This is a genomic window from Mycolicibacterium doricum, from assembly GCF_010728155.1.
Lineage (GTDB): Bacteria > Actinomycetota > Actinomycetes > Mycobacteriales > Mycobacteriaceae > Mycobacterium > Mycobacterium doricum.
The window spans coordinates 909,390-967,060 of the sequence record NZ_AP022605.1 but is presented as its reverse complement, the minus strand read 5'-3'; the positions used below and the strand labels follow the sequence as shown (position 1 = coordinate 967,060).

Annotated in this window: 52 protein-coding genes; 21 read left to right on the top strand and 31 right to left on the bottom strand. The window is 68.2% G+C overall.

Annotation, left to right across the window (positions count from 1 at the left end; genetic code table 11):
• Positions 1 to 25: 25 nt before the first annotated feature.
• The 3 genes from G6N07_RS04830 to G6N07_RS04820 form a co-directional block, all read right to left on the bottom strand.
• A complete protein-coding gene (locus tag G6N07_RS04830; protein WP_085190047.1) occupies positions 26 to 2,491 on the bottom strand; it encodes a phosphoketolase family protein in 2,466 nt (821 codons plus the stop codon).
• A gap of 438 nt (positions 2,492 to 2,929) precedes the next feature.
• A complete protein-coding gene (gene nudC, locus G6N07_RS04825) occupies positions 2,930 to 3,865 on the bottom strand; it encodes an NAD(+) diphosphatase (RefSeq protein ID WP_085190049.1) in 936 nt (311 codons plus the stop codon).
• On the bottom strand, positions 3,862 to 4,941 hold the full coding sequence (locus G6N07_RS04820; RefSeq protein ID WP_085190051.1) for a potassium channel family protein: 1,080 nt from the start codon (positions 4,939 to 4,941) through the stop codon (positions 3,862 to 3,864). Before G6N07_RS04820 ends, nudC begins: the two co-directional genes overlap by 4 nt.
• A 46-nt stretch (positions 4,942 to 4,987) precedes the next feature.
• Here G6N07_RS04820 and G6N07_RS04815 point away from each other — a divergent pair, with 46 nt between their 5' ends.
• The gene (locus tag G6N07_RS04815) at positions 4,988 to 5,383 is read left to right on the top strand and encodes a DoxX family protein (protein WP_165756758.1); all 396 of its coding nucleotides are present in this window, start codon (positions 4,988 to 4,990) and stop codon (positions 5,381 to 5,383) included.
• On the opposite strand, the gene G6N07_RS04810 is transcribed toward G6N07_RS04815, so the two are convergent.
• Both G6N07_RS04810 and G6N07_RS04805 read right to left on the bottom strand, forming a co-directional pair.
• Positions 5,368 to 8,643: an ATP-dependent helicase gene (locus G6N07_RS04810; protein WP_085190054.1), complete on the bottom strand. Its 3,276-nt coding sequence runs from the start codon at positions 8,641 to 8,643 to the stop codon at positions 5,368 to 5,370. The two genes, G6N07_RS04815 and G6N07_RS04810, sit on opposite strands and share 16 nt — an antisense overlap.
• Positions 8,640 to 11,786 (bottom strand): ATP-dependent helicase, encoded by a 3,147-nt coding sequence (locus tag G6N07_RS04805; protein ID WP_085190056.1) that lies wholly within the window; start codon positions 11,784 to 11,786, stop codon positions 8,640 to 8,642. Before G6N07_RS04805 ends, G6N07_RS04810 begins: the two co-directional genes overlap by 4 nt.
• 6 nt (positions 11,787 to 11,792) lie before the next feature.
• Here G6N07_RS04805 and G6N07_RS04800 point away from each other — a divergent pair, with 6 nt between their 5' ends.
• Together G6N07_RS04800 and G6N07_RS04795 are read left to right on the top strand one after the other, a co-directional pair.
• Positions 11,793 to 12,632: an alpha/beta fold hydrolase gene (locus tag G6N07_RS04800; RefSeq protein WP_085190058.1), complete on the top strand. Its 840-nt coding sequence runs from the start codon at positions 11,793 to 11,795 to the stop codon at positions 12,630 to 12,632.
• Between the two features lie 2 nt (positions 12,633 to 12,634).
• Entirely contained in the window at positions 12,635 to 12,943 is a 309-nt protein-coding gene (locus G6N07_RS04795) for an MGMT family protein (protein ID WP_085190060.1), read from the top strand.
• On the opposite strand, the gene G6N07_RS04790 is transcribed toward G6N07_RS04795, so the two are convergent.
• The 3 genes from G6N07_RS04790 to G6N07_RS04780 form a co-directional block, all read right to left on the bottom strand.
• Entirely contained in the window at positions 12,940 to 13,794 is an 855-nt protein-coding gene (locus G6N07_RS04790; RefSeq protein WP_085190061.1) for a TIGR02569 family protein, read from the bottom strand. The two genes, G6N07_RS04795 and G6N07_RS04790, sit on opposite strands and share 4 nt — an antisense overlap.
• 87 nt (positions 13,795 to 13,881) lie before the next feature.
• Positions 13,882 to 15,048, bottom strand: coding sequence for an adenylyltransferase/sulfurtransferase MoeZ (gene moeZ / locus G6N07_RS04785; protein ID WP_179960022.1), 1,167 nt, complete (start codon positions 15,046 to 15,048; stop codon positions 13,882 to 13,884).
• Between the two features lie 137 nt (positions 15,049 to 15,185).
• Positions 15,186 to 16,268, bottom strand: coding sequence for a DUF3152 domain-containing protein (locus tag G6N07_RS04780; protein WP_372507530.1), 1,083 nt, complete (start codon positions 16,266 to 16,268; stop codon positions 15,186 to 15,188).
• 169 nt (positions 16,269 to 16,437) lie between these two features.
• Here G6N07_RS04780 and G6N07_RS04775 point away from each other — a divergent pair, with 169 nt between their 5' ends.
• Positions 16,438 to 17,112, top strand: a complete 675-nt coding sequence (locus G6N07_RS04775; RefSeq protein WP_085190063.1) for an HTH-type transcriptional activator FasR — start codon at positions 16,438 to 16,440, stop codon at positions 17,110 to 17,112.
• On the opposite strand, the gene G6N07_RS04770 is transcribed toward G6N07_RS04775, so the two are convergent.
• A complete protein-coding gene (locus G6N07_RS04770; protein ID WP_085190064.1) occupies positions 17,099 to 17,353 on the bottom strand; it encodes a DUF3107 domain-containing protein in 255 nt (84 codons plus the stop codon). The two genes, G6N07_RS04775 and G6N07_RS04770, sit on opposite strands and share 14 nt — an antisense overlap.
• A 242-nt stretch (positions 17,354 to 17,595) precedes the next feature.
• Between G6N07_RS04770 and G6N07_RS04765 the strand changes: the two genes are divergently transcribed.
• The gene (locus G6N07_RS04765; RefSeq protein WP_085190066.1) at positions 17,596 to 18,375 is read left to right on the top strand and encodes a hypothetical protein; all 780 of its coding nucleotides are present in this window, start codon (positions 17,596 to 17,598) and stop codon (positions 18,373 to 18,375) included.
• 4 nt (positions 18,376 to 18,379) lie between these two features.
• Here the strand turns inward: G6N07_RS04765 and G6N07_RS04760 are convergent, their stop codons facing one another.
• On the bottom strand, positions 18,380 to 19,084 hold the full coding sequence (locus tag G6N07_RS04760; protein ID WP_085190068.1) for a ferritin-like fold-containing protein: 705 nt from the start codon (positions 19,082 to 19,084) through the stop codon (positions 18,380 to 18,382).
• 265 nt (positions 19,085 to 19,349) lie between these two features.
• Between G6N07_RS04760 and G6N07_RS04755 the strand changes: the two genes are divergently transcribed.
• Together G6N07_RS04755 and G6N07_RS04750 are read left to right on the top strand one after the other, a co-directional pair.
• Entirely contained in the window at positions 19,350 to 20,864 is a 1,515-nt protein-coding gene (locus G6N07_RS04755) for a DEAD/DEAH box helicase (RefSeq protein ID WP_085190070.1), read from the top strand.
• Between the two features lie 20 nt (positions 20,865 to 20,884).
• Positions 20,885 to 22,096 carry an Rv3212 family protein gene (locus tag G6N07_RS04750; RefSeq protein ID WP_085190072.1) on the top strand — a complete coding sequence of 404 codons (1,212 nt, stop codon included), beginning with the start codon at positions 20,885 to 20,887 and terminating at the stop codon, positions 22,094 to 22,096.
• A 191-nt stretch (positions 22,097 to 22,287) separates the two neighbouring features.
• Here the strand turns inward: G6N07_RS04750 and G6N07_RS04745 are convergent, their stop codons facing one another.
• Entirely contained in the window at positions 22,288 to 23,091 is an 804-nt protein-coding gene (locus tag G6N07_RS04745) for a ParA family protein (protein WP_179959948.1), read from the bottom strand.
• Between the two features lie 51 nt (positions 23,092 to 23,142).
• Here G6N07_RS04745 and G6N07_RS04740 point away from each other — a divergent pair, with 51 nt between their 5' ends.
• From G6N07_RS04740 to G6N07_RS04730, 3 genes are read left to right on the top strand one after another with little or no spacing between them, the layout of a single operon-like run.
• The gene (locus G6N07_RS04740; RefSeq protein WP_085190074.1) at positions 23,143 to 23,754 is read left to right on the top strand and encodes an acid phosphatase; all 612 of its coding nucleotides are present in this window, start codon (positions 23,143 to 23,145) and stop codon (positions 23,752 to 23,754) included.
• A complete protein-coding gene (locus G6N07_RS04735; protein ID WP_235849686.1) occupies positions 23,751 to 24,860 on the top strand; it encodes an isochorismate synthase in 1,110 nt (369 codons plus the stop codon). Before G6N07_RS04740 ends, G6N07_RS04735 begins: the two co-directional genes overlap by 4 nt.
• Positions 24,857 to 25,336, top strand: coding sequence for a GNAT family N-acetyltransferase (locus G6N07_RS04730; RefSeq protein WP_085190079.1), 480 nt, complete (start codon positions 24,857 to 24,859; stop codon positions 25,334 to 25,336). The genes G6N07_RS04735 and G6N07_RS04730 overlap by 4 nt, the downstream gene beginning before the upstream one ends.
• Here the strand turns inward: G6N07_RS04730 and G6N07_RS04725 are convergent.
• Positions 25,291 to 25,713: a hypothetical protein gene (locus tag G6N07_RS04725; RefSeq protein WP_085190080.1), complete on the bottom strand. Its 423-nt coding sequence runs from the start codon at positions 25,711 to 25,713 to the stop codon at positions 25,291 to 25,293. The two genes, G6N07_RS04730 and G6N07_RS04725, sit on opposite strands and share 46 nt — an antisense overlap.
• Before the next feature lie 39 nt (positions 25,714 to 25,752).
• Between G6N07_RS04725 and G6N07_RS04720 the strand changes: the two genes are divergently transcribed.
• Together G6N07_RS04720 and whiB1 are read left to right on the top strand one after the other, a co-directional pair.
• Entirely contained in the window at positions 25,753 to 26,706 is a 954-nt protein-coding gene (locus tag G6N07_RS04720; protein ID WP_085190082.1) for a diacylglycerol/lipid kinase family protein, read from the top strand.
• 244 nt (positions 26,707 to 26,950) lie between these two features.
• Positions 26,951 to 27,205, top strand: coding sequence for a transcriptional regulator WhiB1 (gene whiB1, locus G6N07_RS04715; protein ID WP_011558794.1), 255 nt, complete (start codon positions 26,951 to 26,953; stop codon positions 27,203 to 27,205).
• Positions 27,206 to 27,478: 273 nt separating this feature from the next.
• On the opposite strand, the gene G6N07_RS04710 is transcribed toward whiB1, so the two are convergent.
• Entirely contained in the window at positions 27,479 to 28,969 is a 1,491-nt protein-coding gene (locus tag G6N07_RS04710) for a two-component system sensor histidine kinase PdtaS (RefSeq protein WP_085190084.1), read from the bottom strand.
• Positions 28,970 to 28,997: 28 nt separating this feature from the next.
• The gene (locus tag G6N07_RS04705; RefSeq protein ID WP_085190300.1) at positions 28,998 to 29,213 is read right to left on the bottom strand and encodes a biotin/lipoyl-binding carrier protein; all 216 of its coding nucleotides are present in this window, start codon (positions 29,211 to 29,213) and stop codon (positions 28,998 to 29,000) included.
• A 146-nt stretch (positions 29,214 to 29,359) separates the two neighbouring features.
• Here G6N07_RS04705 and G6N07_RS20890 point away from each other — a divergent pair, with 146 nt between their 5' ends.
• The gene (locus G6N07_RS20890) at positions 29,360 to 29,452 is read left to right on the top strand and encodes a 50S ribosomal protein bL37 (protein ID WP_099050200.1); all 93 of its coding nucleotides are present in this window, start codon (positions 29,360 to 29,362) and stop codon (positions 29,450 to 29,452) included.
• A gap of 76 nt (positions 29,453 to 29,528) precedes the next feature.
• Here G6N07_RS20890 and rsrA read toward each other — a convergent pair whose 3' ends face one another.
• The 4 genes from rsrA to G6N07_RS04685 all read right to left on the bottom strand — a co-directional run bounded on the left by rsrA (position 29,529) and on the right by G6N07_RS04685 (position 33,096).
• Positions 29,529 to 29,822, bottom strand: coding sequence for a mycothiol system anti-sigma-R factor (gene rsrA / locus G6N07_RS04700; RefSeq protein WP_085190086.1), 294 nt, complete (start codon positions 29,820 to 29,822; stop codon positions 29,529 to 29,531).
• The gene (locus G6N07_RS04695; protein WP_179960021.1) at positions 29,819 to 30,448 is read right to left on the bottom strand and encodes a sigma-70 family RNA polymerase sigma factor; all 630 of its coding nucleotides are present in this window, start codon (positions 30,446 to 30,448) and stop codon (positions 29,819 to 29,821) included. The genes rsrA and G6N07_RS04695 overlap by 4 nt, the downstream gene beginning before the upstream one ends.
• 357 nt (positions 30,449 to 30,805) lie before the next feature.
• Positions 30,806 to 32,329 carry a DUF7782 domain-containing protein gene (locus G6N07_RS04690; protein ID WP_085190089.1) on the bottom strand — a complete coding sequence of 508 codons (1,524 nt, stop codon included), beginning with the start codon at positions 32,327 to 32,329 and terminating at the stop codon, positions 30,806 to 30,808.
• Positions 32,326 to 33,096 (bottom strand): SOS response-associated peptidase, encoded by a 771-nt coding sequence (locus G6N07_RS04685; protein ID WP_085190091.1) that lies wholly within the window; start codon positions 33,094 to 33,096, stop codon positions 32,326 to 32,328. Before G6N07_RS04685 ends, G6N07_RS04690 begins: the two co-directional genes overlap by 4 nt.
• Positions 33,097 to 33,132: 36 nt before the next feature.
• On the opposite strand from G6N07_RS04685, the gene aroA reads away from it, so the two are divergent.
• The 3 genes from aroA to G6N07_RS04670 all read left to right on the top strand — a co-directional run bounded on the left by aroA (position 33,133) and on the right by G6N07_RS04670 (position 36,539).
• Entirely contained in the window at positions 33,133 to 34,452 is a 1,320-nt protein-coding gene (gene aroA / locus G6N07_RS04680; RefSeq protein ID WP_085190093.1) for a 3-phosphoshikimate 1-carboxyvinyltransferase, read from the top strand.
• Positions 34,449 to 35,429, top strand: a complete 981-nt coding sequence (rsgA, locus tag G6N07_RS04675) for a ribosome small subunit-dependent GTPase A (protein ID WP_085190095.1) — start codon at positions 34,449 to 34,451, stop codon at positions 35,427 to 35,429. Before aroA ends, rsgA begins: the two co-directional genes overlap by 4 nt.
• A 249-nt stretch (positions 35,430 to 35,678) precedes the next feature.
• Positions 35,679 to 36,539 (top strand): aldo/keto reductase, encoded by an 861-nt coding sequence (locus G6N07_RS04670; RefSeq protein WP_085190097.1) that lies wholly within the window; start codon positions 35,679 to 35,681, stop codon positions 36,537 to 36,539.
• 76 nt (positions 36,540 to 36,615) lie between these two features.
• Here G6N07_RS04670 and G6N07_RS04665 read toward each other — a convergent pair whose 3' ends face one another.
• From G6N07_RS04665 to G6N07_RS04650, 4 genes are all read right to left on the bottom strand, one after another.
• Complete coding sequence (locus G6N07_RS04665; protein WP_085190099.1) at positions 36,616 to 37,857, bottom strand: fatty acid desaturase family protein; 1,242 nt, start codon at positions 37,855 to 37,857, stop codon at positions 36,616 to 36,618.
• 69 nt (positions 37,858 to 37,926) lie between these two features.
• Positions 37,927 to 39,057, bottom strand: coding sequence for a ferredoxin reductase (locus tag G6N07_RS04660; RefSeq protein WP_085190101.1), 1,131 nt, complete (start codon positions 39,055 to 39,057; stop codon positions 37,927 to 37,929).
• 39 nt (positions 39,058 to 39,096) lie between these two features.
• Positions 39,097 to 39,597, bottom strand: coding sequence for a DUF6912 family protein (locus tag G6N07_RS04655; protein WP_085190103.1), 501 nt, complete (start codon positions 39,595 to 39,597; stop codon positions 39,097 to 39,099).
• A gap of 307 nt (positions 39,598 to 39,904) precedes the next feature.
• Positions 39,905 to 41,311: a WS/DGAT/MGAT family O-acyltransferase gene (locus tag G6N07_RS04650; RefSeq protein ID WP_085190105.1), complete on the bottom strand. Its 1,407-nt coding sequence runs from the start codon at positions 41,309 to 41,311 to the stop codon at positions 39,905 to 39,907.
• A gap of 199 nt (positions 41,312 to 41,510) precedes the next feature.
• Here G6N07_RS04650 and G6N07_RS04645 point away from each other — a divergent pair, with 199 nt between their 5' ends.
• Entirely contained in the window at positions 41,511 to 42,011 is a 501-nt protein-coding gene (locus G6N07_RS04645) for an Rv3235 family protein (protein WP_085190107.1), read from the top strand.
• 1 nt (position 42,012) lies between these two features.
• Here G6N07_RS04645 and secA read toward each other — a convergent pair whose 3' ends face one another.
• The 7 genes from secA to G6N07_RS04610 form a co-directional block, all read right to left on the bottom strand.
• On the bottom strand, positions 42,013 to 44,856 hold the full coding sequence (secA, locus tag G6N07_RS04640; protein WP_085190109.1) for a preprotein translocase subunit SecA: 2,844 nt from the start codon (positions 44,854 to 44,856) through the stop codon (positions 42,013 to 42,015).
• A 187-nt stretch (positions 44,857 to 45,043) separates the two neighbouring features.
• Complete coding sequence (gene hpf, locus G6N07_RS04635; protein WP_085190111.1) at positions 45,044 to 45,724, bottom strand: ribosome hibernation-promoting factor, HPF/YfiA family; 681 nt, start codon at positions 45,722 to 45,724, stop codon at positions 45,044 to 45,046.
• A gap of 298 nt (positions 45,725 to 46,022) precedes the next feature.
• Entirely contained in the window at positions 46,023 to 46,637 is a 615-nt protein-coding gene (locus tag G6N07_RS04630; protein ID WP_085190302.1) for a ComF family protein, read from the bottom strand.
• 160 nt (positions 46,638 to 46,797) lie between these two features.
• A complete protein-coding gene (gene lpqB / locus G6N07_RS04625) occupies positions 46,798 to 48,561 on the bottom strand; it encodes an MtrAB system accessory lipoprotein LpqB (protein ID WP_085190113.1) in 1,764 nt (587 codons plus the stop codon).
• Positions 48,558 to 50,216: an MtrAB system histidine kinase MtrB gene (mtrB, locus tag G6N07_RS04620; RefSeq protein ID WP_085190115.1), complete on the bottom strand. Its 1,659-nt coding sequence runs from the start codon at positions 50,214 to 50,216 to the stop codon at positions 48,558 to 48,560. Before mtrB ends, lpqB begins: the two co-directional genes overlap by 4 nt.
• 22 nt (positions 50,217 to 50,238) lie before the next feature.
• Entirely contained in the window at positions 50,239 to 50,925 is a 687-nt protein-coding gene (mtrA, locus tag G6N07_RS04615; protein WP_085190117.1) for a two-component system response regulator MtrA, read from the bottom strand.
• A 59-nt stretch (positions 50,926 to 50,984) separates the two neighbouring features.
• Positions 50,985 to 51,614 (bottom strand): dTMP kinase, encoded by a 630-nt coding sequence (locus G6N07_RS04610; protein WP_085190119.1) that lies wholly within the window; start codon positions 51,612 to 51,614, stop codon positions 50,985 to 50,987.
• Positions 51,615 to 51,830: 216 nt separating this feature from the next.
• On the opposite strand from G6N07_RS04610, the gene G6N07_RS04605 reads away from it, so the two are divergent.
• Genes G6N07_RS04605 through G6N07_RS04590 form a run of 4 tightly spaced genes read left to right on the top strand, consistent with a single transcriptional unit; the run spans position 51,831 to position 56,241 of the window.
• Entirely contained in the window at positions 51,831 to 52,562 is a 732-nt protein-coding gene (locus tag G6N07_RS04605; RefSeq protein WP_085190121.1) for a WXG100 family type VII secretion target, read from the top strand.
• Positions 52,559 to 52,849, top strand: a complete 291-nt coding sequence (locus G6N07_RS04600; RefSeq protein ID WP_085190123.1) for a WXG100 family type VII secretion target — start codon at positions 52,559 to 52,561, stop codon at positions 52,847 to 52,849. The genes G6N07_RS04605 and G6N07_RS04600 overlap by 4 nt, the downstream gene beginning before the upstream one ends.
• A complete protein-coding gene (locus G6N07_RS04595) occupies positions 52,837 to 55,965 on the top strand; it encodes a phage tail family protein (RefSeq protein ID WP_235849687.1) in 3,129 nt (1,042 codons plus the stop codon). The genes G6N07_RS04600 and G6N07_RS04595 overlap by 13 nt, the downstream gene beginning before the upstream one ends.
• Before the next feature lie 12 nt (positions 55,966 to 55,977).
• Positions 55,978 to 56,241, top strand: coding sequence for a hypothetical protein (locus tag G6N07_RS04590; protein ID WP_085190125.1), 264 nt, complete (start codon positions 55,978 to 55,980; stop codon positions 56,239 to 56,241).
• A gap of 8 nt (positions 56,242 to 56,249) precedes the next feature.
• Here the strand turns inward: G6N07_RS04590 and G6N07_RS20655 are convergent, their stop codons facing one another.
• The gene (locus tag G6N07_RS20655) at positions 56,250 to 56,378 is read right to left on the bottom strand and encodes a hypothetical protein (RefSeq protein WP_263858022.1); all 129 of its coding nucleotides are present in this window, start codon (positions 56,376 to 56,378) and stop codon (positions 56,250 to 56,252) included.
• Between the two features lie 446 nt (positions 56,379 to 56,824).
• The gene (locus G6N07_RS04585; protein ID WP_085190127.1) at positions 56,825 to 57,652 is read right to left on the bottom strand and encodes an ANTAR domain-containing protein; all 828 of its coding nucleotides are present in this window, start codon (positions 57,650 to 57,652) and stop codon (positions 56,825 to 56,827) included.
• Positions 57,653 to 57,671 lie beyond the last annotated feature (19 nt).

Genomic DNA, 57,671 nt, shown 5'->3' with positions numbered 1-57,671 from the left:
GACTCCGCAGAATCGGCTCGGCGCGCTATTCGTTGTCGCCGCCGGTCGAGATGGTGGCCGCCACGCTGGAGCTGAACGTGGCGGCGTGCGCGGCCGGCCACACCCAGTCGCGTACCTCAGGGATGTCGTCACCGTGTGCGCGGGTGTACTCGCGGGCGGCGATCCGCTTGTCCACCATCTGCTGGCGCAGCGTGGCGCAGGTCGAGCCAAGGGAGGGCACGCGGTCGATCACGTCGATCACCAAGTGGTAGCGGTCGAGATCGTTGAGCATCACCATGTCGAACGGCGTGGTGGTGGTGCCCTCCTCCTTGTACCCCCGCACGTGGATGTTTTCGTTGCCCGCGCGGCGATAGGTGAGCCGGTGGATGAGCCAGGGATAGCCGTGATAGGCGAAGATCACCGGCTTGTCGCAGGTGAAGAGCATGTCGAACTCATGGTTGGACAGTCCGTGCGGATGCTCCTTCTCGTCCTGCAACCGCATCAGGTCCACGACGTTGACAAAGCGGACCCGCAGGTCGGGAAGGTGCCTGCGGAGCAGGTCCACCGCAGCCAGTCCCTCCAGCGTGGGCACGTCGCCGCACGTCGCGATCACGACGTCGGGATCCTCGCCCAGCACTTCGTTGCCCGCCCACTCCCAGATGCCCAGCCCCCGGGTGCAGTGCGCGATCGCCTCCTCCATCGTCAGAAAGTTGGGACTCGGTTGCTTGCCCGCCACCACCACGTTGACGTACTGGCGTGACCGCAGGCAGTGGTCGTAGGTCGACAGCAACGTGTTGGCATCCGGCGGCAGGTAGACCCGCACCACCTCGGCGCGCTTGTTCACGACGTGGTCGATGAAGCCCGGATCCTGATGACTGAAGCCATTGTGGTCCTGCCGCCAGACGTGGCTCGATAGCAGGTAGTTGAGGCTGGCCACCGGTCGGCGCCACGCGATGTGATTGGTGACCTTGAGCCACTTGGCGTGCTGGTTGAACATCGAGTCGATGATGTGGATGAACGCTTCGTAGCAGTTGAACACGCCGTGTCGTCCAGTCAGCAGATAGCCCTCGAGCCAGCCCTGGCACTGATGCTCCGAGAGCATCTCCATCACGCGTCCCGCCCGCGCGAGGTGCTCGTCGACCTCGGCGTCGAAGAACTCGGCGTTCCACTGCTTGTCGGTCACGTCGAACACGGCCTGTAGGCGGTTGGAGGCGGTTTCGTCGGGGCCGAAGATTCGGAAGTTGTCGGGGTTCAGGGCAATGACGTCGGCGAGCCAGCGGCCGAGCACCCTGGTCGACTCGGCGATCGTCGAGCCCGGAGCGGGGACGTCGACGGCGTAGTCGCGGAAGTCGGGCAGCCGCAGGTCCTTGAGGACAAGGCCGCCGTTGGCGTGGGGATTGTCGCTCATCCGCAGGGTTCCCGACGGCGCCAGGGCGGCGATCTTCGCATCGAGGCGCCCGTCGGCGTCGAACAGTTCTGCCGGCCGGTAGGACGCCAACCAGTCGCTGAGCACCTGGAGGTGTTCCGGCGTATCGCGGGCGTTGGCGAGCGGGACCTGGTGCGCACGCCAGGATCCGGTCGTCTTCTTGCCGTCGATATAGGCAGGGCCAGTCCAGCCCTTGGGAGACCGGAAGACGATCATCGGCCAACGGACCGGCTCCTGGGCGCCGTCATGGCCATGGCTCTTGATCTCGGCGATCTCGTTCAGCACCGTGTCCAGCAACAGCGCGAAGTCGCGGTGCGCATCGGCCGGGTCCTGGTGGTCGAGCACCTCGAAGAAGTACGGGTTGTGACCGTAGCCGAGCATCAGGCTACGCAGGTCCTGGGTCGGAATACGGTCCAGCACGGTGGGATTGGCGATCTTGTAGCCATTGAGATGCAGAATCGGCAAGACCACGCCGTCGTTGGCGACGTTGGTGAACTTGTTGGAGTGCCAGCTGGTCGCGAGCGCACCGGTCTCCGCCTCGCCGTCGCCGACCACCGTGGCGACCAGCAGGTGCGGATTGTCGAACGCGGCACCGTAGGCGTGCGACAGGGCATAGCCGAGCTCGCCGCCTTCATGGATCGACCCGGGCGTCTCCGGCGCGACGTGTGACGGGATGCCGCCGGGGAATGAGAACTGGCGGAACAGCCGGCGGATCCCCTCGACGTCGGGGGTGATGTCGGAATACGTCTCCGAGTACGTGCCGTCGAGATAGGCGTTGGCGACCAGGCCGGGTCCCCCGTGCCCCGGGCCGGTCACGTAGACGGTCGGCTGGCTGCGTTCCTTGATCACCCGATTCAAATGGGCGTAGATGAAGTTGAGGCCCGGGGTGGTGCCCCAATGGCCCAGCAGCCGCGGCTTGACCTCGTTGCGCGACAGGGGAGTCCGCAGCAACGGATTGTCCATCAGGTAGATCTGGCCTACCGAAAGGTAGTTCGCCGCCCGCCACCAACCGTCCAATTGGGTCAGCGTCCCGTCACTCAACGGGGTCGGGTCGGCCGAACGCCAGGCCGTTGTCACTGCGGTCATCCTCGATCCTTTCCTACGCGGCTCGGGTCCTATTGAACTGCCAATCGGCGATCCCCGCCTGTTCCAGCCGGGTAGACCCAGCCGCTATGCTCGCCGACGCGCCAAAGGCTGCTCGTAGTAGCAACCCCGCAGCGGGTCTGATCCCGACTGACCCCTCGCTGTGGGTCGTCGCTCCTTCGTCGGTCACCTCCTCGAGTCAATGGATGGCCGGCACATGATCATCACTGGGCGATCAGGGCGGTGAGCTCGGTCGTCGACTTGGTTGTCCACCGCAACGGCGACTCCGGATCGCCGGGCGAGACCGATCCGTCCGGCGCCTGCAGCGCGGCGACCTGATCGGAGCCACAGCAGCAAGCGTCACACCGCAAGCACGGACAAGCCAAACCGAAAGGGCCTAACTAAACCAAACCAATTACTGCGCGATTACTGCGTGAGTCCTCAGTCGGACCATGCCCACGACTCGATGATCTCGCGGGCGATAGAGATGGATCCGGGCAGGAGCAGCCGCGACGGCGATCCGACCGCCGCGGCGTTCCAGTCTCCCTCTGCCAGCGCGGCGCGCACCTCGGCGCGGGCGAACCACCCGGCTTCGGCGATCTCGCCGTCGTTGAACGCGAACGGCTGCTCGGGATCGCCGATAGCGTGGAACCCGACCATCAGCGAGCGCGGGAACGGCCACGGCTGGCTGCCGAGGTAACACACGTCGGTCACCGCCAGCCCGACTTCTTCGGCGATCTCACGCACCACGCACGATTCGAACGATTCACCGGCCTCCACGAAGCCGGCGAGGATCGAGAACAACCGCTCGGGCCACAGCGTCTGGCGGGCGAGCACCGCGCGGTCGTGCCCGTCGTGGACGAGGCAGATCACCGCGGGGTCGATGCGCGGGAACTCCTCGTGTCCATTGAGCGGGTTCACCCGCGACCAGCCCGCCTTGACCGGTTTGGTGGGCGCGCCGTCTACCGGGCTGAAGTGTGCGTAGTCGTGCCAGTTGAGCAGCGCGGTGGCGGTGGCCACCAGTTGCGCGCTGGTGTCGTCGAAGATCTGGCCGGCCCGTCGAAGGTCGAGCACCTCGGCGTCGGAGCCGTCCTCGGGGGCCTCCAGGGCAGCCCTGACGCCCCACACATGCCGGCCGTCGCGCAGCCGTCCGAGGAAGACGGCGTGCTCCGGGGGCGCGTCGCCCAGCGTGTTCGCCGGCCCCAACACCGCCTGTCCCCCGGCGATCAACACCTGGTTGCGCCGGTCCACCCGCAGCAGCAGTGCGTCGGGCCAGCCCGCGGTGGCCGCATCGATGTCGGTCCGCAACGTGTCGGCGCGGTCGGCGCCGACACGCGACAGCAGCGGGGTGTTGCGCAGCGACCGGAAGCCGCTCATCGTTCGGCGTCGGCGTTGCGGATGTAGAGCAGCCGGTCGCCCGTTTCCAGCGCGTCGACCTCGGGGGCGTCGACGCGCACGAGTCCCCCGTTACGCACGACGCCGAGCACGATGTCGTGCAGATGCCGCGGCGAACCACCCACTTCCTTCGGGTCGACCTCGCGTTCGGCGATCGCGAAGCCCGCGTCCGGGGTGAGCAGGTCCTCCATCATCTGCACCACGCTCGGGGTCTGTGTGGCGATGCCCAGCAGGCGTCCGGCGGTCTCGGAGGTGACTACCGTCGAATCGGCACCGGATTGTTGCAGGAGGTGTTGGTTCTCCGCTTCTCGGACCGCAGCGATGATCTTCGCATTCGGCGCCAGCTCCCGAGCGGTGAGGGTGACCAGGACCGCGGTGTCGTCGCGGTTGGTTGCGACGATGATCGCCTTGGCGTGCTGTGCGCTTGCCAGCCGGAGGACCTCGGAATCTGTGGCGCTGCCTCGCACCGTCACCAAACCAGCGTTCCGAGCTCGCTCGAGGGCCGCCGGATTCTCGTCGACCACGACGATGTCGGCCGGTGCCACCTCGTCGCCGACCATGGCCGCCACCGCCGTTCTGCCTTTGGTGCCGTATCCGATGACGACCGTATGGTTGCGCAACTTGTTCCTCCACTGCTGAATTCGGAACGCCTGACGGGATTCGGTCGTCAAGGTTTCGACCGTGGTGCCGATCAGTACGATCAGGAACGCCACCCGTAAGGGGGTGATCACGACGATGTTCACGAATCGGGCACCCTCGGTGATCGGGGTGATGTCGCCGTATCCCGTCGTGGACAGCGAGACGGTCGCGTAGTAGAAGCAGTCGAGCAACGACAGCCCATCGGTTTGGGTGTCCCGGTACCCGTCGCGGTCGATGTAGACGATCAGCACGACCGCGCACAAAACGCCGAAGGCGATCACGATTCGCTTGATGATCCGCAACCAGGGACTGGGCACGTCACGCGGAATCGTGACCCGGTCGACAAGCGAGTGAACAGGCTGATCGGCAAGCGACTGGTTGATTCGGCCGAGGCGGCGCCGCAGACGTCCTTCAGCCACGAGGCTCCGTCATCGGGTGGGACTGCCGCACCAGCACAATGTAATCATGACCTCTTTCTCAGCCGTATTGCAGCGCAACGCTGGCTCCGAACTGGCCAACCGAATGGCGGCGATGCTGGCCGGCATGGGCATCCTCCACTTCGTCGCCCCGAAGCCGTTCGACGGCATCGTCCCGGCGGAGTTGCCCGGCAGCACCCGGTTCTACACCTACGCCTCGGGGGTCGCGGAGCTCGGCGTGGCCGCCGCGCTGGCGGCGCCGCAGACCCGTAAGGCGGGGGCACTGGCCGCGATCGCGCTGTACGTCGCGGTTTTCCCCGGCAATGTCAACATGGTGCGGCTGTGGTGGGACAAGCCGTGCCCCATGCGGATCGGAGCGATCGCCCGGTTGCCGCTGCAGGTACCGATGATCACTCAGGCGCTGACGATCTACCGCACCTCCTGACGCGCCGATTCCCGTGCCGCCTGCAGCAGCGACGCGAGACCCTCGATATTCGGTAGGCCCGTCGGGCGCACCGTCTGGTTCGGGCGCACGTAGTGGAACGCCGCCCGCACCCGCTCCACCGGGCACCCGCTGAGCTGTGCCCACCCCAGCCGGTAGACGGCGAGCTGGATCGCGGTGTGCTGGGCGGCCGCAGGCGCGTCCGGGAGGGCTCCGGTCTTCCAGTCGACGACGGTGGCGCCGCCGTCATCGTCGGCGAACACCGCGTCGATACGCCCCCGCACCACCGTCTCGCCGATGACCATGTCGAACGGCACCTCGACGTCGACCGGCGTGCGGGCCGCCCACGGCGACAACATGAACGCCGTCTGCAGTTCAGCGAGTTGTTCGGCCTCGGTGCGTCTGGTGTCGCTGTCGACCGCTCCGGGTAGATCGTCGAGGTCGAACAACCGCTCGGCGCCGAAATAGCGCTGCACCCAGTCATGGAAGTCGGTCCCCAGCGACGCATTAGGGTCGGGGCGGACGGGCAACCGTCGGTTGAGGCGGAACAGCACCGCATCGGGATCGTCGCTGAATTTCACCAGCGTGCTCACCGATACCTCGGCAGGCAGCGTCAGCGGTGGCTTCTGCGCTGCTCGTTCACGCTCGGCGAGCAGCACGTCGACGTCGGCCGCCCAGCCGTCGACGTCCTGCACCGTCACCTGCGCGCCGGCCATCGCCTCGGCGACCAATTGCGCGCCGCGATCGACGTCGGCGCGTCGATCGCCGGCCGGGTCGGCGGGCCAGAGCACCTCTTTGAGGTGGTCGCGCAACGGGTTCTTCTCGCCGTCAGCGGGTGCCGGCGCCCACTGCTCGACCACTCCACACGGTTGGCCGTCCTGCTCGGCGCGGTCGATGATGTCCTTGAGCTCCTCCAGGAACTCCGACGGGCCCCGCGGCTTGCCCTCCGTCCCACCCCAGTGGTGCCCGGAGAGCAGCAGCGTGTCCTCGGCGCGGGTGAGCGCGACGTACAACAGTCGGCGCTCTTCGTCGATGCGGCGCTGCTCGAGGCGGCGCTTGTGGTCGTTGATCCTGTCAGACAGACTCTTTCGGTCGTTCACGTCCGACGTGTCGAGCACCGGTACGCCATGGTCGGTGGTGGTCGCCCGGTCACCGCGCAGCAGCGGAGGCAGGTCTGCCGGATCGGTCAACCACGTGCGGGCCTGCGCGGTCGAGGGAAAGACCCGTCCGCTCAGATGCGGCACCGCCACGACCTGCCATTCCAGCCCCTTGGCCGCGTGCACCGTCAGAATCTGCACCCGCTCCGTGGAGACGGCGAGATCCGCGGGCGCCAAGCCGTTCTCCCGCTCCGTCGCCGCATCGAAGTAGGCGAGCAGCCCACCGATCGTGGCGCCGGGCCGGCCTGCGTAGTCGGCGACGACGTCGACGAAGGCGTCGAGTTGCTCGGTTCCTGACCAGCCCGCCGCCACCGGCATACCGGCGCGGGCCTCGACGTCGACACCGAGCACCCGACGCACCTCCGCGACGAGGTCGGGCAGCGCCATCCCGAGATGGGCGCGCAGCCAGGCCAATTCGCGACCGAGCGCGACGATGCGGCGATACCCCTCCGGCGAGTACCGATCGGCGGCACCGGGATCACAGATCGCGTCGGCCAAGCAGGCCGCGTCGGCGTCGGGCGCGGCCTGCGCCACGATCTCGGCCGCCGTCGCCTCCGGACCGGGCCCGACGTCGTCGAGTTCGACGGCCCGCCGCCACAGCGCCGCGATGTCGCGCCCACCGAGGCGCCACCGCGGACCGGTTACCGTACGCGTCGCCGCCGCACCCGCGGCGGGATCGGCCACCAGACGCAACATCGCCACCACGTCGGCGACTTCGGCGACCCCGAGCAAACCGGCCAACCCCACCACCTCGACGGGCACACCACGTGCGGTGAGCGCCTCGGCCATCGGTGCCGCATCGGCGTTGCGGCGTAGCAGCACCGCCGCCGTGGGCGGAACCCCGCTCTCTGCGCGGCCGGCGTGGTGACGACGCGCCACCTCGTCGGCCACCCACTCACGCTCTGCGGCGACGTCTTTGAGCAACGCCAGCCGGATGGTGCCGGTTTCGGCGCCCGGGCGTGGCCGCAGCGACCGCACCGCGACGGAGCGCTGCCGCGCTTGCGCGGACACCGCGTTGGCCAGATGCAATGTGCTGGGCGGATTGCGCCAGCTGGTGCGGAGCTCGAGGACGCGCGCAGGGCTGCCGTCGGAGAGCGGGAAGTCGGTGGCGAAACGGGGCAGGTTCGTCGCCGACGCGCCGCGCCACCCGTAGATCGACTGAATCGGGTCGCCGACCGCGGTCAACGCCAGGCCGTCGTCCACACCGCCACCGAACAACGCCGACAACGCCACCCGCTGCGCGTGCCCGGTGTCCTGGTACTCGTCGAGCAGCACCACGCGGTACCGCGACCGCAGCTCGGCGCCGACCTGAGGAAATCCGGCGGCGAGCTTCGCCGCGGCGGCCATCTGCGTCCCGAAGTCCATCACCTTCTCGAACTGCATTCGCCGGTGCAGCGCGTCGATCAGCGGGATGAGCTGGGTGCGCTCGGTCTGGGTTGTCAGCATCCGCAGCAGCCATTGGCTCGGCCCCCGGTCGCGCTGATACGGCCCGGCGGGCAGCGTGTGCACCAGCCGATCGAGCTCGACGTGAGTGTCGCGGAGCTCATCGGTGTCGACCAGATGCTCGGCGAGCTGACCGGCGAGGCGCAGCACCATGTCGGTGACCGCCGCGGGGGTCTTGTCGATGTCCAGTGGGCCGGGATGGTCACAAACTACGCGGTGGGCTAGCTGCCACAGTTCCGTCTCCCCCAGTAGCCGCGTCTCCGGCTCGATCGGCAGCAGCAGACCGTGTTCACGCAGCAGCGTGCCTGCGAACGCGTGATAGGTACTGACGGTCGGCGGGTCGTCGGCGGTGTCGAGCCCAGGCCCTGCACCGGGCACCAGCCCCGCACCGGACAGCCGCGCCAACCGGGTGCGAACTCGGCGCAGCAACTGACCAGCGGCCTTGCGGGTGAAGGTCAGCCCGAGCACCTGGCCGGGTGTCGCGTAGCCGTTGGCGACCAGCCACACCACCCGAGCTGCCATGGTCTCGGTCTTGCCCGCACCCGCGCCGGCGATCACGACGACCGGTCCCGGCGGCGCGGCGATGACCGCGGATTGTTCGTCGGTGGGCGCGAAAAGGCCTAGCTCCGAAGCCAATTCGGCGGGGCTGTACCGCGGTGTCATGCGCGCTCCCCCGCGGACTGCGCGGGGCAACTGCTGCGCACCGGGCAGTGCGCGCAGCTGTCGTTGATCCGTGCGACGAACCGTGGTCCCCGGGTGGCGGCGGCGGCCTCACCGAGGTCATGTTTCCACTGCGCGACGGCGTCGGGGGTCAGCGCGTCCTGTTCGCGTTCGGTCGGTCCGGCTGCGCCGCTCTTGCCGAGGTACACCAGCTTGCCGCCGCCGGGCACATCGCCTTCGGCTAGCAGGCCTGCGGCAACGGCGAGCTGGTACATCGCCAGCTGCGCGTGCCGTTGGGCTTCGTCCTTGGTGACCGGGCTCTTGCCCGTCTTGATGTCCACGGCCACCAGCCGGCCGGCGCTGTCGCGCTCCAACCGGTCGAGGCGGCCGCGCACCCGGACCGCTGGCCCGCTTCCGTCGACGTCGCAGACGACACCGTCGACGTCGACCTCGGTGCCGACCTCGATCAGCTCCCGGCGGGTCTGAGCGCGCCACTGCTCGAACGCCGACAGCATGGCCCGGTGGCGGGTCAGCTCGTTGGCGGCGTGCCACTGCGCCTCGTACGGCAGGTGGTCCCAAACCCGTTCGAGGTCGCTGCGCAGCTGGCTTTCGGTCTTGCCCGATTCGGACACCAGGGCGTGCAGCAGAGATCCGACCGCGGACCGAACATCGCGGCCGTCGCGCCCGCCGTGGCGTTCGAGCAACCAGCGCAGCGGGCAGTCGGTGAGGGTCTGCAACGTCGACGGTGACAACGTGACCATCTGCTGGTCGTCGCTCCACAGCGGTTCGTCGGTGGACGGTGCCGTCATGGCGTGCCACTGGCTGGGATCCGCGCCGGCAACGCCAGCGGCGGCGAGCCGCGCGAGTTGGGCGGCCGCACATCGGCGGTCCGCATCCTCGACCGTGCCGTCGGGTGCGCACACCACCGCGCGCAGCCGCCCAACCAGCGCGGAAGGCGCCAGCACGCGCGGCGCACGGACAGGGGCCTGCGGACCGTTACTTTGATCGGTGGCCAGCGCGGCAAGTTCCTGGCAGAAGGGCGACGGAAGCATCGCTTCGGCGCCGGAGTCGCTGTCGACGGCGGTCACCAGGACCCGGCGCCGGGCGCGGCCGAGTGCGGCGATCAGGAGCCGGCGTTCCTCCGCGAGCAGCGGTGCGCGCGTCGACACCGCGTCGGAGGCCGAATCGGTCACACCGTCGAGTACGTCGACCAGGCGCTGGGTGCCCAGGACGCCACCGCGCGGGATCGTATTCGGCCACAGCCCTTCCTGCAGGCTGGCGATCACGACGAAGTCCCATTCACCGGCCAAGGCGGCGTGGGCGCTCCGCACCGCGACGGCCCGCGGGTCGTGGCGCTCGCCGCGGCGTGCGGAGGGCAGGCCGAGTGCGGCGACGTGGTCGAGGAAGCCCCGGACCGACGCGCCCGCGGTGCGGGTGACGTACTGGTCGGCGACGTCGAACAGGGTGGTGACGGCGTCCAGATCGCGGTGGGCCTGTGCGCCGGAGGTACCGCCGCGTTCGCTGGCCGCGAGCCAACGCTGCTGCAGCCGGCTGCGCTGCCAGACCCGCCACAGCGTGTGCCGCGGGTCGAGGTCGTGGTCGACGCTGTGGCGGGCGGCCGCCAGCACGGACCGCACCCGTCGCAACGGTCGCTGCAGTTCCGCCGACACCTCCGGTAGCGGTCCGGTGAGTGCTTCGACGAGCAGGTCGGTGAACTCCCGCGGCGGTTGGCTGCCGTCGGCGCGCCGCAACGCGCGGCGGACCTGGCGCATGGTGACCGGGTCCACCCGGCCGACCGGGCCGGCGAGCAGCGCCTCGGCCTGGGCGCCGGTCAGACCGTCGGCGGTGGCCTCGAGCACGGTCAGCAGGGCGCGCGCGGCCGGCTCCTCGACCAGCGGTGCCGCCGTGGACAGATCGACCGGCACCCCGGCGGCGGTCAGCGCACGAGCCAGCGGCGCACCGGCCCGCCGCAGCGAACGCACGATGACGGCCATCTCGGACCACGGCACCCCGTCGACAAGATGCGCACGGCGCAGCGCATCGGCGATGAGGGCCGATTCGGCGTGGGCCGTCGCGGCGACCCGTACCACCACCGACCCGTCGCCGTCGTCGTCGCAGTTGCCGGTGAACGTGGGGCGCCGCCCCGGCAGTCGCCGCGCGATACCGGCGATCGCGCGCGCCACCGCCGGTGCGCAACGGTGTGACCGGGTCAGCACGGCCGCGGTACCCTCCTGCACGCGCAGCAGCGCCGGATCGGCACCTCGGTAGCCGAACACCGATTGGTCAGGGTCCCCGGCGAACACTGTCAAATCGGCGCCGGCGGAGAGTACCCGCACCAGGCGGGCGGCCTGCGGGTCGAGGTGCTGGGCGTCGTCGACCAGCAGCAGGCTGATGCGGCTGCGTTCGGCCGCCAGCAGGTCGGCGTCCACGGCCAGCGCCTCGAGTGCCGCTCCGACGAGTTCGGCCGCCCCAAGCGCGGGCGTCGTCGCCTTTGGTGCGGCCATACCCACCGAAGAACGCAGCAGCATGACGTGCTCGTAAACCTGGGCGAACCGGCCGGCTGCCACCCACTCCGGACGGCGGTGAAGCCGGCCCAGGCGTTGCAGGGCAAGGGGATCGACACCGCGCTCGGTGCACCGGGCCATCAGGTCGCGCAGTTCGGTGGCGAATCCGGCGGTGGTGAGCGCCGGGCGCAGTGCGGCCGGCCAGGCGACCGCCGAACGGTCGCCGTCCTCGATGTCACCGGCGAGCAGTTCGCCGATGATCCCGTCCTGTTCGGCGCTGGTGATGAGGCGTGGCGGTGCATCGCCGCTGCGCTGGGCGGCCAGCCGCAGCACTGCGAACGCGTACGAGTGGATGGTGCGGACCAGCGGTTCGCGCACCACCTGGCGGGTGCCGCCCTCGAGCAGTCTGCGGGTCACCGCCCCACGGGAGGCCGACCGCAGTGACGCCGAACCAGTCAGAAGTAGAACCGATTCCGGATCGACGCCGGCGGCGATATGCTCGGCGGCCGTGTCGACGAGCAAGGTCGACTTCCCGGTCCCGGGGCCCCCGAGCAGGCGCACGACGCCGCGCCGCCCGGGCTCGAGCAGCGTGCGCGGCTCGGTGTGCTCGGCGGTGGTCGATTCGACGTCCGGTGCGGTCATGACGGCATGACATCACGGGGGTCCGACAAGCCGCCGTCGAAGCGGGCTGGCACCATCGTCGACGTGAGCTTGTACGTGCACCGCTACGGTCTGCCGGAACCCGCCCAGCTACTGGCTGTGCACGGTTTGACCGGCCACGGTCAGCGCTGGCAGACGCTGGCGACCCGGTATCTGCCCCAGTTCGCCGTGGCCGCACCGGACTTGATCGGTCACGGCCGGTCCACGTGGGCGGCGCCATGGACATTGGACGCCAATACCGACGCGCTCGCCGCCCTGCTCGACGCCGACGGGGGCGGTCCCGTCGTGGTGGTGGGTCATTCCTTCGGAGGTGCGGTCGCCCTGGCGCTGGCGTCGGCGCGGCCGGACCTGGTGTCGGGGCTGGTGCTGCTCGACCCGGCGGTAAGCCTCGACGGGGAGTGGATGCGTGAGACCGCCGACGACATGTTGGCCTCTCCCGATTACACCGATCGGGCCGAGGCGCGGGCCGAGAAAGTCTCGGGGTCGTGGGGTGAGGTCGATTCCGCCGAGCTAGACCGGGAACTCGACGAGCATCTGGTCACCCTGTCGAACGGCCGCAGCGGGTGGCGCATCAGTGTTCCGGCGATGATGTCGTACTGGAGCGAGCTGGCCCGGCCGGTGACCCTCCCACGCGACGGTACGCCGACCACGCTGATCCGGGCAACGCGTACCGACCCACCGTACGCGACCGATGAGCTGATCGCGTCGCTGGATGCCGCCCTAGGATCGAATTTGACTGTGCTGCAATGGGACTGCGACCACATGGTGGGTCAGGCGAAGCCCGCCGAGTCCGCGGCCGTCGTGCGAGAGCACCTCGAACGGCGTTGAGCGTGGCTGCCATCACCGACGAACAGGTCGAGGCGGTGCGCGCGCTCGTGGCGCAGATCCCGCCGGGCCGGGTCGCCACCTACGGAGACATCGCGGTCGCGGCAGGCTTGCCGAGTCCCCGGATCGTCGGCTGGATCATGCGCACCGACTCGTCGGACCTACCGTGGCACCGGGTGATCGGCGCGTCTGGCAGGCCTGCGTCACCTCTGGCTATCCGGCAACTCGAACGGTTGCGCGCCGAGGGAGTCCCGGCCACGGACGGCCGAGTGCGGTTGCGCGGTGACGATTCGGTGCGCCACATCTTCGGCTAGAGCACCGGGCGCACCAGCGCCGCGGTGCGGGCCAGCCCGGGAAACGCCGCCGTCGTGGACCGTGGATGAAGCGCGTGGACGGCGAGCCGGAACATCAACGCGCGCAACAGCATCTGTGGCCATTCCGGAAGCGACGCCCAGCGCTCGATCAGCCCGTCGTCGGCTTCACCCCATGACAGGGCGTCGACGACGACGACCCCGGCCGCCCAGGACGCCGGCCGCCAGTACGGCGTGATGTCGGTGATCCCCGGGGCAGCGGCACCCGCGAAGAGGACCGTGCCGTACAGGTCACCGTGCACCAGCTGACTCGGGCTCTTGGTGGCCCGGCGCAGGGTGGCGAGCTGGTTGATCAGCTCGACGGAGCGTTGCCCGTCGGCCGAACCCGGTGCCACGCGAGCACCCGGCGGCAGGGAGTGCAGCGGACGCTCTTCCCAGGCGGCGCGGTCGGCGGCGATGAACACGTCGACGTCCGCCCACGGTGCGACGGGCGGCTGGGTGAGGAAACGCGGCCGTTCGAGCTTGGCGGTGGCGTCGTGCAACCGGACCGCCGCGGACACCACCTCGTCGTGCCGCGGTTCGGGGGTGCCGGCGACGAATGTGTCGGCCCGCCAGCCGGCGACCACGTACCGGCCGTCGGTGGACCGGACCGGCCGCGCCAACCGCACGCCGTCGACGAACAGCGTCTCCCGCACCTTCGCCGACCAGGCCGCCCGGGCGTGGTCGGCAACCATCGACAGCACCACCTCGCCGCAGCGCCAGCCGCCTTCCCAGCTCGATCCGAGCGGCACCGGGCGCACGCCGACCAGTCCGAACGCGGCCAGGACGTGGTCGGGCGGGCGCTCGGTGCTCACAGCGTCAGGTTACCGGTGACAGTGCCGATAATTGACCGCTGACCTGCTGTGTCTCCGACCCGTTGCCGGGCTGAGACCAAAGGCCAGTCAGTACATCACCATGTCGGGTTGGAGTTGCTTGGCCCACGCCACGATGCCGCCCTGCAGGTGCAGTGCGTCGGAGAACCCGGCGTTCTTCACCGCGGCGAGCGCCTCGGCTGAGCGAACACCGGTCTTGCAGTACAGCACCGGGATCCGGTCGTGCGGCAGCTTGGCCAAGCCGTCGCCCGCCTCTATGGTGGACTTCGGGATAAGCTCGGCGCCCTCGATGCGGTTGATGTCCCATTCGACCTGCTCGCGCACGTCGATCAACGCCACCGGCTTACCTGCGTCGATCAACTCACGCAGCTCCCGGGGTGTGACGGTGGAATCGGCGGCGGCCGCCGCGGCGGCATCGGAGACCACACCGCAGAACGCCTCGTAGTCGATGAGCTCGGTGATCTTCGGCGTCGCCGGATCCTTGCGAATCTTGATCGTGCGGTACGTCATGTCCAGCGCGTCGTAGACCATCAGCCGGCCGAGCAGCGGCTCACCGATACCGGTGATCAGCTTGATCGCCTCAGTGCCCATCACCGACGCGATCGAGGCGCACAGGATGCCCAGCACACCGCCCTCGGCGCAGGAGGGGACCATGCCCGGAGGCGGCGGTTCGGGATACAGGTCGCGGTAGTTGAGGCCCAGACCGTGTGGGGCGTCCTCCCAGAACACCGAGACCTGGCCTTCGAAGCGGTAGATCGAGCCCCACACGTACGGCTTGTGCGCGAGTACCGCGGCGTCGTTGACCAGATAGCGGGTGGCGAAGTTGTCGGTGCCGTCGAGGATCAGGTCGTACTGCTCGAACAGTTCGACGGCGTTCTCCGGTTCCAAGCGCTCCTCGTGCAGGCGCACGGTCACCAGCGGGTTGATCTCGAGGACCGAATCGCGTGCGCTCTGCGCCTTGGGGCGGCCGACATCGGACTGTCCGTGGATGATCTGCCGCTGCAGGTTGGACTCGTCGACGACGTCGAAGTCGACGATGCCGATGGTGCCCACTCCGGCCGCCGCCAGGTACAGCAGGGTCGGTGATCCCAGCCCGCCGGCGCCGATCACCAGCACCTTGGCGTTCTTGAGCCGCTTCTGACCGTCGAGTCCCAAATCCGGGATGATCAGGTGGCGGCTGTATCGGGCGACTTCTTCGCGGGTCAGTTCGCCAACCGGCTCCACCAGCGGAGGCAATGATTGTTGAGCGAGCGTTCCCACATTCCCTGACACCGGTATCTCCTCAATCTGCGGTGCGTCGACCACGGTCGGCAGTCGCGTCACCTTCACAATAGGCACCTCACACAACAGCGCAGGGCCCCGCAGGCTTCCCGTCAGGCGATCGGATACGGCCAGGGATTGAAGCGGCACGTCAGCCCGTCGGACCGCACGGTTTCGGGGTCGAACCGGGCGGCGTCGTCGTTCGACGTGGAAAACGTCTGTTGCATCATGATCGGCGCGAGCGCGCCGTTCTCGATGCAGGATTCGTGACGCTGATAGCCGATCGCGTGGCCCACTTCGTGGTTGATGAGGTACTGCCGGTAGGACCCGATGTCGCCCTGGAACGGCACGGCACCGCGTACCCAGCGCGCCTCGTTGATGAACACCCGCGGTTGGTCACCGAGGTACGCCGGGTTGTAGCAGGACGCCTCGAGCTGGATGTCGTAGCCACAGCCTTCCCGGATGGTCAGCGGTGAGGTGAGCGACACCCGGAAGTCGGGCGGGCCCGCGCCCGCGTCGATGCGGGTGAACGCGAACTGCGGGTTATGGGTCCAGCTCTTCGGGTTGGCCAGCGTCTCGTCGACCATGCGGGCGAAGCCCTCGTCGCCGCCGAAGGCCGTGGTGTCGAGGCCGTCCTCGACCTCGACGGTGTAGGTGAAGTTCTTGGTCGTCCCCTGCCCCACCTGCGGTGTGGTGCCGGACACCACATGCCAGGTCTTGGCGCCTGCCTCGGTGAAGGGACCGCCCGCGGGCAGGATGCCGGTCGGCAGGTTGGCGTCGAACTGGGTGAGCCCGTTGGGCGGCGCGCCGACGATTGCCGTGCTGGCCACGCCGATCGTGGGCGGGCCCTGTACCGGTCCTTCTTCGTCGGCCACATGTTGCGGCGCGCTCGTTCCTGTCACGGTCTGGTACATGACGACGACGGTGAGCACGGCGAGCACCGGCAGCGCATAGGCGCGCCACCCGTAAGTCGACACGAAGCGGCCGAGCCAGGTCTGTTTACGCCACTGCCGCCGGTCGTCCCGGTTGGATCGGACGCGTCCGCGTTCGACGGCCAGTGGGTCGCGCTGGGCACGCAGCGGATCTCGCCCGTTACGGTGCTGTTCCTGCCACTCGGTGCGCACCGCGGGGGCCCGACGGTCGGCGCGACGCTCTGGACCCAGGTGTCCTCCACGCGCGCGGGAGTCGTAGGTCACCGAAACAGGATGGCACAGCCCGGCGGACTTGAGTTTCCGGCGCGCCACCGGCGACCCCCGGCAGGTGTGGGTGGCGCGTGCGCCACCCGATCGGTAGTAATGTCGGACCGATGAGCGCCTCGGGCCACCACCGCCATGCGCGCCAGCCGATTCGGAGATTGAGGGCTTGATGGGCGATCTCACCGACACAGCTGAGAGGAGTGGTGACAAGCCGGCCAACGGCACCGGCGTGCCGAAGAACAACCGGCGCGGCAATCGACTTCCTCGCGACGAGCGCCGCGGGCAGTTGCTGGTCGCCGCGAGTGAGATTTTCGTCGACCGTGGTTACCACGCCGCCGGCATGGACGAGATCGCGGATCGCGCCGGTGTCAGCAAACCGGTTCTTTACCAACACTTCTCGTCAAAACTCGAGCTGTATCTGGCGGTGTTGCAACGCCATGTCGACAACATGGTCTCCGGCGTGCGCCAGGCGCTGCGCACCACCACCGACAACCGGCAGCGACTGCGTGCGGCCGTGCAAGCCTTCTTCGACTTCATCGAACATGACAGTCAGGGATACCGGCTGATCTTCGAGAACGACTACACGACCGAACCCCAGGTCGCCGCGCAGGTGAAGGTGGCGACCGAAGCCTGCACCGATGCGGTGTTCGACTTGATCAGCAGAGACTCCGGCCTGGAGGCCCACCGGGCCAGGATGATCGCGGTGGGCCTCGTGGCCATCAGCGTGGACTGTGCCCGCTACTGGCTGGACGCCGAGCGGCCCATCTCGAAGGACGATGCCGTCGACGGGACGGTGCAGTTCGCCTGGGGCGGGCTGTCGCACGTGCCGCTCACCCGTTCTTGATGGCCTCCGCGCCGACCACACCGAAACCCACGCGCCGCACGTCGGCGGCACCGATCTCCACGTAGGCGATCCGGCTGGTCTGGACCAGGAAGCGCCTGCCCTTCTCGTCCGAGAGCGCCAGGACGCCGCCCGCACCCTCGGCCAGCGCGTCGGTCACCAGCTTCTCGACCTCACTGGGCGTCTGCGCGCTGTTGAGGACGAGCTCGCGTGGGCTGTCCGAAACACCGATCTTGACCTCCACGCTTGAACCCTTTCGTCGTGCTGTCGCTGACTCCGCGTCGCTAACCGGAAAGGCTAGTGGACGCCGACGTCCCGCCGCCGCCCTGGTGATTACGCGCTGCGCGAAGCCGGCGCGGGCGTGATCTCGACCGCAGCCGAACCGAGCCCGGACCGTGACCCAATCGGATGCTGGGGGACCTCAACTGTCACTTCAGCCCCGCTAGCATCGGACGCAGAGCCGTTGAAAGCTACCGGAAAGCCATAATGAGCAGGCATTATTCGCCGCATTCGCCGTACACGTCCGCGCAAACCGGACGCCTGGACCGCCCGCGCGCCGACCACCGCGACTACGGCGACCACACCGGCTACGGGCAGAGTTGGCAGCCCGGGTCGCACACCGACACGGACCTCGGCTACGAGGACTACGAGGACTACGAGGACTACGAGACCGACATCGACAACCGCTGGAAGTGGATCGCCGCCGTTTCGGGCGCGACCCTCCTCGTCGCCGCGCTATGCACGTTGGTGATCCTCGGCGGCGGCGACAGCGGATCGGTGTCGGCGACGGTCGGCCGTTCGGCACAGACCCGCCCACCGGTCTCCGCGGCGGCGCCGCACGACACCTCGGCGGCTTTACCGCCCCCGGTCGCCTCGCTCGCCCCGGAAACCATCACGACCGTCACGCCGACCTCGCTACCGTCGCCATCGGCGAACGCCACCCCCGACCCGGCGCCGAGTGCCCTCGCTCCCCCGCCACCCGCTGCGGCGGCCACGCCGCGCGCGATCACCTACACGGTCACGGGCAACCGCCAACTCATCGACTTCGTGACGGTCATCTACACCGACCAGCAGGGCGCATTGCAGACCGAGGTCAACGTGGCGCTGCCGTGGTCGAAGACCGTCGTGCTCGACCCTGGTGTGGAACTCAAGTCGGTCACCGCCACCAGCATCGGCGGTCAACTCAACTGCACGATCACCGATGCCGCGGGCGCCGCGCTGGTCACCCAGAACAACAACTCGATGATCGCCACCTGCACGCAGTAGCGCCTCAGGCCAAACCGAGTTCCTGCATCCGTGACTGGTGGGTCTGCTGCAACCGGTCGAAGAACCCGGCGATCTGCGTGAGCCCTTCACCGCCGGCCATCACGAGGTCGACGAGTTCGTCGTGTTCGGCCAGCACGTACTGCGCCTGGGTGATCGCCTCACCCAATAACCGCCGCGACCACAGTGCCAACCGGTGCCGCTGCCGGTCGCTGGCGGTCACCGCGGCGCGCACCTCGGCGACCACGAACTGCGAATGCCCGGTCTCGGCCAGCACGCCGCGCACCACCGCGGCCACCTCGTCGGGCAGCGCACCGGCGATCTCGTTGTAGAAATCCGCAGCGAGCGCATCGCCGACATACGTCTTGACCAGTGCCTCGAGCCAGGTGCTCGGCGTCGTCAACCGGTGGTAGTTCTCCAGCGCCGAGGAGTATTTCGTCATAGCGGGCACCACGTCGACACCGCGGCGCTCCATGGCTTCGCGCAGCAACTCGTAATGGTTCATCTCGGCGGCCGCCATACTGGCCATGTTGATCCGCCCACGCAGGTTGGGCGCCATCCGCGCCTCGTCGGTCAGCCGGTAGAACGCGGCCACCTCGCCGTAGGCGAGCAGCGCGAACAATTCGTCGACGCCGCGATGATCGGCCGACACACCTGCCGTTTGGGGTGTGATCGGGTGCTCTCCCGAGGCTGCAGGTCGCGTCGAATTCATGGCCCAACTGTAATGGCCAACGGGCCCCGATCCACGTCGGGAAAGTAATCCAAGGTATGGTGTGTGGAGGCGGCGGCTCATTCCAGATGGGCCACCCCCTAAAGAAATGTGCGTGCACGCGTTGGCCCGCCTCCGAAAGTGCAGGGCCCAACGGATCGGCACCGCCCATGACGGGCGAGGAGGCCGCTTCATCGTCAGACTCGTGTGCGCGTGGAATCCACGAGGCCGGCTACGAGTCGACTATGAAAGGCCACGTTCACTTCGCATGACTCCTTTGACAACTCCTGTTGAGATGACATTCGCCAGCCTCGGCGTACGTGACGAAATCTGTCGCGCACTGGCCGAGGAAGGCATCCATCAGCCCTTCGCCATCCAGGAACTGACCCTGCCCATGGCGTTGGCCGGCGACGACCTGATCGGTCAGGCTCGCACGGGTATGGGCAAGACCTACGCTTTCGGCGTCCCGCTGCTGCAGCGCGTCACCACCGACGCCGACAAGACCCTGACCGGTATCCCCCGCGCCCTGATCGTGGTTCCCACCCGCGAGCTGTGCCTGCAGGTCCACAGCGACCTGTCGCTGGCCGCCAAGTACCTGACCGCCGGCCACCGCAAGCTCTCGGTGGTGTCGATCTACGGTGGCCGCCCGTACGAGCCGCAGATCGAGGCGCTGCGCGAGGGCGCCGACGTCGTGGTCGGCACGCCAGGCCGCCTGCTCGACCTGGCCCAGCAGGGTCACCTACAGCTGGGCGGCCTGTCGGTGCTGGTACTCGACGAAGCCGACGAGATGCTCGATCTGGGATTCCTGCCCGACATCGAGCGCATCCTGCGCCAAACCCCCGACACGCGACAGGCAATGCTGTTCTCTGCCACGATGCCGGATCCGATCATCACGCTGGCGCGCACCTTCATGAATCAGCCCACCCACATCCGCGCTGAGGCGCCGCATTCGGCCGCCACCCACGACACCACCGCGCAGTTCGCCTACCGCGCCCACGCGCTGGACAAGGTCGAGGTGGTCAGCCGGATCCTGCAGGCGGAGGGCCGCGGCGCGACGATGATCTTCACCCGGACCAAGCGCACCGCGCAGAAGGTGGCCGACGAACTCGCCGAGCGCGGGTTCAAGGTCGGCGCCGTCCACGGTGACCTGGGTCAGAGTGCCCGCGAGAAGGCGCTCAAGAGCTTCCGCAACGGCGAGGTGGACGTGCTGGTCGCCACGGACGTCGCGGCGCGCGGCATCGACATCGACGACATCACCCACGTGATCAATTTCCAGATCCCGGAGGACGAGCAGGCCTACGTGCACCGCATCGGCCGCACGGGCCGCGCAGGCAAGACCGGCGTCGCGGTGACGCTGGTCGACTGGGACGAGCTGCCCCGCTGGTCGATGATCGACAAGGCGCTGGGCCTGAACACCCCGGACCCGGCTGAGACCTACTCCAGTTCGCCGCACCTCTACGAGGAACTGGGCATCCCCGCCGACGCCGGCGGTTCTGTCGGTGAGCCGAAGGCGAGGGCCGCCAAGCGTCCTGAACGCTCCCGCCGCGGCGAACGTGCCGGTGACCGCGACGGGGACGACAAGCCCACCCGCAGCCGGTCCCGAAACCGTCGGCGCACCCGCGCAGGCGAACCCGTCACCGGCCACGTCGAGGCGTCGGCCGAGCAGTCGGCTGTCGAATCCGTGGACGGTGACGGGGACGCCGATGCCAGCGGTGAGTCCGGCCAAGCCGGGCGTCGCCGCCGCCGTCGGCGTCCGCGCAAGGCCGCGTCCACGACCAGCTGACCTGACGGTCACCCTCATCAGTGGTCAAACCGGAGCGCCGCACCCGCGGTGACGTGATGGCCGCCGTCGCGATCGCCGCGGTGATCGCCGTGGTAGCGGGCCTGGTCTGGTGGACCAGCGACGCCAGAGCCACCATCAGTCAACCCGCCGCCCAGGCGATACCCGATCTCGAGCCCGCAACCGACGTTCCGTCGGCTCTGCGGGACCTCTGGAGCGCCGCGAGCCCGAAGACTCCGATGCCGGTCGTCGTCGGCGGCAGCGTCGTGACCGGCGACGGTCCAACCGTGCAGGGCCGCGATCCCGGTACAGGTGAGACGGTGTGGAGCTACGCCCGTGACGTCGACCTGTGCGGCGTCACGTCGGTCTACCACTACGCAGTGGCGGTGTATCCGGACTCGCGGGGCTGCGGTCAGGTCAGCACGATCAACGGCAGGACGGGCAAGCGCGGCAACGCGCGTACCGGATTCGCCGATCCAGAAGTGACGTTGAGCACCGACGGCACGACGGTGCTCTCGGCCGGTGAGAGCCGACTCGAGATGTGGCGTTCGGACATGGTGCGCATGCTCAGCTACGGTGCCCTCGATGCGCGCGTCAAACCGGACGTGCCCGCGGCGCCCCTGTGCCGGCTGACGTCCGCGGCCGCCAGTTCCTCGGCGGCGTCGGTCCTGGAAGCCTGCCCGAACGAGCCCCACCTGCGGTTGACGCTGCTACGCCCGTCCGACGAAGAGGACGTACCGGACATCAGGTACGTCGAACTGCCCGGCGTGGCCGCTGACTCCGACGCCCGGGTCATCGCCGTCTCCGACACCACGACCGCGGTCTACCTTCCGACGCCGCAGCCGAGCGTCAACGTCATCGACGAGACCGGCACGACGGTCGCTAGCACCCTGATGAGCTCGCCCGCGTCCCCGGACGCCGTCGTGTCGCGCGCGGGCGATCTGATCACGTGGTGGGCCGGTGACTCGGTGATGGTGTTCGACGCATCCGGCCTCCGGTACAAGTACACGGTGACACCGTCGGGACCGAGCCTGCCACTCGGACCGGCCGCCGAGATGGCCGATCGGCTGCTGGTGCCGGTCAGCGACGGCTACGACGTCTTCGACCCCGGTTCCGGGACCGGCGAACGTCACATCCCGCTTGCCCGTCCGCCGGTCGACGGAGCGGTCATTCCTGCGGTCGTCGGTGACCACGTCGTGGAACTGCGCGGCGGCGACCTGGTCGGTCTCAGCTGACTCCCGAAACGCGCACCGGCGTCGACGAATCGGCCACCACAGCGCGGCTCACGCTCCCTACACCACGGCCGGCGCCGGTGACGAGGAACGCGAAACCGCCGTCGGCCATCCCATCCCTCATTCCGCACCAGTGGGTGAGCCGAGCCGCGTGCGCGTCACCGGGAGTCGCTGGTATGGGCGTGTGGTGGCGGCTAGAGCTCCGGCGTGTAGGTCGGCAGGTCCTTGCCGTTCTTCCAGTGCTTGAGCAGTGCCCCCGCCAGTTCCCGGTAGGCGAGCGCACCCTTGTTCTTCCGGCCGGCCAGCACCGACGAGCCCGATGCGCTGGCCTCGGCGAATCGCACAGTGCGCGGTATCGGCGGCGCCAGCACCGGCAGCTCGTAGCGGTCGACGACGTCGAAGAGAACGTCACGGCTGTGGGTGGTCCTGGAGTCGTACAGGGTCGGCAGCGCACCCAGCAGCTTGAGGTCCGGGTTGGTGATGGCCTGCACGTCGGACACCGTCCGCAGGAATTGGCCCACCCCGCGGTGCGCCAGCGTCTCGCACTGCAACGGCACGATGACCTCGTCGGCGGCGGTCAACCCGTTGAGGGTGAGCACCCCGAGCGACGGCGGACAATCGATCAGCACCACGTCATAGGTGCCGGTCAGCTTAGCCAGCGCGCGTTTGAGAGCATGTTCGCGACCGGCTCGCATGAGCAGCATCGCCTCCGCCCCGGCGAGGTCGATGTTGGCCGGCAGCAACGCCATCCCCTCCGGCGTATCCACCAGCGCCGCATCCGGTTCCACCTCGCCTAGCAGTACTTCGTGCACCGAGACCGGCAACTTGTCGGGATCGTGGCCCATCGAGAACGTCAACGACCCCTGGGGGTCCAGATCGACGAGCAGCACCCGCTTGCCGCTTTCCGCCATCGCAGCACCCAACGACGCAACCGTCGTGGTTTTGGCGACCCCACCCTTTTGATTGGCGACCGCAAGTACTCGCGTCACGGGTGCCATCCTGACACGTGCAAGACCCTGACACACGGACGTCCGGCAGAATCGACGGGTGTGAGCCTGACCGACCATCGAGTTCTGCTGATCCGCCACGGTGAGACGGAGTGGTCGCGTTCGGGACGGCACACCAGCCGTACCGACCTGGAACTGACCGAAACCGGTCGTGAGCAGGCCATTCGGACGGCCGAGGCGCTCGACCGGCTAACGCTCGACAATGCGCTGGTGATCAGCAGCCCTCGACGGCGGGCCCTCGACACCGCGAGACTGGCCGGCCTGACCGTCGACGAGGTGTCCGAGTTGCTCGTCGAGTGGGACTACGGCGACTACGAAGGCCGCACAACGCCCGAGATCCGTGAATCCGACCCCGACTGGCTGGTGTGGACGCATGGTTGTCCCGGCGGCGAGAGTGTCGAGGACGTCAGCGCACGTGCCGAGCGTGCGGTGGAGATGGCGCTTATGCACCTCGAGACCCGCGACACCATCTTCGTCGGACACGGTCACTTCTTCCGGGCGGTGATCGCCCGCTGGGCGGAGCTGCCGCTGCAGGACGGGATCCGGTTCGCGATGGTGGCGGCATCGATTGCGGTGTGCGGATGGGAGCACGGAGTACGCCAGATCAGCGCGTTGGCGCTGACAGGTTATCCGCATCCGTGCATGCCGACGTGACCACGGCGAGGGGCACCGAGCCGACCTTCGTCCTGACCGGAGCCGACGGCGTCGTGCTGGCCGACGGCGTCCACACGCCGTACCCCTCGCTGCCCGAGGCGCGCGCCGCACTGGCGGCCGGTGCCACTCCGATGTTGCTGGGCGCCTTGCCTTTCGACTTGTCGTCCCCGGCCGCGCTGTTCCGCCCGCGAGACGTCCGCTTCCTCGCTGTGCTGCCGGATTGGCCTACCGTCGCCCTGCCGCAGGTGCGGATCGCCGAGTTTCGACCCGCACCGCGGGAGCACCGCAGCCGCGTCGCCTCCGCGGTGCGCGCACTCAACGACCCCGCCACCGGACTGCACAAAGTTGTCCTCGCGCGGGCCTTGCACCTCACCGCCGACGCACCGCTTCAAACCCGGACCCTGCTGCGGCGCCTGGCCGCCGACGACGCGAGCGCCAACGCGTATCTGGTCGACCTCAGCGCGGCCGGAGACCACCACCGCGGGGGCGCCCTCATCGGCGCCAGCCCCGAACTCCTGGTCGCCCGGCGTGGCGACGTCGTGACGTGCCAACCGTTCGCCGGTTCCGCGCCGCGCTTCGCCGACCCCACGGCCGACCGGGCCAGCGGCGCCAGCCTCGCCGAGTCGGCCAAGGACCGCCATGAGCATGCGATCGTGGTCGACGAGGTGCGCAAGGCCCTGGACCCCTTCTGCGTGGACGTGCAGATCGCGCCGACACCGCACCTCAGCGCGACCGCCGCCGTCTGGCACCTGAGCACCGAGGTCACCGGCCGACTGCGCGAAACGACCACCACCGCCTTGGATCTCGCTGTCGCACTGCACCCGACCCCGGCGGTCGGCGGCGTCCCCACCGACCTCGCCGCCGCACTGATCAAGCGGCTGGAAGGCGACCGCGGCTTCTACGCCGGCGCCGTGGGATGGTGCGACGCGGCGGGCGACGGCCGTTGGGTGGTGTCCATCCGGTGCGCACAGCTGTCCGCCGACCGGCTCAGCGCCGCGGCGCACTCCGGCGGCGGCATCGTCGCCGAATCGGATCCGGACCAGGAAGTCGCTGAGACCACAACGAAATTCACCACGATCCTCTCCGCACTGGGGGTTGCCCGATGACAGTGACCATCCGCCGGGTCGAGCCCGGTGACGAGGTGCAGCTCACCGCGATGGTGCACGAGCTGGCCGCGTTCGAACGCGCGTCGGCCGAGTGCACCGTGACCGAACAGCAGATGCGCGACGCGCTCTTTGGCTCCGAGCCCCGCGTCTACGGGCACCTGGTGGAGGTCGACGGTGCGGCCGCCGCCGGTGCCCTGTGGTTTTACAACTTCTCGACCTGGGACGGCGTGGCCGGCATCTACCTCGAGGATCTCTTCGTCAGACCGAGGCACCGTCGCCACGGTCTGGCCCGCGCCTTGCTCTCGACGCTGGCACGCGAATGCGTCACCAATGGTTACAGCAGGCTGTCTTGGGCGGTGCTCGACTGGAACGAGAACGCGATTGCTCTCTACGACGCCGTCGGCGGCAACCCGCAGGCCGACTGGATCACCTACCGGGTGTCGGGTCCGGAATTGTCGGCGCTGGCCGGCTCCTGAGCGCCGAGCCACTGCAACGCCGACGGGCTGAACAGCAGCACCAGCGCGGTCAACGCAACAGCGGCGACGGGGATGCCGTATAACCACTGGTGCGATCCCACCGCGACGTACCACGTCACCGGCAGGAGCAATAGCTGGGCGAACACCGCGATGCCGCGGCCCCACCGCCGCCCAGTCCACAACGCCCACGCGGCGGCGACCACGGCGCCGCCGACGATCGCGAACCATGCAGCGGTGCCGAACTTGTTGAGTCCGGCCTCCTCCGCGCGGGAGAAACCGCTGACGAGATAGACCAGGGCGGCCACCACACCGGCGGCCCCTTCGAGGGCCACCAGCGCGGCCGCCTGACGCACGGTTGACGGAGCGGGAACGGGCACGACGTCGAGCCTAGATGTTCGCCGATAGGCTCATGCCTCGTGCGTGCCGTCCTGATCGTCAACCCGAACGCCACCTCGACCACCGCCGCCGGGCGCGACCTGCTCGCCCATGCCCTGGAAAGCCGCACGGAGCTGACCGTGGTCCACACCGACCACCGAGGTCACGCGATCGAGATCGCTCGAGAAGCTGCCGCCGACAGCGTCGATGTGCTGATCGTGCACGGCGGTGACGGCACCGTCAACGAGGTCGTCAACGGAGTCCTGCGCGAACGTGGCGGCGACGTCGGCGCACCGGCCGTCGGCGTCGTACCCGGCGGATCGGCCAATGTCTTCGCCCGCGCACTCGGCATCAGCCCCGACCCTATCGAGGCCACCAACCAGCTCGTCGACTTGCTCGGCGAGTACCGACGCACTGCGGTGTGGCGGCGCATCGGCCTGATGGACTGCGAGGAACGCTGGGCGGTGTTCACCGCGGGCCTGGGGGTCGACGGCGACGTGGTCGCCGCTGTGGAGGCGCAGCGGGCCAAAGGCCGGAAGGTCTCCGCGTCGCGCTACATCCGGGTCGCGGTGCGCGAGGTGCTCGCCAGCGTGCACAAGGAGCCGACACTGACGTTGCACATGCCCGACGTCGAGCCGATCGCCGGCGTGCACTTCGCATTCGTGTCGAACTCCAGCCCCTGGACCTACGCCAACGCCAGGCCGATCTGGACCAACCCGGGAACGACGTTCGAGAAGGGGTTGGGGGTGTTCGCCACCACGAGCATGAACGCGTGGGCGAATCTCCGCTTGGCCAGACAGATGTTCGCCCGCGTACCTGACCCGGTTGCGCGCCACCTCGTCCGCGACGACGACGTGGCGTGGGTCCGTATCACGTCCGAGGTGCCGGTGGCCTGCCAGATCGACGGGGATTACATCGGCCCGCGCGAAGCCATGACGTTCACCTCGGTGCCCGACGTCCTGAGCGTGGTTGCGCCGGCGATTGAATCCCTCTGACTGGGGATGTAGGTTGCCCGGGAAAGATTTTGGGCGCAAGTGTGTTGAGTCTAGTACGACGGGGTAAGCGGAGGTCTAACGCGACTGCCTAGTGACATTGCCCACGTGTTAACGCGCTTCCCTTGACATCCGTCGAGCCTGTGAAAACATCGGATGCAACAGTGCAGAAACAATTCGTGTGCACGCGTTAACAGCCGAACAAAAGCTCGTGCGCTCTGCTGCGCACATAGTGAGGAGTGAACCAATGGATTGGCGTCATAAGGCCGTCTGTCGCGACGAGGATCCGGAGCTGTTCTTCCCGGTGGGGAACAGCGGGCCGGCACTCGCGCAGATCGCCGACGCGAAGCTCGTATGCAACCGCTGCCCCGTCACCACCGAGTGCCTGAGCTGGGCTTTGGAGTCTGGTCAGGACGCCGGTGTGTGGGGTGGCATGAGCGAGGACGAGCGTCGTGCCCTAAAGCGTCGCAATGCCCGCACCAAGGCCCGCAGCGGAGTCTGACCGCTTCGACACATCAGTGAGGGCCCCGGCGGAAGTCGGGGCCTTTACTATGTCCGGAACCACTATGTCCGGAACCACTATGTCCGGAACCACAATCTCAAACTCGCCGATCCGGTCCCGTCGGTTCGCTTTTCAGCGAGACGATCGACCGCGGCTCGGCCGCCGGACCCTACTGCGCGGCTCGGCCGCCGGACCCTACTGCGCGGCTCGGCCGCCGGACCCTACTGCGCGGCTCGGCCGCCGGACCCTACTGCGCGGCTCGGCCGCCGGACCCTACTGCGCGGCTCGGCCGCGGCGGCCGACCGGGACCCTCAACACCACATCCGTGCCCCCGCCGGGCACGTCATGCATCCCGAGCGATCCGTCCAGCTCCGCCGACACCAGCGTCCGCACGATCTGCAATCCCAGCCGATCCGACTTCTCCAGGCTGAACCCGGCCGGCAGGCCGCGCCCGTCGTCGTGCACCACCACGTCGAGCCACCGCGCTGAGCGCTCGGCGCGAATCGTGACACTGCCCTGAGTGGTGTTGACGTCGAACGCGTGCTCGATGGCGTTCTGCGCCAATTCGGTGATCACCATGATCAGCGCCGTCGCGCGGTCGGCGTCGAGCACGCCGAGATCGCCCTCACGGGTGATCCGGATCGGCGGGCCGACGCTGGCGACGTCGTTCATGATCGGCAGGATGCGGTCGACGACCTCGTCGAGGTTGACCTCCTCGTCCACCGACATCGACAGCGCGTCGTGCACCTGGGCGATCGACGACACCCGCCGGACGGACTCCATCAGGGCCTCGCGCCCCTCGGTGTTGTTGGTTCGGCGGGCCTGCAGCCGCAGCAACGCCGCCACCGTCTGCAGGTTGTTCTTCACCCGGTGGTGGATCTCACGAATCGTGGCATCCTTCGACAGCAACGCACGGTCGCGCCGCTTCACCTCCGTGACGTCGCGGATCAGCACGGCCGCGCCCACCGCCGCGCCGTGCACCACCAGCGGCATGGTGCGCAGTAGCACCGCCGCGCCGCCGGCATCCACCTCCATGCGCATGCTGGATCCACCCGCGAGCGAGTCGCGGACATGGTTGGCCAGTTCGTGCGCCTCGAACGGGTCGGAGATGAGCGGACGCGTCACCGCCACCAGGTTTTGGCCCTCTAGGTCGGCGTTCAGCCCCATCCGGTGATAGGCCGAGATCGCGTTGGGGCTGGCGAACACCACGTCGCCGGCGCCGTCCAACCGGATGAAACCGTCCCCCACCCGCGGGCTGGAGCGTGACATGGCAAGGTCACCGACATTGGGGAAGGTGCCCTCGGAGAGCATGATCAGCAGATCGCCGGCGCAGTCCAGGTAGGCGACCTCGAGCGGGCTCGCCGTCCGACGAGCCGCGAGCGTGGTCTGATGGGTCAGCACCGCGACGACGTCCTCCCGGTACCGCACCGGCACCGCTTCGACGTTCAGCCCGGGCGCGTTATTCTGCGCGGCCGGCCCTTCCCGGCCGATGATGCCGGACTCGAAGGTGGCCGTGACCAACGGCATGGCGTCGGGGATCGTGGTGGTGCCCACCGCGTCGGCGAGCAGCACGGTGGGCGCGGTGTTGGGCCGCACCTGGGCCACGCAGACCAGCACGCCGTCGTCGCGGCGCACCCACATCAGGTAGTCGGCGAAGGACAGATCGGCCAGCAGCTGCCACTCCCCGACCACGGCATGCAGATGGTCGACGGCGTTGCCGGGCAGCACGGTGTGATCTGCGAGCAGATCACCGAGGGTGGACATATCAACCTACCGGGGGGCGCCGAATGCGCTAGCTGATCACCGCGATGAGGTGACCGGCCTGGATGACGTCGCCCTCCGACACATTGACCTTCGTCACCGTGCCGGCCACCTCGGCGAGCACCGGGATCTCCATCTTCATGGACTCGAGCAGCACAACGGTGTCGCCCTCGCCGACCTGATCGCCTTCGTGGACCACGACCTCGAGCACACTGGCCACGATCTCCGCGCGAACATCCTCGGCCATCTCCACCCCACTCAGTGTCTGCTGTTGACGCTCTATCGAACCACAACCCCGGGCCGTCCGAGCACTCGCCGGGGCGTGAGACAATGGCATGCAACCGCCCCGCCTGCTGCGGGTTGGACAGTCCGCGACCATACGGAGGTACCCCCATGGCCAAGCGAGGCCGCAAGAAGCGCGACCGCAAGAACACGAAGGCGAACCACGGCAAGCGGCCCAACGCCGGTTCGAAGTCGGTCCGCTGACCGTACTCACGAAACTACGGTTATGCGGGTTCTCGGTCGAAAACCCGCAAAGACCGTAGTTTCGCTGTTTCTGCCGTCACCTTCGGTAGATCGTCGTGCGGCTGATCTCGATGCGGAGCCGCTCCCGTAAACGGTCCGGCGCCTTGTCACCGCCGCACTTCGCGGCGATCAGCCGTTTGACCCGTTCCTCCACGCCGTAATGGCGCAGGCACGCGGGGCATTCCTCGAGATGGTGTTTGAGTTTGTCACGCGTCTCCGGAGTGCACTCCCCGTCGAGCAGCGTCCAGACCTCGGCAATGACGGCGGCGCACTCGGGATGCTCCGGGTCGACCGAGCCGACCGGCGGGGCCCACCGCTCTTCGTCAGTCACGACGACACCTCCTCGGGTGCTTGCGCACCGCGGATGAACCCGCGGTCGCGAGCGACATCTGCGAGCAGCTCACGAAGCTGCTTACGGCCGCGGTGCAACCGCGACATCACGGTCCCGATGGGCGTATCCATGATCTCCGCGATCTCCTTGTACGGGAATCCTTCGACGTCGGCGTAGTACACCGCCATCCGGAATTCCTCCGGAAGTGCCTGCAGCGCCGCCTTGATCTCCGTGTCGGGCAGCGCTTCAAGCGCCTCGACCTCGGCAGACCGCAGACCCGTCGATGAATGTTCGGCATTCGCCGCGAGCTGCCAGTCCGTGATCTCCTCGGTGGGGTACTCCGACGGCTGGCGCTGCTTCTTGCGGTAGCTGTTGATGTAGGTGTTGGTCAGGATGCGGTACAGCCACGCCTTGAGGTTGGTGCCCTCCCGGAATGAACGGAACCCGGCATAGGCCTTGACCATGGTCTCCTGCAGCAGATCCTCGGCGTCGGCGGGATTGCGCGTCATGCGGAGCGCACCGCCGTAGAGCTGATCCAGCAGCGGAATCGCATCGCGCTGGAAACGTGTGGTCAGCTCGGCGTCGGATTCTGCTCGTTCGGCCGCCGATCCGTCGATGCCGGTCATCGTGGTCGACACCGTCCCTTCTGTCGCGGCGCCCTCGAGCAGGCCCGGCAGATCCACCGGACGTTCCAGGCAGGCCGTTGGCACCAGAGTCCCTTCGTTGATCCTAGAGGCTGTGACCGACGCATTCTCGGCTGCGTGTGCATCCGAAGCCGTTCCCAACAACAGCAGGACCGCGCACTGTTGTTCCCGGCAGCCTCTAAGCTGACCCGCCTGCGCGCAGCAGCGCCGGCCGTCGCCGCTCTCATCTCCGACGGGGCGCCACCCGGCGTCGCGCGGTATTGACACCACCCGCGGGCCGGTTCCTACGGCGACCAGGCCATCGGGGAACTCGCCCGACCCGCCGAGATACCAATTGAGTTACTCGGCCTGGTAGATGATCCCGCGTCCGATCGCCGCACGGACGGTCGGCAGCGCCGCGGCGGCCAACGCCCCGGCGTCGACGTCGTGGAAGGCGGCCAGCAGGTCGATCAGTGTGCCCAGCGGCACCTCGCCGCGGCACCCGGCCAGCAGCGCGCGCGCCACCTCGTCGACGCCGAGCACCGCCCCCGGACCACCCGGGCGGCGGACCGCCGCGCCGACCACCTGCCAGCCGTCGGGCCCGGGCAGTGACTGCTCGTCGAGGAACACTGGCGCCGTGGACAGTCGGGCGGCGAGCAGGTCCTCATCGTCGTTGTGGTGGAGATAGTCGCGGCGGGCGAAGAACGCGTCGACCTCCGGGCCGGTGACGACCTCGTCGGCTGCGGCGATCTCCTCCAGGATGTGTTCGGGCGGGCGTTGCTCGCCGGCCCGCGGGGCACGCAGGGCGATCATGCCCATGCCGATCGCGGTGATGTCCTCTGCGGCGAACCAGTCCAGCCACTCGCCGCCCCGCCGGGCCGCCTCCTCCGCCGGTTCGCCGGCGTCGGAGGTCCACAGGGTGACGTAGCTGACCGGATCGGCGAGTTCACGCTGCACCACCCACGCGTGCAGGGCGGTGTCCGCGAGCCAACCCCGCACACGCTGGCGCCAGTCCTCGCCGTCACGCACGATCCAGTTCGCCAGGACATGCGCGGTGCCGCCCGGTTCGAGATGATCTGCGACCTGTTCGATCAGGCTGCGACACAAAGCGTCCCCGGCCATACCGGAATCGCGGTAGATGTAGTGGCGGGCACCGGCACCCACCACGAAGGGCGGATTGGACACGACCAGGTCGAAGCGTTCGCCGGCAACCGGCTCGAACAGGTTGCCGCAGCGCAGGTCCCACGACATCCCGTTGAGGCGAGCGGTCGCGGCGGCCAGCGCCAGCGCCCGCTCGTTGGTGTCGGTCGCGACGATCTCGGCGCTGTGCGCATCGAGGTGCAACGCCTGTATTCCGCAGCCGGTGCCGAGATCCAGTGCGCGCCCGACAGGCCCGCGCACCACCGCCCGAGCCAGCGACACCGACGCACCACCGATACCGAGGACGTGGTCGCGCCGCACGGCGCCCGCGCGCAGTGCGGAATCCAGATCCGAGACGACCAGGAGGTCCCGTTGCCCGTCACCATGCGGGCGGATGTCGAGTGCGGCGCGCACCATCTCTTGCGACGTGGCCGACAGGACACCGTTGGCGATCAACGCGTCGACCCCGGCGGTCGGCAACGCCGCCTCCACCCGGCCTCGCGGTTCGTCGGCGCCCAGCAGGAACAGCCGCACCAGCACGGCCAGGGCCTGGTGACGTGGCCCGGCCCGGTCCGTCGCCCGCAGGGCGGGCCACCACACTCCGCGGGCGAATGCCGACTCGGCATCCGCGCCGAGCAACTGCGCCACGGCATCGGTGGTGTACCCGGCGCCCCGCAGGTCGGCGCCGAGGTCGTCGACGACGGCGGTGGAGTGCAGCGGCGTCGACTTCGACGGTCCACTCAAAGCAGCGTGACCTGTTCGGGCCCGGGCTCGGCCGGCGCAATCAACTCAGCGCCGTTGTTTCGCACGTCGTTCACCAGCCGGGACACCTCGCGAACCTCGATGCGGTCGAGGTCTCCGTGACCGCGGAGCAACCCCTCGTCGATCGCGGCGTCCGGGTCGAGCCAGCGGTCCCAGTCCTCGGCGCTGATGGTCAGTGGCATGCGGTCGTGGATCTCGGCGAGCGGTCCTGCGGCGTCGGTGGTGATGATCGCGCAACTCAGCAGCGGCGGTGCCTCTTTCGGTGCGTCCTTCGGCCGCCACGTGGTCCACAGCCCCGCCATGAACAACGGTTCCCCGTCGGCGCCGGACATGAAGAACGGGGTCTTCGCCGCCTTCTTCTTCCCGCCGTCGGCGGCGTTCGGCCGCCATTCGTACCAACCGTCCATCGGCACCAGACAGCGCCTGCTCTTCGCCGAACTGCGAAATGCAGGCGACCTGGTCACCTTGTCGGCACGCGCGTTGATGAGCAGTGGGCCTTTGTTGTCCGGTGCGCCGCCCTCACCGCCCTTCACCCACGGTGGGATGAGCCCCCACCGCATCGACCGTAGGCGGCGAGTCGCCTCGTCATCGGGGCCGCTGTGCCGCTTTACCACCGTGCTGACCGTGGTGGTCGGAGCGACGTTGTAGTTCGGCCCGCTGTCGTGCGGTGCGGCGTTCGTCTCGTCGATCGCCTTGATCTTCTCGGCCAGCAGGGCTGGGTCGGTGGTCACTGCGAAACGTCCACACATACCTCCGATAGTGGCACGGCGAGCCGACAAGGCAGGATGGACGCGGTGAGCAATTGGCCGGCCCCTTCGACGCCGACCCCCGTGCATGCGACGTTGACCATCCCCGGTTCCAAATCGCAGACCAATCGGGCCCTGGTGCTCGCGGCGCTGGCCACCCCGCAGGGCACCTCCACGATCAGCGGTGCACTGCGCAGCCGCGATACCGACCTGATGATCGGCGCCCTGCAGACGCTGGGGTTCGAGGTGCAGTGCGTCGACACCATCGACTGCGAGCTGCGCGTCAGCGGTCGGCTGTCGCCTGCCGCGGGCGCCCGGGTGGACTGCGGCCTCGCCGGAACGGTGCTGCGGTTTCTACCGCCGGTGGCGGCGCTGAGCACCGCAACCGTGGAGTTCGACGGTGACGAGCAGGCCCGCGCCCGCCCGATCGCGCCGCTGTTGGCGGGGTTGCAGGGCCTCGGCGTGCGGATCGACGGCGACGGCCTGCCCTTCCGGGTGCGCGGCGAGGGGTCGGTCGCCGGCGGCACCGTCGAGATCGACGCGTCGGCCTCATCGCAGTTCGTCTCCGGGCTCATGCTGTCGGGAGCCGCTTTCCGCGACGGCCTGACGATCGTGCACACCGGTGAGTCGGTGCCGTCGGCGCCGCACGTGGCGATGACGGTCGCCATGCTGCGCGACGCTGGCGTCGAGGTCGACGACACCACGGCCAACCGGTGGACCGTGCTACCCGGACCCGTCGCCGCCCGGCACTGGACCATCGAACCCGACCTGTCCAATGCGGTGCCGTTCCTCGCCGCCGGGGTGGTCAGTGCCGGCGCGGTCCGGGTCACCGGCTGGCCGGCGGTGAGCAACCAGCCCGCCGACGCCATCCTGGACATCCTGGCGAAGGTCGGTGCGGTGGTACGCCAGACCGAGTCGTATCTCGAGGTCCGGGGCACCCGGCAGTACGACGGGTTCGAGGTGGACCTGCACGACGTCGGTGAGCTCACCCCTGCGGTCGCCGCCCTCGCGGTAGTGGCCACCCCCGGAGCGGTGTCCCGGCTGCGCGGCGTCGCGCACCTGCGCGGCCACGAGACCGACCGGCTCGCCGCGCTGAGCGCCGAGATCAACGGGCTCGGCGGACAGTGCGAGGAGATCGACGACGGCCTGGTGATCACCGCCACGCCACTGCACGGGGGGGTCTGGCACTCCTACGCCGACCACCGGATGGCGATGGCCGGCGCCATCGTCGGGTTGCGCACCCCTGGCGTCGAGATCGAGGACATCGCCACCACCGCAAAGACGTTGCCCCAGTTTCCGCAGATGTGGGCGGACATGCTCGCGGGGCAGACGGCCACCGACCCCGAGGCAGGCGCTTGAGCCCTCGCGAGTACGACGAGTCAGACGTGCGGGTGCGGCCGGGTCGGGGCACGCGTCCGCGGACGAAGACTCGACCGGAGCACGCCGACGCCCGCAGCGCCATGGTGGTGAGCGTCGACCGTGGCCGCTGGGGCTGTGCGCTCGACCGTGACCCGGAGCAGGTGGTGACGGCGATGCGGGCGCGCGAGTTGGGCCGCACCCCGATCGTCGTCGGCGACGACGTCGAGTTGGTCGGTGACCTGACCAGGCGACCCGACACGCTGGCGCGCATCGTGCGCCGCGGCGAACGGCGAAGCGTATTGCGCCGCACCGCAGACGACACCGATCCCACCGAACGGGTGGTGGTCGCCAACGCCGACCAACTGCTCATCGTCGTGGCGCTGGCCGATCCACCGCCGCGGACGGGGTTCGTCGAACGCGCTTTGATCGCCGCCTACGCCGGCGGGCTGACTCCGATCCTGTGCCTGACCAAGGCCGATCTCGCCCCGGCCGAGCCGTTCGCCGCCCAGTTCACCGGCCTCGACGTCACCGTGATCACCGCGGGCCGCGACGACGCCCTCGACGACGTCATGCCACTGCTGACAGGACAGGTCACCGTGCTGCTCGGCCATTCCGGTGTCGGCAAGTCAACACTGGTCAATCGCCTTGTGCCGCAGGCCCACCGAGCGATCGGCGAGGTGAGCGGCGTCGGCAAGGGCCGACACACCTCGACACAATCGGTCGCGCTGCCGCTGGCCGGCGACGGTTGGGTGGTCGACACGCCCGGCATCCGCTCCTTCGGCCTCGCCCACATCGCACCCGACGACGTGCTGCTCGCATTCTCCGACCTCGCCGAGGCCATCACCGAATGCCCTCGCGGCTGCGGCCACATGGGCCCACCCGCCGACCCGGAATGTGCGCTGGACGACCTCACCGGCGCGGCCGCCGGCCGCGTCGGTGCAGCGCGTCACCTGCTGGGCGCACTCAACGACACATGACCGGCCGACATCTGGTGCGCCGGCTCCTGGGGTGCGGTGACCACGTCAGCGACGTCGACTGCGGGGCTGGGGCGACCACGGCCATCCTCGTCGACACCGCAGGCCTTCGTGATCGTCCACGAACCCCACAGCACCCGGACAGGAGAGTGACGAAGGTCCGCGACGTGTGTGGGGTCGCACGAACCGGGCACACCAACCCTGTCTATGCAACTACGTCAGGATGCAACTACGTCAGAAGGAGGCTCGACCTTGAGCACCGTTCCCACCGTCAGCTTGAACGACGGCGCCTCGATCCCGCAATTGGGGTTCGGCGTCTACCAGATCAAACCCGACGAGACGGCGAACGCGGTGAAAACCGCGCTCGACATCGGCTACCGCCACATCGACACCGCCGAGATGTACCAGAACGAGCGCGGGGTCGGCGAGGGCATCCGCAACGCCGGTGTCGACCGCGCCGAGGTCTTCGTCACGAGCAAGCTCAACAACGGGTTCCACCGTCCCGACGACGCCCGCCGCGCGTTCGACAAGACCTTGAGCGAGTTGGGCTTCGACTACGATGACGGGTACGTCGACCTGTTCCTCATCCACTGGCCGTTGCCGACTCGGTACGACGGCGACTTCGTCTCGACGTGGCAGACACTCGAGGAGTTCAAGAAAGACGGCCGCGCCAGCAGCATCGGGGTGTCGAACTTCCAGGTCCACCATCTTGAGCGCCTCGCCCGTGAGACCGAGACGGTCCCCGCCGTGAACCAGATCGAGCTGCACCCCTACTTCCTCAACGACGCGGTGCGCACCTACGGCAGGCAACATGGCATCGCCACCGAAGCGTGGTCGCCGATCGCGCAGGGCCAGGTGCTCCACGATTCGACGGTCACCCGCATCGCCGAGGCGAGCGGAAAGTCGCCCGCACAGGTGGTGTTGCGCTGGCACATCCAGCGTGGCGACATCATCTTCCCGAAATCAGTTACCCCTCAACGCATTCAGCAGAACTTCGACCTCTTCGACTTCGAGCTGGGCGATGCGGACGTCGATGCGCTGTCGGGTCTCGACAAGCGTGAGCTGGGTCGGATCGGCCCGAACCCGGACACGTTCGACTACATCCCCGACTGACCCCACGACGTCGAAAACTGTGGGGTGGACCGCCCATCTGAAAACCGATGGCCGATCTCCCCGCAGTTTCGAAGCGTTAAGCGGCGAGTTTCCCGCGAGACTCACGCTTCTCGCGACGGCGAGCGCGGGCTACGGCGATGGAGGACTTGAGTCCGCGCCGCTGACCCGGTTCGAGGTCGGCGAACATCCGCTCGCTGCGGGTCTCGGGGGCGTTGTCAGCGGTGTCGCGCAGGTACTTGTCCGGCAGCGACAGCTTGGCGATGGTGCGCCAACTCTTGCCGTACTGCACCAGGAACGACCCTGTCGTGTAAGGGAGGTCGTACTTGTCGCAAACCTCCTGGACACGATGCGAGATCTCGTGCAGCCGGTTGCTGGGCAGGTCCGGATACAGGTGGTGCTCGATCTGATGGCACAGGTTGCCGCTCATGAAGCGCAGCAGCCAGCCGCCGGTGAAGTTGGCGCTGCCCAGCATCTGGCGCAGGTACCACTGCCCTTTGGACTCACCGGCCATGTCGGTCTTGGTAAATTTCTCGGCACCGTCGGGGAAGTGCCCGCAGAAGATCACCGCGTTCGCCCACACGTTGCGGATGACGTTGGCCACCGCGTTCGCCGTCAGGGTGGACCGGTACGTCGCACCCGGCGACAAGGCTGTGACCGCCGGCCAGGCCACGTAGTCCTTGGCCAGCTGCGCACCTGCCTTGGTGGCGAATTCACGCACGCGTTTCTTGCTTTCGTCGCGGTTGTCACGACCCTTGAAGATCTTTCCGAGTTCCACGTGCTGTAAGCCGACCCCCCACTCGAATCCGAGGGCGAGGATGGTGTTGTACACCAGGTTGCCGAGGTTGAACGGCTTCCACTTGACGTCGCGGGTGACCCGGATCAAGCCGTAGCCCACGTCGTCGTCCATCCCGAGGATGTTGGTGTACTTGTGGTGCATGAAATTGTGGGTGAACCGCCAGTGCTTGGAGGCCCCGCCCATGTCCCACTCCCACGTCGAGGAGTGGATCTCGGGATCGTTCATCCAATCCCACTGACCGTGCATGACGTTGTGACCGATCTCCATGTTCTCGATGATCTTGGCCACGCCCAGCGTCGTGGTGCCGGCCCACCAGGCCGACCGTCGGGAGCTCGCGGCCAGCATCAACCGGCCGGCCACCTCGAGCGCACGCTGCGCCGCTATCGTGCGGCGGATATAGCGCGCGTCGCGCTCACCGAGGGAGTCTTCGATGTCCTGCCTGATCGCGTTGAGTTCGACTCCCAGGCTCTCGATGTCGGCGTCGGTGAGATGTGCGAATTCAGGTACCTCTGTGATTGCCATCTTGGCGCCTCCTTCCTCTTACCTACGGTAGCGTAACCTACGTAGTCGTAGGTTACCAGTTGGTAACCACTAAACGTCCAGAACGCAATTACCGGATGCGGCCGACACGCAGGTCTGGATGCGGTTGCCGGCTTCGTGTTCGGCGCCGGTCCGGAGGTCGCGGACGTGGCCGTCGAGCAGGCCGACGACACAGGACTGGCAGATACCCATTCGGCAACCGAACGGCATCTGGATGCCGACCTCCTCGCCGGCGTCCATCAGCGAGGTGGCGGCATCTGCCTCGATGGTCTTGCCGCTTCGCGCGAACGAGACCGTGCCCCCCCGGCCGTGCGGCGCCGCCTTGGTCACCGCGAACCGCTCCAGATGCAGACCGTCGGCGATGCCGGCCTGCTGCCAGGTGTTCTCCGCGTCGTTGAGCATGCCCTCGGGCCCGCATGCCCAGGTCTGGCGCTCACGCCAGTCGGGAACCAGCTCATCGAGCCGGGAAAGGTTCAGGCGCCCCTGCGTGCGGGTGGTGCGCAGGTGCAGGCGGTAGCCGTCGTGGCTGCCCTCCAGAGCCGCCAACTCGCCCCCGAACATGGCGCCGGCGGCCGTCGGCGCGGAGTGCACGTGGACGACGTCGGTGATCTGGTCGCGCCGCACGAGCGTGCGCAGCATCGACACCACCGGCGTGATGCCGGAGCCCCCGGTCAGGAACAAAACCTTGGCCGGAGCCGGGTCTGGCATGACGAAGTTGCCCTGCGGGGCCGCCAACCGCACGATCGTGCCAGGCGCCACCCCGCCGACGAGGTGCGTCGACAGGAAGCCCTCGGGCATGGCCTTGACTGTGATGGTGATGGTGCGGCCCCCGCTGCGCGGGCTGGAGGTCAGCGAGTAGCTGCGCCACCGCCAGCGACCGTCCACCAGTAGGCCGATGCCGACGTACTGGCCGGGCTGGTAATCGAAGGTGAAACCCCACCCCGGCCTGATCACCAGCGTGGCGGAGTCCTCGGTCTCCCGGCGGACATCGATGACGCGACCGCGCAACTCCCGCGCCGACCACAGCGGGTTGGCGAGCTGCAGGTAGTCGTCGGGCAGCAGCGGTGTGGTGATCCGGGCGGCGATGCTGCGCAGCGCGTTGAGAGCGGGGTGTTTGGCGGTGACGCGGGGGCGCATCGTGTCGGCGACTTTGGCCGAGACTTTGATCTGACTCTTGGCCATGAACCTACGGTACCGTAACCTACGGTCCCGTATCCAGTCTTAGAGCAGGTCGAGCAGGAAAGGCAGCTCCTGCGGGGCGTACCACGCCAAATCGTGGTCCTGCGCATCGCCGACGGTCAGTTCGGCGTCCTCGTCACCGAAGTCGGCGACGTCCACGGCGTTGACGGCGAGTCGGACCGCGCTCTCCGCGTCGGCGTTGTCCACATAGGCGGCGACCAGGTCGGAGTACGCCACGGGGCCGGTCAACCGCACCACGGCGTCGTCGAGGTCCGGCCGGGGCACCGCGCCCTCGACATCGGCGACGAGCACCGCCCGCCGCGGCGGCGGACCCGCGGCGCCGTCATCGGCGGCCAGCAGTCGCAGAGACGCCAGGGCGGCATTGCGCAGTGCCACCTCGGCCAGTTCATCGTCGTCGCCTTCGGCGTAGGCCTCACGCAGGGTCGGAGTGACCGCGAACGCGGTGCTGTTCACCGCGTGCATCGACCGGTCGGCGACGAACTGGGCGAGCATGGCCAGGGTCACCGGGATGTAGACGCGCATCCCGCGAGACTAGCTACCTGGCGTCGGGATCCTCTCCACCGAGACGATGAAGCCGCGCCAGCCCCACCACGACGTGCCAGCAGCAACGCGAACACCATGTTGATATCGACAGCCACTCCGATGCCCCGCGCCACGACGCCCCGCGCCACCCCGGAGCCGGCCAACAGTACGAATGCGACCGTCAGCCCCGTGATCGTCAGCCCGGTGATGACGACGAGGACCGTGTTGCCGAGCTGACCGTCATGGTCTGACCATGAGATCCTGCGCAGCCCCGGTCGCCGCAACTCCCGCAACGGCCACGATCGGGTCACCGAGCGGCGTCCAGCAGCTCCTCCAGCGACTCCGAGAGCAGACCGGGCAGGACGTCGACATCGCTCATCGCGTCGCGGTCGGCGTTGATGCCGAAGTACAACTCGCCGTTGTAGGACGTGACGCCGATGGCGAGCACCTGATTGTGCAGCAGCGGCGGCACGGCGTAAGTCTCCAGCAACTTGGTACCCGCGACGAACATCTGCTTCTGGGCACCCGGCACATTGGTGATCAGCAGGTTGAACTGCCGGGCGGGGAATGTGGTCGCCACACGAATTCCCATGGCATGCAACGTGGGTGGCGCGAACCCGGACAGGGTGACGATCGTGCGGGCGTCCACCAGGCTGGGCGCGGTCGGATGGCTTTCGGTGGCGTGGGCAATCTGCGACAGCCGCACCACCGCGTTGCCCTCCCCCACCGGCAGGTCGACCAGGAACGGCGACACCTGGCTGATCGCCTGCCCCGGACTCGACGAGTCGAGATCGGCATCGGGGTACACCGACATCGGCGCCATCGCCCGTACCGTGGCGGTCGGGGTGACCGGTTCCCCGCGGGAGAGCAGCCAGTTGCGCAAGGCACCGGCGACGACGGTGAGTACGACGTCGTTGATGTCGCAGTCGTAACGTGCCCGCACGCTGCGGTAGTCCTCGAGGCGGTGCCCGGCCACCGTGAACCGCCGGTTGCGGGACACGGTGGCGTTCAGGGGGCTGCTCGGCGCCGTCCCGCGGACCAACGTGCGGGCGATGTCGGCGACTCGGTGCCCGGCGGCGACCAGTTGATCGGCGTTTGCCAGGTGGGTCACCGTGGACCGGACGGCAGCGAGCTGCTCGGCGGGGCGGGTGATCCATTCGCCGACAGCACCGAGGAGCAGTGCCCGGCCGCTCGGCTCGCGCGCGGGGATCCAGATGTCCTCCCCGAAGCTCGGCGGTTTCTGGGTGCGGTCGGCGATCACGTGGCCGATCTCCAGCGCGGTCATCCCGTTGACCAGCGCCTGATGACTTTTGGTGTAGATGGCGACTCGGTTCTTCGCCAGACCCTCGACCAGGTACATCTCCCACAGCGGCCGAGACTTGTCGAGCGGCCGGGACCCGAGGCGGGCGACCAGGTCGTGCAGTTGGGCGTCGCAGCCCGGAGACGGCAGCGCCGAACGGCGGATGTGGTAGGTGATGTCGAACTCGCGGTCGTCGATCCACACCGGCCGCGCCAGGCCCATCGTCACCTCCCGGACCTTCTGCCGGTACCGAGGGATCTGGGGAAGCCGCTGCTCGACGGTGTGCAGCAGGGTCTCGTAGCTCAGCCCGCTACGCGGTCTGCGCAGGATCGAAAGGGTCCCGACGTACATCGGGGTCGAGGTGTTCTCCAACCGGAAGAACTCCGCATCCGACGCGGACAGCCGGGTGACCATCCGACGGATCCCCTTTCGCCGAATCCCGCGATATCCCCGTCACGGTAGCGGTTCCGCCTGTGCACCCACACAACGGGTGCTCACCACCTTCCGGAAACCGTGCGACCCACCTTCCGGGAACCGTGCGACGATGTCTTTGGTCTGTTCCTCCTCCAACAGACGGTCGTCGTGTCCCGCCGAGCCGAGCCTGGAGTGTGCCGTGACCCAGTCGTCGCCGCCATCACCCGCGGACGTAGAGCGTCCGTCGTTCACCTCGCCGGTGGTCGACTACGAACCCGCCCCCACCGACGTCGCGGCCCCGGCGTGTCCGGCGCCGTCACCGGCCGCCCTACACCGGCGCACCCCGCGCATGTTGCGCCCGGCCTCCCGGCCCGATGCCGACCCGGCGGCGCCGCGCGCGGCCGCCGTGTTCGCCGACGTGGCGCTGCGCCGGGTGCTCGAGGTCCTCGACCGCCGCCGGCCCTTCGGACACCTAAAGCCGCTGGTGGCCCCGCCGCTGCTCGACACCGTCGGCACGTTGTGCCGTGTGCGCCACGGGCACCCCGCCACCCTGCGCCGCGTTCGCTTACGCAGCGCGGGCCCGTTGGCGGCCGAGGTGTGCGCGACCTACACCCGCGGCCAGCGCGTTCGGGCGATCGCTGCCCGGGTGGAGGTCGTCGCTGAGGGCCGCTGGCAGCTGGTGGCGCTGCAGATCGGATGACTCAGCCGCGCCGGCGGGTGGGCTTCGCCGATCTGGCTTGCTTGCGGGCTGCTTCCCGACGCTCCCGGCGGGTGGTGCCGCTGGGCGCGGCGTGGCGGGGACCGCCGTTGGAACGCTGCACCTCCGCGGTGCCGTCCTCACCAGGGCCGACATAGGTCAGCGGCGGCACGTCATCGTTGTCGATCCCCTTGGCCCGCAACGCCGGAGCGGGAGTCTCGCGCTCCTTGGTCGCCACGCCGCCCTGACCGCTCTGCGCCTTGGCCTGGGCCGCCGCGGCCGCGAACTCCGACAGTCCGGGGGGCGCCGCCACGGGCGCCACCCGGTTCGACGGGGCGGCGGGCGCCGCCTCGACGGTGACGTTGAACAGGAAACCGACCGACTCCTCCTTGAGCGCCTCCAGCATGCCGACGAACATGTCGTAACCCTCGCGTTGGTACTCCACGAGCGGATCGCGCTGGGCCATGGCGCGCAGGCCGATGCCCTCCTTGAGGTAGTCCATCTCGTAGAGGTGCTCACGCCACTTGCGGTCGATGACGTTGAGGAGCACGTTGCGTTCGAGCTGCCGCATCGCTCCTTCACCGGCGAGTTCCTCGAGTTCTCGCTCCCGTTCGGCGTATGCCCGTTCGGCATCTTTGATCAGCAGGTCGAGCAGTTCCTCGCGGGTGAGCTCGCCGGCCTCGCCAACCGCGTCGGAGTCGACGAGGTCGTGGTAGTCGACACCGACCGGGTAGAGCTGCTTGAGCGCGGTCCACAGCTGCTCGAGGTCCCAGTCCTCGGAGTAACCCTCGGCGGTGGCGCCCTCGACGTATGCGGTTACGACGTCGACCAGCATCTTGTGGGCCTGCGCCGCGAGGTCCTCACCCTCCAGGATCCGGCGGCGCTCCTCGTAGATCACCTTGCGCTGCTGGTTCATCACCTCGTCGTACTTGAGGACGTTCTTGCGGATCTCGAAGTTCTGCTGCTCGACCTGGGTCTGCGCGCTCTTGATCGCGCGCGTCACCATCTTGGCCTCGATCGGCACGTCGTCGGGCAGATTCAGGCGGGTCAGCAGCGCTTCGAGGGTCGCGCCGTTGAACCGCCGCATGAGCTCGTCACCGAGCGACAGGTAGAACCGGGACTCGCCGGGATCACCCTGGCGGCCGGAGCGGCCGCGCAGCTGGTTGTCGATGCGGCGGGACTCGTGGCGTTCGGTGCCCAGCACGTAGAGCCCACCGACCGCGCGCACCTCCTCGGCTTCTTCACTGGCTTCGGCCTTGATCTGGTTGAGGGTCGACTCCCAGGCGGCTTCGTACGCCTCCGGGGTCTCCACCGGGTCGAGGCCCTGCTCGCGCAGGCGCTTGTCGGCGAGGAAGTCCACGTTGCCGCCGAGCACGATGTCGGTACCGCGACCGGCCATGTTGGTGGCGACGGTAACCGCACCGAGCCGGCCGGCCTCGGCGATGATGTTCGCCTCTTGCTCGTGGTACTTGGCGTTGAGGACGTTGTGCGGAATCTTGCGCTTGGTGAACTGCTTGGACAGATACTCCGAGCGTTCGACGCTGGTGGTGCCGATGAGGACCGGCTGGCCCTTCTCGTAGCGCTCTTGGACGTCGTCGACCACCGCGATGAACTTGGCCTCCTCGGTCTTGTAGATAAGGTCGGTGTTGTCCTGGCGGACCATCGGGCGGTTGGTGGGGATGGACACGACGCCGAGTTTGTAAATCTCGTGCAGTTCGGCCGCCTCGGTCTGGGCGGTACCGGTCATTCCGGCGAGTGTGTCGTAGAGACGGAAGTAGTTTTGCAACGTGATCGTGGCCAGCGTCTGGTTCTCAGCCTTGATCTCGACATGCTCCTTGGCCTCGATGGCCTGGTGCATACCCTCGTTGTAGCGCCGTCCGAGCAGCACGCGGCCGGTGAACTCGTCGACGATGAGGACCTCGCCGTTGCGGACGATGTAGTCCTTGTCGCGCTGGAACAGCTCCTTGGCCTTCAACGCGTTGTTGAGGTAGCTCACCAGGGGTGAGTTGGCGGCTTCGTAGAGGTTTTCGATGCCCAGCTGATCCTCGACGAACTCCACGCCGACCTCGTGCACGCCGACGGTGCGCTTGCGCAGGTCGACCTCGTAGTGCACATCCTTCTCCATCAGCGGCGCCAGGCGGGCGAACTCGCTGTACCAGTTCGACGCCGCGTCAGCCGGGCCGGAGATGATCAACGGCGTCCTGGCCTCGTCGATGAGGATCGAGTCGACCTCGTCGACGACGGCGAAGTTGTGGCCCCGCTGCACGCGGTCCTCGAGTTGGTGGGCCATGTTGTCGCGCAGGTAGTCGAAGCCGAACTCGTTGTTCGTGCCGTAGGTGATGTCGGCGTGATATGCCGCCCTGCGTTCATCAGGAGTCAAGCCCGAGAGGATGACACCGACGGACAGGCCGAGGAAGCGGTGGACGCGGCCCATCCACTCGCTGTCGCGTTTGGCCAGGTAATCGTTGACCGTGACGACGTGGACGCCCTTGCCGCTCAGCGCGTTGAGATACGCAGGCAGAACACAGGTCAGGGTCTTGCCCTCACCGGTCTTCATCTCGGCGACGTTGCCGAAGTGCAGCGCGGCACCGCCCATCACCTGGACGTCGAAGTGGCGCTGGCTCAGCACCCGCCAGGCGGCTTCGCGGGCCACCGCGAACGCCTCGGGTAGCAGGTCGTCGAGGTCTTCGCCGCCGTCGATGCGCTTACGGAACTCGTCGGTCTTGGCTCGCAATTCGGCGTCAGACAGCTTCTCGACGTCGTCGGACAAGGTATTGACGTAGTCAGCCACCTTCTTGAGGCGCTTGACCATGCGGCCTTCACCGAGACGGAGCAACTTATCGAGCACGCGTTTCCCCTGTGGGTTGAGGTATCAGACCTGTCCCATGGTAGAGGTCGCGTCCGGCAACGCCGTATTCCTGGCATGTCCGCCCGACGAACCTCGCGACGGCGCGGCGCCGCGGGGCTGTCGTCGGGCGGTCAAATCGGCCAGATTAAGCCAGCCGGATCAAGCCGGCCGGATCAAGCCAGCCGGATCAAGCCAGCCGGATCAAGCCGTAGTCGTAGGCGTGCCGGCGGTACACGACGGTGGCCTTGTCGGTCTCCTTGCAATGGAACAGGAAGAAGTCGTGGCCGACGAGTTCCATCTGCGACAGCGCATCGTCGACGGTCATCGGCGTTGCGGGATGTTCCTTGACGCGGACGATGCGCCCCGGTTCATGATCGTCCAACATGATGCCGTCGGGCAGACCGGCGTCGTCGGCGGGTGCCGGCGTCTCCTCCTCGATCGCCGCCGTCGCGGCGGTCGCCTCGGCCAGCGACACCGGACGCTTGTCCCCGTAGTGGATCTTGCGGCGGTCCTTGCTTCGGCGCAGCCGGTTCTCGAGTTTGCTCACCGCCGCCTCGAAGGCCGCGTAGAAACTGTCTGCACACGCCTCGCCCCGGACCACGGGACCACGTCCGCGCGCGGTGATCTCCACGTGCTGACAGTTCTTGCGCTGGCGGCGGTTCTTCTCGTGTTCCAGTTCGACGTCGAAGAGGTAGATGCTGCGGTCGAACCGCTCCAGCCGGGTGAGTTTCTCGGTGACGTAGGTTCGGAAGTGATCGGGTATCTCGACGTTGCGGCCCTTGACGACGACCTCGGCGTTCGACGCCTCAGCGGGAGCGTCGTGCTCGATCACCATCGTGCGGTCAGTTTCGACGGAATACGTTGACATACTTGGCAACTCGTTTCTCTTTCGCGTCACACGCAAGGTGCGTGCCGGGGGTGGTCACGAAACGCGCCGGCAGAGTTGCATACGTGAGAAATCTGCCGCAGCCCACCGGCGCAAGGTGTCGACTCTCACCTCCTACCGTTGTGGGGCGAAGTGGCGCGTCATTCTGAGCGCCGGCCGTGAATTCACGGATGGTTAAGGCTGACGGTAGTCGTTGTTCACCCGGTCGGCCAGTGGTTCCCGAGACTGTTTCCTGTTCTTCACAGCGCTTCGACCCCGCGGCGACGCGGCGGCCCGTCGATCAGGCGTTGGCGAGGGTGAGGACGGCCAGCACCGCGGCCCCGGCGGTTTGCAAGACACGCACCGATTCCGTGGCAGTGGCGCCGGTGGTGATGATGTCGTCGAAGAGCACGACAGGCCCGTAGACCGGCCGGACGAGCCGCACCCGGTTGGCCACATTGCGCTGCCGATCCGGTACCGAGAGGCCCACCGAATCCCGGGCGAAGGCCCTCGACCGCAGCGCCTGCACGACGTCGGGCCAGGCGGCGCGCGCCATCCCGGTCACCGGGTCACCTCCCCGACGGCGGGCCGCGATCCGGCGGGTGGGTGCGGGGACCAGGGTGACGGACCGATCGAGGATGCCCCAGGTCTCCAGGTGCGCGATCCCCTCCCCCAAGGCGCGGGCCAGTGGGGCGATCAGATCCGTGCGGCCGCGTTCCTTGAGGCCGAGAATCGCGCGTCGACGCGGTCCGGCGTAGCGGCCGAGCGAGAACACGGGAACCCCGGGATCGAGCCGCGGGCTGGCCAGATGTGGTTGGTCAGCCCTGACCGTCAGCGCCGCGGCACACTGCTCACACCACCGTGTCGACGGCAGACCGCAGCCGCCGCATTCGAGCGGGAGGACGAGGTCGAGCATTCCCGTAGTGTCGGCGCAGGCTGTGACAGTCGCCATCCCGCAACCCGGTGCGCCGATCCGGGAGGGTTGGATGAAACCATGACCCACCGACTGTTCGTCGATGCGTTCCGAGGACGGGCGCATCCCGGGGGTCACCTCGACGCTGCGCCTCTGAGGGTGGTCAGCCCGGGAGCACCGGAACCGTACCGGGGACCATGAGCGGACCGACCTCGGTCCAGGTGAGGTCCCCCTCGGCGGTCGAGGGCGACAACTGGACCACTCCACGCGCGTCGGCTACGTACACCGTCGACGGGTTGGCCGCGACCGTGGTCACCGGCATGGCGAGGTTGCGGCTTGGCCCGTCAGAGTTCACACCGTCGAGGTTCACGTAGGACACCGGATGCTGCGGATCGCTGCGGCTGACCACGATGTCGTCGCCGGTGCGCCAGGACAGCGACACCACCGTCTCGCCCAGCCCGAAGCCGAGGCGCCGCGGGTAGGTCAGGGCGTACTGCCCGCTCTGCGTCTGCTCCACCGATGCGAGGATGACCTGCCCCGCGATCACCATGGCCGCCCGCGTTCCGTCGCGGGACAGCTGCAGTTCGGTGATCGTACCGGGGAACTTCAGCGCCACGGGTCCGGCGTCGACCGGGATCCGCGCCGGCTGACCGGACGCGTCCTGGATCACCCGCACGACGTTGGCTCCGTCGACCACCACCCACACGGCGTCGTCGAGCGACCAGCTCGGCCGTGACAGACTCCTGCCCTCCAGTGCCTGGCCCGCTCGCCCGCCGAGCGGCCCGATCCACAGTGTCGATTGCATGTCGGGGGCGCCAGACCGCAGCACGACCACCGAGGCCGCGTCCTGACCGCTGCGCGACAACGCCGCGGACGCCTGATTGGGCGCCTGCCCGAACGATCCGGGCACCAGCGGGGCCCGCTGGCCATCCAACGACACCAGCGAACCACCCACCAAAGCGTGCAGCCCGGCCGCGGCGCCCGCGAACGCTCCCGGATCGGTGGCCGCGACGTCGGAGGTCTCCCAACCGTCGGTGAAGCGGTCGTCGAGCGGCGCGCCGTCGGCGTTGATCACATACGGCCCGTTGATGCCCGCCCGATCGAGGGTCCAGATGATCTGGGCAGCAAGCAGTTGCCTGCTGTGCGGATCGGTCGTCGAGAGGTTCTCCAGGTCGATGCGGGCGCCGCCGTACCCGCGTCCCACGCCGGTCTTTCCGCCGTCGGCGCGGGTGACCGGTCCGCGCAACGCCAACGGCGAGCCCAGCAGATTGCGGACGGTGTTGGCCATCTCAGGTCGTGGACCGGAGATCAGTTTGGAGACCAGTTCGGTGGCCAACTGGTCGGTGTCCGACACCGCCACATAGCGCGGGTCGGGGACGACGGTGGTGCCGGTCGGGTCCACGAAATAGAGCGTGTTGCGTTTGTAGGTGGACTGGAACTGCTGCCAGTCGAGAAAGACACCGTTGGGCAACCTGTCGATGCGCCACCCGTCCGGGGTCTTCGCCAGCTCGATCGGGCCGGGGTCCGGCAACGCACCCTCACCGGTCTCGAACACGCCCATATCCGACAGCGACCCGAGGAGGTCGGCGCGCATCGTCACCGAGACGCGTTCGGGCTCGCGGGTCTCGACGAACACCACCCGGTCGATCAGCAGGGCGCTGCCGGCGTCGTCCCAAGATTGCGACGCCGAATCCGTGAGGAACTGGCGCGCCGCCAGGTGTCGATTCGCTGGATCGGCGGTGGCTTTGAGGAATTCGCGCAGCAGCACGTCCGGATCCATGCCCGGCGTCGGTTCGGGCAGGCTCGGCGGTGCAGGACGGTCGACGGTCCCGATCGCCTGGGGGGCCGAGGAGTTCGGCACTCCCGCGCATCCCGAAGCGGCCACTACGAGCACCAGCAGCCACACCACCGCCCACAGGCGGTTCATACCGTCTCCCCTGCCGGTTGGCGCTCACGCCCAGCGTGGCGCGCGTTTCGGTCGGGATGAACCGGTTTGAGCGGCAACGGACTCGTCGTCACCTTGTGACCGCGGACCAGCGGCAGCGTCAGCCGGAAGCAGGCCCCGTTGCCGGGCTCCCCCCATGCCTCGAGGCGGCCTTGATGCAGCCGGGCGTCCTCGATGCTGATCGCCAACCCGAGTCCCGTTCCGCCGGAACGGCGTACCCGGGACGGATCTGACCGCCAGAACCGACTGAACACCAACTTCTCCTCCCCAGGCCGTAACCCGACACCGTGGTCGCGCACCGTCACAGCAACGGTGTCCTCGTCGGCGGCCATCCGGATCCGCACCGGCTTGTGTTCGGCGTGGTCGATCGCGTTGGCGATGAGGTTGCGCAGGATGCGTTCGACTCGCCGGGGATCCACCTCGGCGATGACCTCCTCGGCGGGCTGGTCGACGATCAACTCGATCTCGGCTTCCTGGGCGAGGTGGCCGACGTTGTCTAGCGCGCTTCGCACCGTGCTGCGCAGGTCCACCGACTCGACCGACAGTTCGGCGACCCCGGCGTCGTGGCGGGAGATCTCCAGCAGATCGCTGAGCAGCGTCTCGAACCGGTCGAGCTCGCTGACCATCAGCTCGGTGGACCGCCGCAGGGCGGGCGCGAGGTCGTCGCTGTGGTCGTGGATCAGGTCGGCGGCCATACGCACCGTGGTCAACGGCGTCCGCAGTTCATGGGAGACGTCGGAGGTGAAGCGGCGCTGCAGATTACCGAACTCCTCGAGCTGGGTGATCTGGCGTTGCAGGCTCTCGGCCATGTCGTTGAACGACACTGCCAGGCGGGCCATGTCGTCCTCGCCGCGTACCGGCATGCGTTCGGACAGGTGGCCCTCGGCGAATCGCTCGGCGATCCGCGACGCCGACCGCACCGGCAGCACGATCTGCCGCGCGACCAGCAGTGCGATCGCGGCCAGCAAGCCAAGCAGGACGACGCCGCCGGTAGCCATCGTCCCGCGCACCAGCGTGATCGTCGACTCTTCGTTGTTCAACGGAAAGATCAGGTAGAGCTCGAGGTTGGTCACCTCCGACGACGTGGGGCTGCCGACGATCAGTGCCGGGCCGGAGAAGCCGTCGGCCTGCACGGTGGAGTACTGGTAGCTCACCTGTCCGGCTTTGACGAAGTCGCGTAATGCCTCCGGGATTTGGCTGACCGGTCCGGCCGCGGTCGCCGCACGGGGGCCGTCGCCGGGAACGACGAGCACCGCGTCATACGCGCCGGCCAGTCCGCTCCCCGCGTCGGCCTTGCGGTCGATCAGCGTGTTCCTCGCCAACTGCAGGCTGCTGTCGAGGGAGCGCGATTCCTCGCCACCCACGATGTCGCCCACGGTGTTGCGGGCTTGTTCGATCTGCTCGGTGGCGGCTCTGACCTTGACCTCGAGGATGCGGTCGGTGATCTGACTGGTCAGCACGAAACCGAGCGCCATGATCACGGCGAGCGAGAGCCCCAGCGTCAGGCTGACCACCCGCAACTGCAGCGAGCGGCGCCACACCAGGACCAGGGCCCGCCCGAGTGCCCCGAGGCCGCGGATCAGGGGTCCCGACCGCCAGAAGCCGCCCCGGATGCGGCGTCTCGCTCCCCAGATCACGGCCGTCGCCGAGCGGTGAACATCACGGGGGTCCGGCCTTGTATCCCACTCCTCGAACGGTCAACACCACCTGGGGGTTCTCCGGGTCTTTCTCGACTTTGGCCCGCAACCGCTGGACATGCACGTTCACCAAACGGGTGTCAGCGGGGTGACGGTATCCCCACACCTGTTCGAGCAGCACATCACGAGTAAACACCTGGCGTGGTTTGCGTGCCAGCGCCACCAGCAGGTCGAACTCCAGCGGGGTCAGCGAAATCTGCTCGCCCTGCCGGGTCACCTTGTGCGCGGGTACGTCGATTTCCACGTCGCCGATCGACAGCAACTCCGCCGGCTCGTCCTCGTTGCGGCGCAACCGCGCCCGCACGCGGGCCACCAATTCCTTCGGTTTGAAGGGTTTCATCACGTAGTCGTCGGCCCCGGATTCCAGTCCCAGGACGACGTCGACGGTGTCGGTCTTCGCGGTGAGCATGACGATCGGCACACCGGAATCCGCGCGCAGCACGCGGCATACGTCGATGCCGTTCATGCCGGGCAGCATCAAATCCAGCAACACCAGATCCGGGCGGAGTTCGCGTACGGCGCCGAGCGCCTGGGTGCCGTCGCCGACGACGGCGGTGTCGAATCCTTCCCCGCGCAGCACGATCGTCAGCATCTCGGCCAGCGAGGGATCGTCGTCGACGACCAGAATCCTTTGCCTCATGGTGTCCATGGTGTCACCAGATCGCGGTAAAACCCGGCTACCACGCAGGGCGTTTCTCCTGTCGCCGCTCAGCCGGTGAGCTCCGCGGTCAGCGCCAGGGCGTCGACGTCGGCACCCGTGACGATCCAGCGGCCGCACCAGTCAACCGCGGCGAGCTCGCGATAGACCTCGCCGGTGCGCCGCTGCAGAGCGTCGTCGCGCTCGTAGGCGTCGCGTGTCCGGTCGGATTCCTGGGCCTCACGGCGTCCGGCACGCTCGGCGGCGAGCTCCGTCGGCACGTCGAGGAAAATCTGCCAGTCGGCGCGCGGCAACCTCAACCGGTCGTACTCGAGAGCGCACACCCACTCGACCACCTCCCCATCACTTCGCTGGTGCAGGCGTGCGGCGCTGTAGGCGGCATTGGAGGCGACGTAACGGTCGAGGATCGCCACGTCGTAGGCCGCGGTCAGGTGGTCGATCTCGTCGCGGGCGTCGGCACGGTCCAGCGCGAACAGCACCGCCATCGCGTATACCGATTCCGCGAGGTCACCGTGGCCGCCATGCAGGGCCTCTGCCGCCAGGTCGGCGGTCACCGAGCGGTGGTAGCGCGGAAAGGCGAGCGTCGCCACCGAACGACCGGTCCCCTCGAACGCCGACCGAATGCCATTGGTCAGTGTCCGCTTGCCGGCGCCGTCGACACCCTCGATCGCGATGAGCACACGGCGAGCCTAACCATGTGCGACCGCCGGTTCCGGCGCAGGGACAAACTGGTGCGACCGACCCGCCGCGAGCCCGGTTACGCTCTACTCAGCTTGCCGGGAGTTTGCTGTCGACGGAGCTGTGTCCGTCGCCGCCGGGCATCCCGTCTCGTCACCGCATCGTCGCGGGATCCGTCATGCGTCGAGTCAACCGCCTACTGACTGGAGGTTCGCCGAGTGGGGCAATCGGTCGAAGTCGTCGCATCCGAGCTGAATTCGGCAGCGGCGCGTCTGGCGGAAGCCGGGCAGCGCCTGCAGGACGGGTTGTCCGGGGTGGACCTGGAGGTCGGGCAGTTGCTCGGTTCCGGGTGGACGGGCGGCGCGGCGTCGGCCTTCGGGACGGAATGGGACAAGTGGCACTCCGGGGCCGGGCAGGTCGTGCGTGGCCTGCAGACGATGTCGCAGTGGCTCACGGTGGCGGGCAAGGAGTACGCCAAGACCGACGAGCAGGCCGCCGGAGCACTCGGTTCTTCCATGCAGCCTTCGGGCACGGGCACGCCCGCTGGGGGCGGCGGCAGCACCGGACGCACGGGCTCCGCCTGGCAGAGCACCGGCGGTCACAGCGGTGTCGCCGAGCTGGCCCAGCAGATGAACCTGGAGGAGCCGACCGGCGCCGCTCAGCCTTCGATGGCTGCGATGTCGCCACTCGGCCAGGCCCTTCCGGCGGTCGCTCAGGCGGTGCAGGGAGCAGCGGGACAGTCCACGCAGGCGGCCGGAGGTTTGGCCCAACAGGCCGCCGCCCTCGCCCAACAGATCGTCCAGCTGGCACAGCAGGCCGACGATGAGACGGACGGTGAGCAGCCCGCTGATTCGGCCCAACCCGCCGATCCGGCAAGGCCCACCGCGCCCGTCGAGCCGACAAAGCAGGCGCCCGAGGGAGCGAGCGTCCCGGGAGGGCAGCCGCGATGACGCCGTTGGTGGTGAGCTTCTCGCAGATGCAGTCGGCGATCGACCACATGCGCAAGTTCGAACGCGACGTCGCCGAGTGTCTGGAGGAGGCCGACCGGACGATGGCCGCGTTGCACGCGACCTGGCACGGCGAGGCCTCGGATGCGCAGGCGCAGGCTCAGCAGCAGTGGGAGGACGGTGCAGAGCAGATGAAGAAGTCGCTGGCGCAGCTGCAGAAGATCGCCGATATGGCGCGCCAGAACTACGCCGACGCGGTGGAGAAGAACGGCCGGATGTGGGAGCAGTAGGCGCGGGCACCCGAATCGAGGTCGAACCGGACGCGTTGGTCGGTGCGGGCAAGCACCTGGGTTCTTTCGGAACGCAACTCGGCATGCTGTCCGACGCGCTGGGATCTGTGGTGTCGGGCGGCATCGCCTCGGGCACCGACCCGGCAGGGTTGGACTTCGGGTTGAAATACGGCGACCAGGCGCAGGAGTTCGCGACCGGTCTGGCCGATGCGGCGAACGCCTTCAAGTCCGTGGGCTTCATGCTCGAGGGGACCGGTCACAACTACAAGAACGCCGACGCGGCGTCGACTGTCGGCGGATCGGGGCTGACGGGCGGTGTCGGCAGCCCGCCGGGTGAGACCCAGGCCGCCGATGCCGCCACCGGACCGGACTCGAACACGGTGTCCCCGCCGTCCAAATGGCATCTGATCGTGCCCTTCCTGAATGTGATCCCCGGCGGCATGTTCGCCGGTGCAGCCTTGACGTGGCCGTCGGGGAACTCAGGCATGATGCGGCTCACCGCCGCGCAATGGCGCAACCTCGGTCAGGGGCTGTCGATCTTCGACGACGCCGTCGCGCCGGTGAAAGCCCTGGTGGCTGCCCAACAGATCCAAGAAGGCGGCAAGATCGACGAAGTCCTCGGCACGTTGAGCCAGGCTGTGTCGGGCCTGTCGACCAACGCTTCGGCGCTTGCACAGTTGATCGACGATTTCGCCGGCGGGGTGCAGGAAACCCAGGACGCCATCCGCCGACTGCTGGACCGGATCTCCTTGGACGGCGCATGGGACATGGTGAAGGGCATCTTCACCGGCGAAGCCGACGACATCCTGCGCGAGGTCGCCCGTGACGTCGGCACCGTGCTGGAAAACTTCCAGCAGCAGGTGAAAGGTGTCGTCGGCTTGCTGGGGGAACTCACCTCCGCTCTCGGCGACGCGGTGACGGCGCTGCAGAACTGGGTGCGGCCCCGCTTGGAGGAGCTTCTCGGCGACGACGTGGGCGGAGCGCTGGCCAACGCGTTCACGATGTACACCGATTTTCAGGTCGGTCTGACGACGGGATTGATCAACACCGTGGCGGGCACCGTCGCGATGGCCGATCCCGACACCTGGAAGGGCATGGCCGAAACGGTGATGTCCGTGGCCGAGGACCCGTCGAAGTTGCCGGGCGTCCTGGCCGACATGGGTGCGGAGTTCGTCGCGCTGGACAAGTGGTCCAGCGACCACCCGGGCCGGGCCGCCGGTGAAGCCGCATTCAACATCGGGTCGTTGTTCGTTCCCGGTGGCGCACTGTCGAAGACCGGGACGTTGGCCAAGGGGCTCAGCGCTACGCGCGGCCTTCTGCACAACGGTCGCATCCCCGGGTTGCGTGGGCTCGGTTCGGGCTCCGGCACACCAGGGGTGGACGTCGCGCCCGACCTCGACAGCGTCGGCGCGGGGCTTCCGGGCCCGCCCGCCCGGCCTCCGGCCATCCCTGAATCGCTGCTGAACCCGACGTCACCCAACGGCGGCGACGGTCCGCCGCCTGGCCCGCCGGCAACCCCCACCGGGCCCACCGAATCCGGACCGGGACGCGCGGATGGGCCGCCGCCGCAGTCGCCGGCCACGCCGGGGCCGGGTTCGGTTGACACGCCGAGTGATGCGCCGAGCACTCCGAGCCCGAGTGATCCGTGGGCGCCGACCTATGCGCCCGCTGCGGCGGGTGATCAGGCACCGCCCGCCGCTCAGCACTCGCCGGGGGCGTCGAGCCCGGCGGGTTCGGGGGATGTCCCTTCCGGGCCGAGTCACGCGCCGAGCACCTCCGATGCGCGTACGCAGGAGAGCAACCAGATTCCTGAGGGCACCACACATTTTGATGGCGGTACGGCCCCGTCGCCGGGCGGACACGCCGGTGATGCGCCCGGTCACGGCTCGTCGAACACCACCGAGTCCAACGCACATTCGGATGCGCGTCCGCCCGCCGCGCATTCCCCGGCGGCGGAGAACCACGGCACACATGAGCGCACGACCGACACGACTCGTCCTGCGCAACAGCCGTATACATCGAGTGACGGCAACCCGGTCCGTCAAGAATCCGGCAATGGCAGCGCACCGCCCGAACGGATGGCCGGGATAGCGCCGATGGTGCCGCACGCTCCGGGGGCGACGCACAGCCCAGGCGTGACCCATAGTGCTGACGCGCCCGCTCGGACACCTGAGGGACGGACGCCTGAACCTAGAGCAGCACAAGCGATGTCGCCGGAAAACTCTCGGCCGCAGTCACCTTCTGCAAGTGGGCCGACGGCAGAGAATGCACCGACACGGAAGCCCTTCGACGCAAATGAAGGCAATACTCCCAGCGCCGATGGCAATGAAGCCGACCCAGCCACGTGGGCCAGCACGAAGCCACCTAGTTCGGGACCCGATGGAGCGGCTTCATCGCCTACGGGTGGGCCTGATAGCGCACTCGGGCACGGGCACAGCTCCGGACACGGCAGCGACGTTGGAGGGTTCGGGTCACGCCACAATGGTGTGGGCGGTAACGAACCGATCGAGACTGGGACTCACCGGTCCGCTGACACACAGTCCCCTCCCGGCACCGCTGATCAACCGACCAGCACTATTGAGAACTCCGTCGAGTCGGGGCCAACGGGGGATTCTCATGCGCGAAACGAACTACCCGAACTGACCGACGAGAAGCGTGCCGAGTTGCTGGCGATGGAGAAGGGTACGAGACCCGATCCATCAGAGTATCTCTCCCCCGAGTACATTCACGATCACCTTGAGAAGTTCCGAGAAGGCGCGACCCGCTTCATGCCCGAGACCAACTTCGAGAAGTATGGACTGGCACAGCGGGACGGAACTTCATTCGTCATGGCCAAGAGCGAGGTTGACGCGATGCTGGTGGCAACCAAGGACGATCCAAGAGCGATGGAACGAGTACTTGGCTGGCCGGAAGGCTTCCTGAGCCAACACAAGCTACTTCGCATCGACATCCCAGACCCATACGACCACAACTTGCGCATACCATCTGGCAACGAGGCAGGCGCAAATGACCTTTGGCTCCCAGAAGGCCAACTCCCAGACGGCAACTCGGAGGCGGTAATTGACGGTGACCGCATCACGCCCGACGATTACACCATCACCGAGATCACTGAGTAGACGGACGAACCAATGACCTATATAGACCACTATTTCTCAAGGGAGCACCGGTACTCCATCGGTATCGAAGACAAGTCGAACCGTCGGTATCTGTCGATCCCCGTGAGTAACGGACCGCTGGACTACGAGGAGTACTACGAGGTCACACCTGAAGAGTACGAACACTTCCTCGCCGACGCTTCGGCGGCGATCGACTTCGCCGAATCCTGCCGGCGACGTGAGCGAGATGACTTACTGATCGAGAAGCCCGGGTGGAACCGCGGAACACCGGTCTAGGGCGTACCTCACCACAACCGCTCATCGGTGAGATACCCGGTGATCACCAACACAGGCAGCGTGTGCACCAGCACCGAGGCCAGCACCGCAGGCATCGTCATCGCACTGAGCCGCTGTGAGCAATCCGAATAGGACACCGCCAATCAACTGCACGATCGGCATGATCCGAACGAGTGGGGCGGCAGCAGTACCGCGCCGATTCCCGCAACGACGCCTGGGAGTGGGATCGCCGTCCTCCTCCCAACCACAGCGCGTCGTCGAACCGGCCCTGCATCTCGAGCGCGCGCGTGTGTACACCCGCATCGCGTTTTGGGGTTCGATCGCCAGTGCCGCGTGGGCACTCGCGCGGCCGCCGCTCTAGTCGGACTGTCCGATCCTCGAGCGCGTATGCCGTCAGCAGCCGCGGATGGTGGGGGTCGGAGGCCAACGCTTCCCGGAGCACATGCTCCGCACCCGTAATCGCCTGCTCCGAAGTAGCCTTCGGCAACGTACAGGACCCCGCCGTGGTCACAGACCGAGGTCACCGCACATTCCCGCCGTCGGTGCCGTCACCAATGACGAACTCTACGACACCCGCGCCGCGTTATGCCGACACGGAGGCGCTGCCCGACTCGTCGACCAGCGTCGCGGCGACCTCGTGGACGGCGCCGACCAGCATCGGCATGACCGCGCTGTCGTACCACCGCAGCCACTGCGCGCAGGAGTCGGCATGTCCGTGCAGCATCTCGACGGCGAACGGGTCGATACGCGGCCGGCGCGCGTCGAACATGACCGTGACGGCGCCCCAGTTGCAGCCGTCCTCGTCGCACATCGGGATCGCAATCTCAGCCTGAACGCCGGACTGCCCAAGCACTTCCATGTCGGTGAAGTTGTACAGCGGCGAAACCGCGACATCATCCACACGCAGGACCTCGCAGCGCGCCGTCGCGTACGCAGCCGCCGAACCCTCGTCCTCCACAAAGCTGAAATGGTGGCGCAATTGCTCGGCCACACCGGTGTGGCTCTCGATGCACACCCCGCCGAACACGGCGTCGCGCAACTGCACGGCGGCCGCGGGGGCGGAGAAGAGTTCGACGGCCGTGGTCACCAGGTCGGCAAAGACGTCGGACCGCTTGGGGGCCGTACCCCGACCGCGCAGCGAGAAGGACAACGCCGGCGCCGGCAAGCTCTTGGCACGGGGAATGGCCACGTCGTCGTCGACGAATGCTGCCGACAGGTGTCGCAGCTTGACGTCGTAGCGTTTCGACACCGTCAGCAGTGCGCGAAAAGCGATGTCCGCGTCGCTGATTGCGTGGTCGTGTTGCAGCTGGGCGACCGCCTTGCGCACGACGGCGTGCGAGATGAGATTGATCGGCGCCACCGGCGCCGTGTCGTTGAACGTCTGCTCGTCACCGATATGCACGTCGGCCATCCCACGCCCTCTCGTCAAG

Bases quoted from the DNA above. Each gene is read 5' to 3' on its own strand.
- G6N07_RS04800 (WP_085190058.1), top strand. From the start codon at position 11,793: ATGACATCACGGGGGTCCGACAAGCCGCCGTCGAAGCGGGCTGGCACC.
- G6N07_RS04710 (WP_085190084.1), bottom strand. From the start codon at position 28,969: ATGTCCACCCTCGGTGATCTGCTCGCAGATCACACCGTGCTGCCCGGC.
- G6N07_RS04830 (WP_085190047.1), bottom strand. From the start codon at position 2,491: ATGACCGCAGTGACAACGGCCTGGCGTTCGGCCGACCCGACCCCGTTG.
- G6N07_RS04705 (WP_085190300.1), bottom strand. From the start codon at position 29,213: ATGGCCGAGGATGTTCGCGCGGAGATCGTGGCCAGTGTGCTCGAGGTC.
- G6N07_RS04805 (WP_085190056.1), bottom strand. From the start codon at position 11,786: ATGACCGCACCGGACGTCGAATCGACCACCGCCGAGCACACCGAGCCG.
- aroA (WP_085190093.1), top strand. From the start codon at position 33,133: ATGGACGCGGTGAGCAATTGGCCGGCCCCTTCGACGCCGACCCCCGTG.
- hpf (WP_085190111.1), bottom strand. From the start codon at position 45,724: ATGTCAACGTATTCCGTCGAAACTGACCGCACGATGGTGATCGAGCAC.
- G6N07_RS04600 (WP_085190123.1), top strand. From the start codon at position 52,559: ATGACGCCGTTGGTGGTGAGCTTCTCGCAGATGCAGTCGGCGATCGAC.
- nudC (WP_085190049.1), bottom strand. From the start codon at position 3,865: ATGAGCGGCTTCCGGTCGCTGCGCAACACCCCGCTGCTGTCGCGTGTC.
- G6N07_RS04650 (WP_085190105.1), bottom strand. From the start codon at position 41,311: ATGGTCACCCGGCTGTCCGCGTCGGATGCGGAGTTCTTCCGGTTGGAG.
- G6N07_RS04585 (WP_085190127.1), bottom strand. From the start codon at position 57,652: ATGGCCGACGTGCATATCGGTGACGAGCAGACGTTCAACGACACGGCG.
- G6N07_RS04685 (WP_085190091.1), bottom strand. From the start codon at position 33,096: ATGTGTGGACGTTTCGCAGTGACCACCGACCCAGCCCTGCTGGCCGAG.
- G6N07_RS04755 (WP_085190070.1), top strand. From the start codon at position 19,350: ATGACTCCTTTGACAACTCCTGTTGAGATGACATTCGCCAGCCTCGGC.
- G6N07_RS04730 (WP_085190079.1), top strand. From the start codon at position 24,857: ATGACAGTGACCATCCGCCGGGTCGAGCCCGGTGACGAGGTGCAGCTC.
- G6N07_RS04630 (WP_085190302.1), bottom strand. From the start codon at position 46,637: ATGCTCGACCTCGTCCTCCCGCTCGAATGCGGCGGCTGCGGTCTGCCG.
- G6N07_RS04765 (WP_085190066.1), top strand. From the start codon at position 17,596: ATGAGCAGGCATTATTCGCCGCATTCGCCGTACACGTCCGCGCAAACC.
- G6N07_RS20890 (WP_099050200.1), top strand. From the start codon at position 29,360: ATGGCCAAGCGAGGCCGCAAGAAGCGCGACCGCAAGAACACGAAGGCG.
- G6N07_RS04655 (WP_085190103.1), bottom strand. From the start codon at position 39,597: ATGCGCGTCTACATCCCGGTGACCCTGGCCATGCTCGCCCAGTTCGTC.
- lpqB (WP_085190113.1), bottom strand. From the start codon at position 48,561: ATGAACCGCCTGTGGGCGGTGGTGTGGCTGCTGGTGCTCGTAGTGGCC.
- whiB1 (WP_011558794.1), top strand. From the start codon at position 26,951: ATGGATTGGCGTCATAAGGCCGTCTGTCGCGACGAGGATCCGGAGCTG.
- G6N07_RS04775 (WP_085190063.1), top strand. From the start codon at position 16,438: ATGGGCGATCTCACCGACACAGCTGAGAGGAGTGGTGACAAGCCGGCC.
- G6N07_RS04590 (WP_085190125.1), top strand. From the start codon at position 55,978: ATGACCTATATAGACCACTATTTCTCAAGGGAGCACCGGTACTCCATC.
- G6N07_RS04810 (WP_085190054.1), bottom strand. From the start codon at position 8,643: ATGACACCGCGGTACAGCCCCGCCGAATTGGCTTCGGAGCTAGGCCTT.
- G6N07_RS04665 (WP_085190099.1), bottom strand. From the start codon at position 37,857: ATGGCAATCACAGAGGTACCTGAATTCGCACATCTCACCGACGCCGAC.
- G6N07_RS04760 (WP_085190068.1), bottom strand. From the start codon at position 19,084: ATGAATTCGACGCGACCTGCAGCCTCGGGAGAGCACCCGATCACACCC.
- G6N07_RS04745 (WP_179959948.1), bottom strand. From the start codon at position 23,091: ATGGCACCCGTGACGCGAGTACTTGCGGTCGCCAATCAAAAGGGTGGG.
- G6N07_RS04660 (WP_085190101.1), bottom strand. From the start codon at position 39,057: ATGGCCAAGAGTCAGATCAAAGTCTCGGCCAAAGTCGCCGACACGATG.
- G6N07_RS04815 (WP_165756758.1), top strand. From the start codon at position 4,988: ATGACCTCTTTCTCAGCCGTATTGCAGCGCAACGCTGGCTCCGAACTG.
- mtrA (WP_085190117.1), bottom strand. From the start codon at position 50,925: ATGGACACCATGAGGCAAAGGATTCTGGTCGTCGACGACGATCCCTCG.
- G6N07_RS04695 (WP_179960021.1), bottom strand. From the start codon at position 30,448: ATGACCGGCATCGACGGATCGGCGGCCGAACGAGCAGAATCCGACGCC.